Source organism: Bradyrhizobium sp. Ce-3, assembly GCF_022835695.1.
Lineage (GTDB): Bacteria > Pseudomonadota > Alphaproteobacteria > Rhizobiales > Xanthobacteraceae > Bradyrhizobium.
This window is the reverse complement of sequence record NZ_BQUV01000001.1, coordinates 497,028-554,698: the sequence shown is the minus strand read 5'-3', so window position 1 is coordinate 554,698 and position 57,671 is coordinate 497,028. Positions and strand designations below refer to the sequence as shown.

Sequence of the window (57,671 nt, the reverse complement as noted above, 5' to 3'; positions counted from 1 at the left end):
CGGCGATGGCGGGCCCTGGGTGGTGCAGACGCCGCAACCGACGCCGCTGCTCGTTCAGGGCATCGTCGATCACATGAAGGCGCGAGGGCTGAAGACCGTCGCGTTCATCGGCTTCTCGGATGCGTTCGGCGACCTGATGTACGATTCGCTGGCGCAGAGCGCCAAGGCGGCGGACATCAAGGTCATCGCCAACGAGCGATACGCCCGATCGGATTCGTCGGTGACCGCCCAGGTGCTGCGCGCGCTGACGGCGCGGCCGGACGCCATCATGCTCGGCGGCACGGGGACGCCGGGCGCGCTGCCGGTGATCGCTCTGTCCGAGCGGGGATACAAGGGGCCGCTGTACGGCAACCATGGGCTGATCAGCGCTGATTTCCTGCGGCTCGCCGGCAAGGCGGCCAATGGAATCATCTGTCCGACCGGGCCGGTGACCGCGGCCGAGCAGCTTCCCGCCAGCAATCCGATCCAGAAGGTCGCGCTGGCTTTCCGCGCCGCCTTCGAGAAGGCCAACGGCGAGCCGCCGACCGACTCGTTCTCGTCCTATTCCTTCGACGGCTGGCTGGTGCTGGTCGATGCGGCCAGGCGCGCGATCGCGACCGGCGCCAAGCCGGGTTCGCTGGAATTCCGCGCCGCGCTTCGCCAGGCGCTGTTCACCACCAAGGAGCTGGCTGGGACGCAGGGCGTCTACACCTATACGCCGGCAGATCGGCACGGCGTCGATGATCGTGCGCGTATCCTGGTTCAGATCGAAGACGGGAAGTACAGACTGCTGCCCTGATTGAATGGCGCGATTGCGGTGGAGCAGGACGTGCGGGCAAACGCGGATGAGGCGATGCAACAGGGCAGTGCGATGCCGGCCTGGGCGCGCGCAGTCGATTTGTTTCCGCCGTCGGACAGGATCCTGTCCACCATCCTGACCCGGCAGGCCGAGCGCTATGGCGATCGTGTCCTGCTGGTCGCCGGGGAGACGCGCTGGACCTACCGGCAGACCGCCGCGATCGCGGCTGCGTCCGCCCAAACGCTGATCGACGCCGGCATCAAGTCCGGCGATCGGGTCGCGCTGATGTGCTCGAACCGGGCAGAATTCCTTCAGGTCTATCTGGGCTGCGCCTGGCTCGGTGCGATCGCGGTGCCGATCAACACCGCGCTGCGCGGCCTCCAGCTCTCGCATATCTTTCGCAACGCGCGCCCCGCGCTGCTCGTCGTCGAAGCTCCGCTTCTCGCCGCAATCGAGACCGTGGACGCCGATGTCGAACTTCCGTCGCAGACATGGACGATCGGCGCCGGCACCGAGACGAGGATGTCCTCGCTGCCATTGCCGGTGCTCGGAAATCTCGCTTCCCCAGGCGCGGTGCGACCCGGCGATGCCGTTGCCATCCTCTACACGTCAGGCACCACGGGTCCTGCCAAAGGCGTCTGCTGCCCGCAGGCCCAACTGTTCTGGTGGGGCATCTATTCGGCGCGGGCGCTTGGCATCCGCGAAGGCGACGTGCTGTTCACGACGCTGCCGCTGTTCCACACCAACGCGCTGAATGCGTTCTATCAGGCGATGCTGAACGGCTGCAGCTACGTGCTGGAGCCGAAATTCTCGGCGTCGGGATTTTGGGCCGCCGCGCGGGCGCATCATGCGACCGTCGGTTATCTGCTGGGCGCCATGGCATCGATGCTTCTCGCGCAGCCCCGGACGGACGACGATCGCGCGCATCAGCTTCGTGTCGCGCTTGGCGGCGGTGTGCCGCGGCAGATCCACCAGCCGTTCCTCGAACGGTTCGGCGTTCCCTTGGTCGACGGCTATGGATCGACCGAGACCAACTTCGTGTTCGCGGGGTCGATCCCGTCCGATCGCCCGGGGACGATGGGCTATCTGGCCGACGGGGTTGAAGCCCGCATCGTCGATGAGAACGATTCAGAGTTGCCCGACGGGCAGGCCGGCGAGCTCGTGCTTCGTGCGCGCGAACCCTTTGCGTTCGCCACCGGCTATTTCGGCATGCCCGAGAAGACGGTCGAGGCCTGGCGAAACCTGTGGCTTCACTCCGGCGATCGTGTGGTCCGCGATCCGGACGGTCATTATCGCTTCATCGATCGGATGAAGGACTCGATCCGCAGGCGCGGGGAGAATGTGTCCTCATGGGAGGTCGAGCAGGCGATCCAGTCGCATCCGGCTGTTGCGGCTTGCGCCGTTTACCCGCTGCCGTCCGAATTGGGCGAGGACGAGGTCGCCGCCGCGATCGTGCTCGAGGGCGGCCACTCCCTACAGGGCGTCGATATCGTCAGGCATTGCGAAGGGCGGATCGCCTATTTTGCGATCCCCCGCTATGTACGCATCGTCAGCCGGATGCCGTTGACGGAGAACGGCAAGATCATGAAGGGCGCGCTGCGCGATGCGGGCGTGACAGACGATACGTGGGATCGCGAGGCGGCCGGCATTCAGGTGCGGCGCTAGTTGCGCCGTCAGCTCACGGCTTCTGCATCGCGTCCCTGACCGCGCCCTTGAGCTCGTCGAGTTCGCCGGTCAAGCCATCGAGCCGGTCAGCCGGGAAGCCCGCCAGCAGCTCGGCCAGCCATGAGCCATGGCTCTTGGCCATGCGCCTGAAGGCTTTGCGGCCCTCGACGGTCATGCAGACGATCTGCACGCGCCGATCCAGGTTGGAAGGCGTGCGGGTGATGTAACCGTCCTCGACCAGACGATCGACGATCGGGGTGAGGTTTCCGGCCGAGACCATCAGGCGTTTCGGCAGCTCTCCCAGCACCAGTCCGCTCGGCTCGCGGTCAAGCTGGGCCAGAACGTCGAAGCGCGGCATCGTGAAGTCGAATTCCTCGCGGAACCGGCGCCGCAGCTCGCCCTCGATCAGGGTTGTGCAGGCAAGCAGGCGAAGCCAAAGCCGTGTCTGAGCCCTGTACTCGGCCTCCTGATCGGCGCCGCTCCTGGGCGAAACAGGTGGGGGCTCCTTCGCGAGTGCCAAATCAAATCTCCTGCGGGATCCGGGCCTGTTGAATGCGGCGATCTTGATGCAAGATAGTTCGTGCCAAAAGTAAATTCAAGGCTCGTCCAGGATCCGCCGAACCGGCTCTCCGATGCGCTGAATTTGCGGCATCTGGAGGGGCCGATGCCGGAATTCGATCCCGGCGGCCTGCCGACGCGCGGCGCGAGGATCGCTTTGCGGCGGGTGCGGATGTTTTAGACTTAAAATAAAAGGCCCCGATGTGACATTGCCGCCTTTCACTCAAAAGGGGTGCCCACAATGGGATAGTTGTGTGTCCTCCTGCCCGGGGTCACGATAGCCGGGTCTTTGCTTGTTTTGATGCTGTTTTAGCGCCACGGCCGCGTTCGGCGACGTGGCGGCCATTTTTCGAACGCGAAAGCCGCGTCCATGATTATCCAACAAAAATCCGGTCCCGCTCGGCCGTCACCCCGCTCTCGATCGGGAGTAAAGGCCGTCGTTGCCGTCACCAGTCTTGCCGTGGTGGGCATGGGCGTGGCGGCGGCCAAGAACTGGGCAGCGGTCGAGACATTCTCGCAAACCGTGACACAGAAGACGTTTGGGACGCTCGGTTCCCGGCCCGACAAGCCGGCCCAGGCCGCCGCGCCAGCCGCCACGGGAGCGGCGCCGAGTTCGTCGGGCGCGCCGTCGACCACGGCGGCGGTGTCAAATGACACGCCCCCTTCCACGATCGCTGAACGCTCCAAGATCGCCGAACCGGGGCGCGATGCATCGGCCGGAGACCTGTGCGGCATTGGCGACAAACTCACGATTGCCTTCTACGAGCGGGTCGAACTCGAGGAGGATAAATGGGGGCGTTCGTCGAGCTCGGCCCTGCGCGGCCTCGTCCAGCGTCCGGAACTGAGCGGCCCATATACCGTTCAGGACGACGGCACGATCTCGGTCCCCTTGCTTGGCGCCATTCGGGTTGCCGACCGGTCAACACTGCAGGTTCGCGCCGATCTGGCGGCAAGCTTCGATCAGCTACTCGGCCGCAAGGGCGTGGTCAACATTCTGTCGGTCGAGCACGCACCGATCTATGTGCTGGGGCCGGTCAAAACTCCCGGCTCGTACAAATACGTATCCGGCATGACCGTGATGCACGCGATGGCGCTGGCGGGCGGCCTCGACCGCGGTTCATCGGAGCCGTGGCAGAAGATCGAAGCGGTGCGGGAAATCCTCAAGCGCAGTGCGTCGGCCGATGCGATGCTGAAGCTGCTCGCGCGCGCGGCGGTGCTGAAGGCCGAGCGCGACGGCGCTGAGCCCAAGATTCCGCTTCGGCTGATCGAGTTGGTGGGTGCGACGGAGGCCGCCAACCTCGTCCGCGAACAAGGCGATCGGCGCAAGACCATCGCCACCGCCCGCGCGAACCGCGAGCGCGCGCTTCAGACTGCGCTGGAAACCGCCAAGCAGGATGTCGTCGTGTATGGCCGCATGGAATCGCTCGATGACCTCGTCAAGCTGCGCCAGGAGCGTGTCAACAGCATGCGGGCGCTCGCGGACCGCAATGTCATCAGCGCAACCGTGCTCAATCAGGTGCAGAGCGAATTGACCGATGCCGAGCAGCGCCGGCGCGACGCGCTCAATCAGTATGCGACGGCCAAGCAGCGCCTTGCCACGCTGGAGGCCGAAGGATTTCGCATCCAGGCCGATGTCAGGAACGATCTGGAGCTCGAGATCGAGGCCATCGAACGCCAGCTTTTGGACAATGAGCGCGATTACAATATGAGTGAGGGGGTGCTGAGCACATTGCCGGCGACCCGCGCCCAGTTCACCAAGGAGGCCAGCCGCATCACTTATCAGGTGGTGCGACAAACCCCGGCCGGCCCGGTCGGTATCGACTCGATCGGGATGACCGTGCTGCAGCCAGGCGATCTGGTGAACATCATCGTGAACGACGGCGATACGAAGCCGCAGGCGAGCCAGGTCAGTTCAAGCCAGGTTAATTCAAGCCAGGTTAATTCAAGCCAAGTCAATTCGAACCAAGTCAATTCAAGCCAGGTCAATTCGAGCCAAGTCAATCCGCCAGCCTCAACCGCGCCGCCGGCCGATCGACCGTCGGTCGGGCGAGCAACCGGCCGGCCGGACACCGGCCAAACGGTTGCGGATCAGGCGACTGCTCCACACTGATGCCCGCCAGGACATCATCCGACGCCGCATGCCTGCCGGAGTTCTCCGCCGGATATCCCACGGAGTTACTCCGGCCTAGACATGGCGTCCGCGGCAGGCTGCGAACATGCTCGGGGATCGCCGCGATAGCCGTTGGAGTTTCAGGAAGATCGACAGATGGCAGCACGTCATGATGTCTCGGTTGTCGATCCGGAACCCGGTCGCGCGGCCATTTTCGAGCAAGCCAGGCGCGATGATGCGGCGATCGACGTCCACATCGAGCCCTTGCAGGACATTGCAGGACTGGAGACGTCCTGGAAGGAGCTCGAAGCGCGGGCGCCGCGCTCGTTCTATCTGTCATGGCTTTGGGTCGGAACCTGGCTCAAGCACCTGCCGCGCGGTGCGCAACCACATGTCCTGGTCGCGCGGATGTCCGGCAGAACCGTCGGATTGGCGATCGTTTGCCGACGGACGGTGTGGAGCTTCGGCCCGCAAGGCCGGGCGCGCTGGCTGCTTCACGAAACCGGAGACGCGCGCTTCGACCGGCTGTTCATCGAGTACAACGGCATCCTCGTCGATCAAGCCGTCGCTGCGCCGGTTACGGCGGCGTGTCTCGAGGCCCTTGCGCACAGCTTGAGCGTCTCCGACGAGCTCGTCCTCTCCGGGGTCGATCTGGATTTCGAGGCGGTCGCGTCGCGCGCGGCTGGCCGGTCCGGACTCGTGACCGAGGTGCGGGAGGCAGACGTCGCGCGGTGGGTCGATTTCACCAAGATCGGCCAGAAGAGCGGGGACTACCGGGCCTCATTGGGCCGCAGCACGCGTCAAGCCGTCAACCGCGCCATCAGGCTCTATGCCGAACGCGGCCCCCTCGCGTTTCGTGTGATGGAGACGGCGGCCGACGCGCTCGCCGCGTTCGACATGCTGGCAGGCTTTCATCAATCGCGGTGGGGGTCCAAGGGGTCCTTTGCCAATCCCGGTTTCCGTCCGTTCCATGAAGACCTGATCGCACGCGGCGTTCCCAGCGGCGCCGTCCGCATGTCACGGACGCTGGCGGGAGAGCAGACGATCGGCGTGTTGTACAATTTCGTGCACGAGGGCCAGGTCCTGAACTACCAGAGCGGCTTTCTGTACGAGCCGGATGGCCGGCTGAAGCCAGGCCTGGTCAGCCATGTGCTGTCGATCGAGGACAGCAGGTCGCGCGGCGAGCGCGGCTACGATTTCCTCGCCGGCTTCGCGCGGCACAAGTCCCAGCTTGCCAATGCCGAGCACGCGATGATGTGGATCGTGGTCGGGGCGGATACGCTGGAGCGTCGCATCGAGGCAAGGGTTCGGCGCGCCAGGCAGGCGCTGGGACAGCTGCTGCGCAAGCAACCGAGTGGTTCCACAGCCGCCCCCTCGGCCGGAAGCGGCGACGGCGGCCCGTCTCAAGACGTTCAAGTGCCATGAATGCGCCACGCGGGACATAGCGTGACGGGGTTGCAGCGGAAGCCGCTGCAACAGGCCGTCATGTTGGATGATGCTCCGACAGCCGTCGTCCTGGGCGGCGGCACCAACGGCCTGTCCCTCGTGCGTAGCCTGGCTCACGCGGGACTTCGTCCGGTCGTTGTGGTGGATGCCAAATACGACATTGCATCGATCTCGCGATATGCACGGCGCGCGGTCGTCTCAAGCCTTGAGGGAAGAGAATTCATCAGCGGGCTGCTCGCCTTGCGGGCACGGATGCCCCACGGCGGCGTGCTTTTCTTTGCGGATGACCGACCGCTTCTGGCTGTGTCGCAGCATCGTGCTTCCGTCGCGCCATGGTTCAGTTTCGAGCTTCCATCGCATGAGGTCCTCGTCGACCTGACGCTGAAGGAGCGGTTTTTTCAGCTGGCACAGCGTGGCGGCTTTCCGGTTCCGGCAACCCATTTGGTCAGCAGCCGCGGCGACCTTGGCGTGCTGCAAGAGCTTCGCCTTCCATTGTGCGTGAAGCCCAACAGCCGCTCTCCGGCTTACGACGGCACCTTTCAGAAGGCCTATCGTGTCGAGACCCTGGCCGAGGCTCAATCGCTCTGCGCGCGCGTGCTGGACGCGGTCGGAGAGGTGATTGTCCAGGAGTGGATCGAAGGAACCAACGATTCGATCTACTTCTGTCTGTGCTATCTGGGGCCGGGGGCTCCGGTCTGCTTTACGGGCCGCAAGGGTCGCTCGTTTCCGCCGCAGACCGGCTGGACCGCAAGCTGCTGGGCAGCGCCGGAGGTTGCCAAGGAGCTGGAGGATCTGACGATCCGCTTCTTCCGGTCGGTGGGGCTGACGAACGGATTCGCCAGCATGGAATACAAGCGCGACCAGCGTGACGGAAGCTTTCGGTTCGTCGAGCCGACCGTCGGCCGAACCGACCTGCAGGTCGAACTGTCGGCGGTTTGCGGCATCAACCTCTGCCACGTCGGCTATTGCGACGCGGCCGGGCAAGCGCGCCCGGCCTTGCGCCTCGACCCGACCCATGTCTGGCGCGATGAATTCAGGGATTTCCTCGCGGCTCGAATGCTCGGCACCGATTGCACCTATCCGCCGCAGCATCGGATTCACAATGCCTACTGGCGCTGGGACGATCCGGCTCCGGCGGTGCTGGAGGTCGCGCGGACGGCAGGGCACGCATTGCACCGTGCGGTCGCACGCGTTCTCAAGGCCAAGTCGATCTCGGCGTCCGGACAGGGAATCCCAGGTTGAACTTCCCTAGGTCTGGAACGGCGATGAGGTCGGCCCTTGAAGGACCGGGTCGGCGCCGGCAACACGCTTCGTGGCCGACGTCAACCAGAGAGCCGCGCCGACGCCTTCGATGCTGACGGCGAGCGTCCAGCCCAGCACCAGGCCGTGAAGTCCGCCGAGCTTTGCTCCCAGGATGGCAAAGCACAGCTCCAGCAACCCGCCGAGCGCAAACCAGGGAGCTGCCTTGAGCATCCGGTCGCTCAGCCGCGCCAGCGTGCAGGCATGGAATTTCAGGGTCGATCCAAGCAGGCTGAAGCCGAGCAGGCTCAGGCTCGAACCGGCGATGCCCGGATAGGTCGGGTTGAAGACTGCCAGGATCTGCTGGGAGTAGGTGAAGATGAAGACGGCGCAGACCAGCGAGAACAGCAGTGACACCGTCAGCGACACCAGGATGTCGTGCCTGGATTGCTTCGGGCTTGCCCTGACCACAGGGAACAGCACCATCGCCATCGCCGCCGGAATCAGGGAGGCGACCGAGACCAGCATCCATACCGCCACAAACGCGGCATTGGTGGTCGGCGACAGCAGCACCAGCACGAGATAGGGCATGACGAGGGCCGGCGTCAGCAGGGCGACGTCGAGTGCGTAGTGGTCGAGGACCCGACGGCGGTGCATATGGAGCAGCTTGAAATCGGGCATGCCCACCAGACGGCGCGCGCCGCCCCGCGTGAGAAGGTCGACCCCGATCCAGGACGCCAGCAATCCGGCCACCCAGGTCCAGAGCAGCGCGGTGGCGGAAGTGAAGCCGCACGCGGCCGCGCCAGCAAGCAGCATCAGCTTGAAGATCGAGAACAGGACCAGGCGGATCGTCTTGCTGCCGCTCCGCAGAATGCCGACGAACGCCTGATCGCCCGTGATGGTGAGATTGCTCAGGCCGCAGCCAATGACGAAGGCGAGGCCCGCGGACCAATCTTCGATCGATCCGGTCGACTCCATGAAGAGCGTCTGTCCGACGAGAAACAGCAACGCCAAACCAAGCGACATGGCCGCGCTGATCGACGCTGCCGCCGTGACCAGCCCGGGCTCCTCGCCGGGATGCCGAACGAGCTCGCCCGTGAGCAAGGTCCCGAGCCCGCCCTCGCCGAGCAGGGTGACGAGGCTCATCATGGCGAGCAGACCGGACGCAACGCCCATCACATCGGGCGGCAATAGCCGCGCTGCGAGCCACCAATAGGCAAACCCAAGACCGGCCGTAGCCACCGTTCCGGTCGCCAGCGCGCCGGAATTCATGACGAGGGCGGCGCTCTTCTGCAGCGCCTGGTGCAGCCGCGAGATGGCCGCTACGGCGAAGCCTATCGGCATGATGGCCGTCCCGAATTCCGGTATGCCGCCATCGCGACTTCGGCGGGAGCTGCAAGCACGACATCGCGGTAGACTTGTTCGATCCGGGACACCACCGCCTGGGCCTTCAGGCGTCCGACCCGGGTCAGGCCTGTTGCCTCGAGGCGGGCCAGCAAGGCCCGATCGTCGAGCAGCGCCTGCATCGCACCGGTCAGCGCCGGCGCATCGCCGGGTGGTACGAGAAGGCCTGTCTCGCCGGGATCGATCAGGTCCGGCATGCCGCCGATATCGGTTGCGACGACGGTCTTGCCGCACGCCATCGCTTCCATGATGACGGTGGCGCACGCCTCCGGGCCGGTCGATGGCAACACGCCGAACAGCGATCGCCGCCAGGCGTGCATGATGGCGGAATGCGGCCATGCGCTGAAGGTGCGCACGTTTGGCGGGAACTCGGTCGGCGTATCGGCGAGGCGGCGTCCGATCAGGACCAGCGGCGGCGGCTGTTTCAGTCCGGTGTAGGCCTTGAGAAGGACATCGATGCCCTTGAGACGCATCATGTCGCCGACGAACAGAATGAAGTCACCGTCCGGCAACTCGCGCAGGCAGGGATCTTGCGGGCCAGGCACCTCGACATCGTCGGGCACGAAGTTGGGGATCACCTCGTAAGGCGTGTTGCCGCTGGTGAGGCCGGTGTGATCGGCCACGGCGTGGCTCACGGCGATGAAGCGGTCGACGATGCGCCGGGCAGCGAAGCTCGACACCCAGTTGCCGAAAGTGGTCGCGACCGCCTTCGCCGCGCCGTAGTGCCGGGCCGCGCACGGCAGGCATTTCGCGGGTGCCGGTCCGTTGCACAGCTCCGTGCCGAGATGCATGAGATTCTTCTTGGCGCAGACCAGGCCGTAGTCGTGCAGGGTCACCACGAAGCGGGCCCCACTCAGCGCCTTCAGCGGCAGCAAGGACGCATAGATCCAGTTGTGGGCGTGGACGACGTCCGGTCTCTCCCGGTCGATCAGCCGCTTCAGGGCGAGCGCCAGTTCGGGGTCGGGGAAGGGCGGTGCGTGCCGGCGCTCCGGATCGGCATGCAGTCCCGACAGCCGCTGCAGCGTGCCGCGCAGCCGATGGACGCGCACCGCGCCGTCCAGCTCGGTCTCCGGTGATCCGGGACGCTGCAATGTCCCGACGCTCACGTCGTGGCCCCGCTGCGCCAGTGCCGCGCCGAGATTGCGGACATGGCGTTCCTCGCCGCCGATCACCGGGGGATAGAACTGGGACAGCAGCAGGATGCGCATCACCGGGCCTCCGCCTCAGGCACCAGCGCCGAGACCCTGCGATAGAGTTTGTTGTCGGCTGGCCGGTAGAGCCGTGCCTCGGCCTGCTGCTGGGTGGCGAGAATGGGCACCGAGACCTTGCGCACCCACGTGTCACCCGGCGCGATCGTCAGCGAGCGGAAGACCGCGAATGGCTTGCCGTCGAGGGTGATTTCCAGGTCGTAGGTCCCGGCCTGGGCCTCGGCGCTGTGAACGCCGACGACGAGTTGCCCCGGATCGCCCTTGGCCGGCGGCAACATCCAGAACTCGGTGTAGCGGAACTGGCGGTCCGCCGCCTGATCGTGGATCGCCAGAGCGTAGGCGCCCGTCGCCACCAGCATCGCCAATGCGACCGCAGCGGCTTGCCAGGGCTGGATCCGCAATGGGCCCAGCCAGGCTCTGGCGGGTGAGACATCGTTGCCGCGGGCAGGGAGCAGCCTCGCGGCTATTGCAACCGCCAGGTACCAGAACGCCCAGCCAAGCGGCGCGAGCGCGCTTATGGCGTTCAGCACAAAGCCGCCGACGATGGTGACGGCGAGGCTCGCACCGATCGAATAGGCAAGGTGTTCCGACAACGACGTGGTTCTCACGCCGATCGCGCGCAGCACCACATGGCCGGATATCAGGAGCGCCATTGGCAGGCCCAGGACGGCGCGCAGCAGCGTGCTGTCACTGACCGCAACCGCGGCCACCGTCGCGCCCGCCCACATGCAGGCGCCGAGCAGATCCCGCTTGTCAGGGCTCGCCATGCAATCCTCTGACGTTGTAGATGATGAGATAGCCGTTGTCGTAGGTACGCGTGATACCCTTGACCGTATTGAATTTCAGCAGTTCGGCAGCCGAGAGCCGCACTCCCTGCTGCGGCTCCCACGGCTCGAAGTAGAAGCCGAGGATCGGCGACGCGGTGGTCAGGCGCAGATCCACCATCAGGAAATCAAGCTTGCTCTTGGAGAGAGCGTAGAAGTCGTCGGATCCGAGACTCTCATGCCGGAACGCGCGGGCGGCATAGACGCCTTCGTTGATCTTGGTTCTGACGTCCTGCCGGCCGTAGCCGGCAAGCAATAGACGGTTGATCCTATCGGCGGTGAAGCGGTTGCCGGGCCCGAGCCATTGCTTGGTCCAGAGCGACGTTTCGATCCCCATTTGCTCGATGGATTGCGCGTCCGCCGCCACCTTGTAAGGTCCACGGATCGGTTCCAGTGAAGACGCCGTGACGCCGCCCATGACGATGACCGCCAGCGCTGCGGACGGAGCGATCCGGCGCCACCCGCGAGGCATGCGGTCCTGCCAGAAATGGACGATGCCGACCGCGACGACCAGTCCGACGCCGATGAAGACGAACGTGCCCATCCGGTTGCCGATTTCCCAGCCATTGACGGTCAGGCGGAATGCAACCGAAATCGGAAATCCGCAGGCCAGCAAAGTGAGCAGCACAATGCGGCTGTCGCGCCAGCGCCGCTTGAGAATGCCCTGAATCGGACGCCAGCCCTGGTGCAGAGCGCGCGGCGCTGTGGTGGCCAACGATCGAAAGAAGCCCGTTGCCAGCCCGAGGGCCAGCAACAGGATTGCGAGCAACGTGGTCAATCGCATGCCGATGGGTTGGGTTGGCGCGCCGAGATGCTCCGACGGCGGGATTCCGGTGCCGAAGACCTTTCCCAGCAATGTCCTGAAGCCGGTTTCGACCACGGGGCCGACATAGCCGGTGAACGAGTTTCCGCTGGCCATCACCCAAAGCACGGGGAGCATGATCGCAAGCGCCGCGGTGGCGCCCATGGCGATCCGCGCTTCGAGCCGGAGCGAGGCATCCCGCCGCAGAGCCTCCAGGGCTGCCAGCATGCCCAGGTAGACGGCGGCGAAGGCCGCCGTGAGGTGATGTGTGACCGCAAGGCCAGCCAACAGCAATGCGACCAGGCCGAGCGCACATAATCTCGGCCGCCCGACCAGATCCTTCGAGGCCGCCTCGACCGCGAGAATCAGCATGCACAGCACGAAGCCCAGGCTCTCGTAGGAGAAGGCTGACTCGAACATGACGAAGGTCGAGCAGCCCATGTAGGTCAGACAGGCGATCGCTGCGATCCGCGCCGACCCGCTGATCGATTCGTAGAACAGAAACAGCGCCGCGATGAGCGTGCCTTTCAGGACTGCCAACAGCAGCGTCGCTGCGGCAAACAGCGGCAAGCCGGTGAGATTGGCGATCGCCGTCGTCACGATTTCGAGCGCGGGATACGATGCCGCGATCGGTAGCAGCGGGTTGCGCAGGAACAGCCGGTGGCCGGTCGCGAGATCTTCGGCGGAGGCCCAGTGCAGGAACTCGTCGTGGTGCGCGAAGCCGGTCGGTGAATAGACGGTCTTGAAGTAGAACAGGGCTTCGACAAGCAGGAGCAGGAGAAACAGACGCTCGCTACGGGCCACGTCCGGCCAGGCGATGCGCAGGCTGGTCGGAACCACCATCAGGACGGCGCCGGACCAGAACAGCAGCGGCGCGATGGCATCGCCGCGCCGCCCGGCTCCGTGTCCCGCCACGACCAGGAGAAGGGCTACGGCGACGAGCAGGCACAGTGTCGCCATCCATCCCGCGTCCGCGGGCTCCGGCGTTGCATCGGCGCTGTTGCCCCGCAGGTCGGGGCCGATCGGGGCAAGGACGGATTGAATCCAGCCCTGCACCGGCGCGATCGCGATTTCGGCGTTGGGATGAGCGCGCGTCATCCGACCCGGGCTCTCGTCGCGGATCGCAAGCCGATTGCGCCGTCGTGCGTCAGACCGACCGTCGACCGGTTGTCCGCGACATCACGGTAGACATCGCTCAGCGCTTGCGCGCAGGCGTCCCAATCGGGCAGGGCCAGATCGGCAATCTTGCGCGGGTTCTGAAGTTCTTCGGCAATCGCGGCGGCGATCTCGCTCGGGGCCGCGTCGCACGGAAGCGCGCGGCACAGGCCATTGGTCGCGAGCTCCCGCAGCCCGGACGTGTCGCTGACAAGGACGGGCCGGCGTAGCGACAGCGCTTCCATCACCGCAACGGGATGAGCTTCGTAGTCACTCAGCAGCACGAACAGGCCGGCGCTTGCCAGCAGGTCGGCCATTCGCTGCCGTTCGGATCCAGGGATGCCCGCAATGGTCACCCGATCGTCAAGACCAAGTGCGCTGACGAGACGGCGCAACTCCCCCTCGTAGGGGCCTGTTCCGACGATGTGCAGGCGTGCGTTCGGTATCCTGCGGCTCAACTCGGGCAGGGCTGCAATCAGCCGGTGATGGCCCTTGTAGCGCTCAAGCCTGCCGCTGGAGACGATCAAATCGGGGTCGACCTTGACGCCGGGGCTGGCGGCCGGCATCGCGGCGCCGTTTGGGACCACCACGAACCGGTCGCGAGGGATGCCCATTCGCGTGCTGAAGAAGCTGGCTTCGAATTCGGAGACCCCGATCAGGCGCGCGGCCTTTGCCACCAGCGGACGCAGCAGCGCACGCTGGGTGCCGCGCACGGCGTTCCGTAACGGCGAGGAATGACCGCCGCTATGGAAGGTCAGGACGAACGGCGTTCCAGCGCGGACCGCCGCGAGCAGTCCGATCGGGCTGACAAACGTGTTGTAGCCCTGAAAGTGGATCAGGTCCCAGGAGCCGCCGCGGATCGCGGAGTAGATCTGCGGTGCGATATAGAGATCCAATTGCCTCGGCCAGGCCGGCACGCGACGCACGCACATGCCGCGGACGTTCTCTTCAGCGGGCAACGTTCCCGAGGGATCGGTCGTGAGCACGTCGACCGAGTAGCCGCGGGCCACCAAGCGGGGACCCACCTCCTGGATATGGGTTTCGATACCGCCGACAAAGGGGTAGCAGCGAGCGGAAACCATCAGGACGCGCATTCGGCCTACCTACCGTCATCGTGGATGTGCGTTCCGCTCGCAGGGCCTACGGATAGCCATAGGCGACCAGGGAGGCCGGAGAGCGCACCTTTTCGCGCAGGATCGTCTTGAGGACGCGCCAGCCGTCCGGAATGGCGCGCAAATTACTCAGGCCGCTGATGCGCGGCGCCTCGAAGCTCGCGACCTCAACGATGTTGAGCTGGTTCTTCAGCGCCCGCACGTTGATGAGGGTTTCGATTTCGAACCCGTCGCAGTCGCAATTGAGCGTCGGAACGTGCTTGGTCCAGAACGCCATGTAGCCGTAGCACAGATCGGAGAACGAGCCGCCATAGAGCATTCGCACCATCATGGTGAGGCCCCAATTGCCCAGCATCCGGAACGTCGACATGTCGTCGGTTCCTGCACCCTGCAGGAAGCGCGAGCCCTTGACCAGATCCGCGCCGGCGATCAGCGCGCCGACAAAGACGATCGCTTCTTCCGGAACCATCGAGCCATCGGCATCGATCATGACGATGATGTCGCCGGTGGCGGCGCGGAAACCGGCCTGCAGCGCTGCGCCCTTGCCGCGGCGCGGCTCCATCACGACCTTCACGTCCGCGCGCAGGCCGCGCGCGACCGCAACCGTGTCGTCCGTCGAGCGTCCATCCACGATGATGACTTCGTGCGCCCATGTCGGGATGCGTGGCAGGAGCCAGGGAAGATTCTTGGCTTCATTGAGGGTCGGGACCACGAAGCTCACGCGCGGCATCATCAACGACCGTCCCAATGCGAGACTGATCGTATCGGACACCGAGATGGTACTGACGGGGGAGAGGTTGTTGTGAATGGGAGCGTTCATGGCGACACCGTGCGATCAAATGGCCGGACCTGGAGCGCAGGTCGCGAGGTTACAAGAATGCTTGATAAGTATTGGGCAAGAGCCCGCGCAGGATGATAGGTCCCGTAGACGAACCGACACACCGGGCCGAAGCTGTTTGCCGCGGCGGGACCGATAAAATGCAAGCCCGGTACCGAGGTCTCGTAATGTGATGAAAGCTGCGGCGCGCCCTCGACCAGGCGGATCTGGCGAAGCAGCGTTTGGTTCAGGAAACTCAACCGGCTCAGATCGGTCTTGTATCCGGTCGCGAAGATCACATGGTCGGTCTGCCGCGACTGCCGCGCTCCGCCGGCGTTGACCAGATCGAGCACGACGCTGCCGTTGCGGATTCCGATGCCTTGCAGGGAGGTGCCGAGCCATGTCGGCACCTTTCCGATAACGCGGTCCTTCACGAAGGCGCCGCCCAACGGGCCCAGTGCCTTGGGATTGGCGAGCCGGAGCCGCTGCTCCTCAGACAGCAGCCGGACCAGCTCGGGATACTTCGCGCAGGCCGTCAGGGTCCAGCCCGGGCCGATGCCGCTCAACGGCGCGACCAGGCGGGAGAAGGTGGAGCGGTTGCGAGGCCGGTTGGCGAAGCGCAATTGCTGGGCGCGCGCAACGAGTGAAACCGAGATTCCCCGCTCACGCAGCAGCGCGGCCAGGTCCGTCGCGGACGAGCCGGATCCGACCACGGTGACGTCCTTGCCGTCCAATGGTTCGAGTGAGCCATACGCGCTGCTATGCGAGCACAGCTCAGCGGGCAGGTCGGCGATGTCCTGGGGCAGATGCTTGAAGGGCTGCAGGCCGACTGCCACCACGACGCGCCGCGCGTTCACCGTCTCGCCGTCTTCAAAACTGGCACGCAAGCCGTCGCCGGCGGCCTCCAGCATGGTGAGAGCCTTGCTCTCCACAGTCGGCACGTATCGCATCCGGAAGGCTTCGGCGTACTCGATGAACCGCTCGAGCGTCAGCGGAGTCAGCCAGTCGTGATACGGCAGGGCGCGTTCGGTGCAGAACGACTTCACCGTGAATTCCGCTTCGGGATCGGAAAGGCATGTCGCCCAGGGATAGGATTTCAACAGCATGCCGCGGGGCATGTTGTGCTTCCATGGCCCCATGGGCTCACCGAAGATCCGGTGCTCGACACCGCGTGCACGCAAATGCGCGGCCAGCGACAAGCCGTAGGGGCCGGCGCCTATGACGGCCACATCCACGGTTGTGCTTGATCGGCCCATAATGCGCACCTCCCGTACGTAATAAAATGACGACGCAACTAAAAAGAGATCGGGAGATAAATACGCGAAACTCTCTCCTGGCAGCCCTTTTCCAGCTAGACTGAAGCTCTGGAAGGATCGCTGATGCGGCTGCACAGTGGAAGCACGATAGATGGTTAGCTCTTTGTAGTTATTCATTTGCTGCCACGCAGAAATGGTTCTGCATCACCGACGCCGTCAGCAAATAAATGTCATCCTGGCGCCGCGCTCACGCGAAGTCGGCCGGCATCGAAGACACGCCAAGGCGCCGGTCGGCGGCGGCCGGCACCTCGGCCGACAGTGGCTCGTGAGACGCCGTGACCTCGCGCAATTGTCTGACGCGGCCGAACATGTCGATCACCTCGACGCCGGACCTCCGGTTGTAGGTGTGGCAGCCGAAGCCCTCGACACGAATGACACCGGTCGGGGTCTGAGCGAACGCCGACAGCCGGAGCGCATCGATCCGGCACAGCGTCACCGCGTCGCCATAGCCGCGCAGGCAATTCTGGACCGGACGCAGAATCTGCCCGCGGTGCTCCATGAAGGCGCCGGCCGGGCGGCTGAGCGAGGCGTCGATCAGGATCGGGTTTGCGGCATGCGGTACCCAGGGCCCGGTCAGGCTCTCGGCACCGTAGACGTTGAGGACGTCCCACGACGTCGATTTCCATCGTCTGGGGCTGACGAAAAACCAGTAGTGGCCGCCGCGAAACAGCGGCGTGCAGTCGTAGACCTCGACGTGATCGATCAGGGACGCTTCCCGGGCCCACCGGTAGGGGAATTCGACTGCCCGATAGAGGCTGACATTCCGCGCCGCCCCGGATTCAGGGATCATCCAGATCTGTCCATCCCGCTCAAAGACGAACGGATAGGACAGATGATGCGGCTCTTCCACGACGATCCGCGGCCCGCTCACCGTTCCGTCGCGGTGCACCTCCGCGACCGCAATGCATCCTCGCCCTTTCTTGTAGGAATATTGCTCGACGAAGATGAAATCGTGCCCCTGGTGCCTGAACGGAAACGGGTCGGCGAGATAACTGTCGGCATCGGCGGCGAGCACCTCGAAAACGGCCTTGCCCTTGTCGAGCAGGCCCGTTCCTTCGTCACGGCGCCAGCCGACGCCCCACATCTTGCCGCCTCGTGCAACGATATTCACGAGACTCATGGCTTTCGATGCCACCCTGCCACTTGCCCACGCAAGGGCCGAAGCCGGGGGGGCCGGAGGCGCGACCATTCCCGGACGGGCGGGATCGGCTGCTGCCGGCCGTCTGTCCTCGCGCAAGGCCTTGAGGATCAGCAGGACGGCGCATGAGAGCGTGCCATCAAGGGTCACCGCCAGCACATCGCGGTCTGCGCTGGCGGGCCGTGCCGTCCACGGCCCCGAGGCGGATGCCGTATCGTGCAGTTCGACGAGCAGGTCCGCATCGTTCGCCAGCGCTTCCAGCACGCCGACTTCGCCGCCGACGCCGTTGAAGACGGGTGTCAGCACACGCCGCGCGGGGGGCGCGGGTTCTCCGCCGCTGAGATTGATCAGGATATCCGGTGCGGTGGTCGAGCGTGCGAGCGCGCGCAAGGCTGCGGGCATGGCGTCCGTGGCGCCATCGCCGCCAACGCGGTAGACCAGCCGCTCCAGCTCGAGCAGCGAGCGGCAAATCAGCGGCAGGGGATGGCGTTCGGATCCGAAGCTGCACGAAACCTCGTTGGCTGGATCGTCGGCAATCGCCTCCGCCAGCCATAGGTGCCAGCGCAGCAGGCGCGATGGATCAAGATGCAGGCAGACGTGCATTCACACCCGGTCCATTCAGTTCTTCGCCTGCCGTGACCGCGGGACCCGCCGATGCGGGACAGCAGCATGCAGCGCTGTCCGAAGCTACGGGCCGCGCCCGGGCGACCCGCAGCAAATTATGCCCAAACAGCGCCCCGATGTGTGATGCCAGACGGGGTAATCCTTCGGTGACGTTGCGCTTCTCAGGTCCGGAGCGTCATTTGGACGCATGAATGTGAGCTGGCAACAGGCCGAGAATGGGCTGATTTCAGCGTGTAGCTACGTACCGAGTGCCGAACTCTGCGGGCCCTGGGACGAGCTCGTCACGCACGCCGAAGGCAATGCATTCATGCATCCTGCGGCGCTGCTTGCGGCCGCCGAAACCGGGTTCGCCAAGATCCACGTCCTGATTGCTTGGGACGAGGCGGTGGAGCCTCACTGCCCAGTTGGCTTCTGGGCGCTGCGCGAAGGGCGCAATCTGCTGGCCTCGCCCGCGTTCCTGGAAGCGATCCCGTACAACTACGCGTTCACCTCGAATGCCGTGGTCGACCGCGCTCGTACCGACGAGGTGGTGGCGGCATTCTTCGAGCTGATCAGGCGCGACCCCCGCCTGCCCAAGGTCATCAGGTTGCAGTCGTTTGAAGCTGATCCGGTGGTCTATCCGGCGATGCTGCGGCAGCTCGAGGGCAGGGGGCAATACCGGGAGCTGGTTCGCGTCGAACGCGCGTTCGTGGATTCCGGTGCAGGCATCAAGAAATCAGGATCGACCCGCAAGAAGCTGCGCCAGGACTGGAATCGGCTGTCCGCGACGGGGCGGGTCGAGATTGTGAACGGCCGGACGCCCGCCGAAACCCGAGCGGCGTTCGAAACCTTCCTCGCGCTCGAGGCGGCGAGCTGGAAGGGCAAGCAGGGAACGGCGCTGCTTTGCAACGCCGGCGATGCACGGTTCGCCCGCCAACTGATCGGAGACTTCGCCGCGCTCGATCTGGCCTCGGTCGCTCTGCTGCACGTCGATGGGGTTGCGATCGCGGCGCAGGTGCTGATTTTCAGCGGCCGCCGGGCCTACACATGGAAGACCGCATTCGATGCGGCGTTCGCCGGCTTTTCACCGGGGGCGTTGCTGATCAGCAAGATCACGGAAGAACTGCTCGAGTCCGGTCAGGTCGACACCATCGACTCGTGCTCGTCGGCGGACGGAATCATGTCGCAGTTGTGGACCGGCCGACGAACCATGGTCGACACGCTGATCGACGTGCGCGCGCGCAATCCGCTTGCTTTCGCGATGAAGGTCGCGGAGCACCAAGGCTATCAGAAATTCCGCCACGTGCGTGGCCGGATCTGGCATGCGGTCCGGCGTCCCCGGAAGGGCACCTAGAGGCGTTGCCGGCCGTCGCGCCTGTCCTCGCTGCAGCGCATGTCGACCGCGTCGTCGCGCCGGTTGCCGCAACTGCCTAGGTGCGGTCGCGCAGACGCTGCGTCCATCCGTCAGGCACGAACTGATTTCCGTCGGAGAGCACGCCGATCTTGCAAGCTGCGGAGATCGCGCTGCCGATCAGGAAGCGCAGCCTGCGCTGGATGCTCCAGCCAAGGCCTTCCTCGATGGACATCGACCGCAACCGGTAGGCCCACGACTTGGAGATTTCGTCGTATTCGCGCTTGACCGGATCGTCGTAGAACTGCTCGATCTTGTCCGCGGCCATGCCGGGACTTGCAAGCCAGTTCGGAATATGGACGTTGCACAGCCGTTCGACGTCGGTGAAAACCTTGCCGGTACCGTTGCCGGCAGCAGGACAGGAGCTTGCGAACGCGTCACCGACCAGGACGATACCGGCCTGGCGGTGGCCCTGGCTGACATAGAGGTCGGCGGGGCGGATCTTGACCGGCCCGACCACCTCGACGTCCCCGATGATCCGGCGCAAGCTCGGCATCAACGCGAACATGGCGGGCCCGGGATTGTGGCGCATCTCCCGCAGCCATGGATCGTCCATGGTTCGATAGACCATCAGGTTCGCCCGCATCGACGTTCCGATCGGAAACAGCGTGAGATAGGCCATTCGGTCGCTGGTGCGTTCCGGATAATAGGTCAGGGCCGCGAAGTCGAATGCCTTGCCGAAACCAGGCTTGATGTCGAAGGCGACGGTAATCGAGTGGCAAGGGCTCGTAATCGTGCGCTCGATGCCGAGCTGGTCCCTCAGTGCGACACTCAATCCGTTGGCCAGCACGACAAGGCGCGCCGAGACGGTGGTGCCGTTCGACAGCGCGACCTGCTGATGGGTGTCGCCGGTGGTGATACGAACTGCCTTGGCGACGATATGCGACACGTCAGGCGGGACGGCGCTGCGCATGACGTTGACCAGGTCGTCGTACAGGATGCCGTACTGTCCGCCCGGGCGCTTGTCGATCACGCGTCCGAAACGGGCGATCCAGGCCTTGCCGTCACGCATCGCGCCGTCGAACGTCGCCGCCGCCAGGGCAACGCCGTCGAGGCCGGTCTTGTGCAGGATCGCGATTTGCCCGCGATCCAGCTTTTCGCATCGCAGATCCGGCGGGTACACCGGATGAGGATCGATCAGGGTGGTGGGGATGCCCGCGCGCCCCAATATCGCGGCGGTGGTCGAGCCGGCCAGGCCTGCGCCGATCACCACAACGTCGGTATTCGTCATGGCGCATTATCCATACTGCTGCATCTCAGCTTGCCATGTTTGACGCGGAGCCCGTCGATCGCCTTGCCCAGCCGATACTGTAGTGAAAACAACCGGTCGGAGCACGATGCCGAAGGGAGTAATCCTTCGGGGACGTTGCGTTCACCTGGGCGCGATAGTCACGTGGAGGAATGAATGTCGACTGGAAAGGCGCGAAAAGCGGGCTGCGCAAGATCGGACTGCGCGTCCTGCTGTATGCGTTGCTCTCGGCTCCGGCAGCGGTGAACGCAGCGGATCGTCCAGCAGCGGACGGACCATCGTCAACGGCCTTCATCAAGGCTCAGGGAACGCGTTTCACGGCCGACGGAAGGCCGTTCTTCGTGACCGGCGTGAACAACCATTATCTCACCTTCGGATCGCAGCAAGAGGTCACCCGCGTGCTCGATGACGCGGTGGCGATGGGCGCCAACGTGGTCCGCACATTCCTTCAGCCCGTCATCGGATCGCTTGACGGGAGCATGGCGACGATCTGGGAGTGGCGGGCGCAGGCCGACGCGAGCGATCTCGGCGTCAAGGGGGCCTATCTGATCTATTGGGACGATCGCGAAGGCGGGATGTCGTTCAACGACGGCGCCAACGGGATGCAGAAGGTTGATTTCCTGATCGCGGAAGCGAGCAAGCGGCACCTGAAGCTGATCATCGCCTTCCTGGACTTCTGGGCCTACACCGGCGGCGCGCAGCAGATGCGGGCCTGGTATGGCAGCGAGGACAAGTCCGGTTTCTTCTTTCGCGACCGGCGCACGCGGCGCGACTACATGAACTGGGTTCGCCACGTTGTGCAGCGTCCCAATTCGCTCACCGGAATTGTCTACCGCGACGACCCGACCATCATGGCCTGGGAATTGATGAACGAGGGCAATGCCAGTCCGGAGAGCTTGCGATTGGCCTGGACCACCGAGATGTCCGCCTACGTCAAGTTCCTCGACCCCAATCATCTCGTCAGTTCAGGGCATGCCAACGTGTCCGACAAACTGTCGGATCTTTCGATCTCGACGCTCGATTTCGGGACCTGGCACGGTTACCCGCTCTACTACAAGCTGACGGTCCAGCAGTTCGGCGACAGCATCACCGAGTTCTGCCAGATCGCGGCCCGCGCCAACAAGCCGGTGCTGCTCGAGGAGTTCGGTTACGCGCGCTCCAATGCGGACTCGGCTGCGGCCTACGCCATGTGGCTCGACAGGCTTGAGCGCGACCCCAATTGCGCCGGCTGGATGGTCTGGCGCCTGGTGTCGCGTCAGGACAGCGGCCGCTTTCCTGTCGATGAGCACGATCAGTTCGATATCCGCAACGATGGAAGCGCGATCTGGAACGTCTTCAAGGCGGCGGCGGCACGAGCGAAGCAGGCTCGCGAGGCGAGCCAGGCTTTGGACAGCGGACGGAGAACGCCATGATCGATGCATCTGTTGTGATTTGCGCGCACACGCTGGACCGCTGGGAGGTGCTGCAGCGCGCAGTCGCATCGGTCCGCGCCCAGACCCGGGCCGCCAGGGAAATCATCCTGGTGATCGACAACAACGAAGCCCTGCGCGCGCGCGCCGCGCAGGAGATCGGCGGCGTCACCGTCCTCTCCAACAGCGGGCAACCCGGTCTGTCCGGTGGACGGATGACGGGAGCGGAGCATGCCACGGGATCGGTCATCGCATTCCTGGATGACGATGCCGCCGCCGAGCCGTGCTGGCTTGAGGATCTGCTGGAGGCCTACCAGGATCCAGCGGTGCTGGGGGCGGGGGGACCGGTGCTGCCACTGTGGCAAGCACCGCCGCCTTCCTGGTTTCCCGCCGAGTTCGGCTGGGTCGTCGGCTGCACCTATGCCGGCATGCATGTGGAGGACGGCCGCATCCGCAATCCGATCGGCGCCAACATGTCGGTGCGGGCCGACGTGTTGCGCGCTGCCGGCGGCTTCACATCGGATCTCGGACGCCGCAAGCTCGGATTTTCTGTCAGCGGCCGGGCGCGGTTCGGCGGCAAGGCCGAGAGTTGCGAAGAGACCGAGCTCTGCATCCGGGCGGCGCGCCTCTATCCCGGCGGCTACTGGGCCTATCGACGGCGCGCGCGGGTGCACCACGTCGTGCCGCCGCAGCGCGCCACCTGGACGTACTTCGTGCAGCGCTGCCTGATCGAGGGCACCGCCAAGGCCGTGTTGCGGAATCTGGCGGGGGCCGGCGACGGGCTCAAATCGGAGCAACGCTACGTTCGCGAAGTGTTGCCACGCGCCGTGGCGAGCGAGCTCGGTGCGGCGATGCGCGGCAAGTTCGACGCCGCGCGGCGCGCCGGAGCAATCGTGGCCGGGTTCAGCCTCACCGCATTTGCCTACACCACGACACGCCTCGGCGGCATCGCCGACGCCTTGTCACAGCAATTGTCGTCGCGCGCCGAGATCGAGAGATCCTAGCGCGACACGGCACGGAAAGCCTGTTCGACCGATACGGTGACTGACATGATCTTGCTGACCGGAGGCGCTGGATATATCGGGACCCACGTCTGCATCGCGCTGCTCGATGCGGGGCTCGATGTCGTGGTGGTCGACAATCTCTGCAACAGCAACCGGGCCGCGCTCGCGCGCGTTGAAGCGATCTGCGGGCGGCCGCTTGGCTTTCACTGCGTCGACATCCGCAACGAGGAGGCGATCTACGACGTGCTCCGGTCGTGCGGCGTGACCGCGGTCATCCATCTTGCTGGGCTCAAGGCGGTCGGTGATTCCAACGTTCATCCCATGACCTATTACGACAACAATGTCGTGGGAACGATGCGGCTGGTGTCGGCAATGAAACGTGCTGACGTCAAGACGCTTGTCTTCAGCTCGTCCGCGACCGTCTACGGCATGCCCGCCTACCTGCCGCTCGACGAGAGGCATCCGCTGGCGCCGACCAATCCCTACGGCCGCACCAAGCTCTTCGTCGAGGAAATGCTCAAGGATCTCCATCGCTCGGAGGAGGATTGGCGCATCGGCATCCTGCGCTACTTCAATCCGGCCGGCGCGCATGAGAGCGGTCTGATCGGCGAAGACCCGATCGGCGTTCCCAACAATCTCGTGCCGCTGGTGGCGCAGGTGGCGATCGGAAAGCGGGCGAAGCTGCGGATCTGGGGAGACGACTACGATACGCCGGACGGCACCGGCATCCGGGATTTCATTCATGTCGTCGACCTTGCGGCCGGCCATCTCAGCGTGTTGCGCCACCTCGAACAGCCCGGGGTGTTCACGGTCAATCTCGGGACGGGAAGCGGCAGCAGCGTTCTGGAGGTGGTTCGGGCGTTCGAAGCCGCGAGCGGCAGACCGATTCCGTATGAGATCGCCGAGCGCCGGACCGGAGACGTCGCGATCTGTTGTGCCGATCCGACATTTGCGAAACAGGCGCTGCACTGGAAATCGGCCAAGTCGCTGGCGCAGATGTGCGCGGATCACTGGCACTGGCAGCTGAAGAATCCCGACGGATATCGTCACGTCTAGCTTTCAGTTCTTCCGCCAGTTTCTCGGACAGCCGCTGCGCGACCTCGAGTCGCTTGCCGCGCGGTCTCGACATCAGCGATCTCGCGGCGATCGGGTCGAGAATTAAATCCCAATTGAAGAAATCCGAATCGAAGTAAGGCTTCTGCGTCAAAATGTTATGTGAATAAGGCGAACCGTTCCGCAAACGCCTGTGTGAAGTTCATTTTGAAACCATTTTTCGCCATACTTGATCTTTAGCCAACCGACTAGCAGTCGAAGGGGCGTACCTCGAAATCTCCACTGCGTTGCAATGTGCCCGCGCCATCAGGCGACGGGCATGCGGTATGTCGCGCGATTCGCGGCAGGGGAATAATCGCGCAGTTCGCGATGTTGGAATGGGTCGCGCAGTTCGCGACGGTGGAATTCTTCGTTCAATCTTCCAGAAGGGACATGGAATGGCACTTGCCGCGCCAGCAGGTTTCACGTCGAGCAATCTCGTCTTTCAGGAAAGCTTTACCGGCACGACGCTGGACAGCTATTGGCACAACTACATCACCAGTCGCGCCGCGAACGGCTGGGCATGGAATAGCTATGGGGCGGGGGGGAGCGGGCCGGGCGGACCGTACGATGCCGACTACGACATGCCGAGCCAGGTGACCGTCAGCAACGGAGTGCTGAATCTTACGGCAGTCAAGCAGTCCGTCACCGGCAAGAACCAGGGCACGGTCCAGTCGTTTCCGATCACGTCCGGCGCCGTCAGCAGCTATGGCAATCTCGAATTTGACGGCGGTTACCTTCAGATCAGCATGAAGGCGCCGAGCGGCGACGGTGCCTGGCCGGGGCTGTGGTTGATGCCCGGCGCAGGCTCGAGCAGCGGCGACAATTTCGAGATCGATATCCAGGAGGGGGGATATACCGGCAACGGGCCGGCAAACCAGGCCTTCACCTGGCATCTTCACACGCCCTCGGGGACGGTCGGCGGCACCGTCAATACCGGCATCGACCTCACGGCCGGCTTCCACACCTACGGCATCAACTGGGTGCCCGGGCAATCGATCACCTGGTATCTCGACGGAAGGCAGATCGCGACCGTGACCAGCGCGCAGGTCCCGATTCCGAACGAGCCGATGCAGTTGATCATGAGCAACCAGGTCGCGAATTCGAACGCGGCCGGCTGGCACACTGCGCTCGACAGTTCGACCCCCTCGTCGATGCCGATGCAGATCGACGAGATCCAGCTTTATCGGGCGGCCGGAAGCGCCGGCTCCGTCACTGGCGCCAACGTCACCGGATCGACGACCCCGACAACCCCGTCACAGCCGACCACGCCGACGATTCTGCCGGCGGTGACGCAGGTTACGGCTTCGCCGGGGACCGGGATCAAGCATACTGGCGATGCCGTCACATTTACGGTCGGCTTCAACGAGGTCGTCAACGTGACCGGCACGCCGACCCTGTCGCTCAGTGATGGCGGCACCGCTACCTATGTGAGCGGTTCGGGGACCAGTGCGCTGACCTTCCGGACGACCATCGCGCAGACCGATCTGCAGACGGCGGCGCTTGCGATCACCGGGCTCAATCTTCCAGGCACTGCAAGCATCAAGGATGCAAGCGGCGCCACCGCGAACCTTGCTGGCGCGGTGAAGACGTTCACTGGGCTACAGGTCTCTCCGACGACCGTCACGGCGCCGCCGACGTCACCCGTCGCGCCGGTACTCATGGTCGCAGATACCTCGCTGTCGGTGGACGGAGGGGGCGGGACCGTCGATCTTGGCCTCAAGGTGACCACCGCCGATCCCAACGATTCCGTGTCCGTGACCATCAAGGGGTTGCCGAGATACGAGACCATCACCGACAATCTTGATGGTCGTACGTACAGGGGCGGAAGGGACATCACACTCACCGCGGCGCAGGTCGACAGCGGATTGACGTTGCAGTCGAACTACAGGGGCACCGATCGTCCGGTGGCCACGCTCGCCATCACGGCAACCGCGACCGACCCGACGACCGGCGTTCGGACGTACGCGTCGAGCAGCATCACGGTGACCGATCCTCCGCCGTCGACGGCTACGAATACGGTGGCGAATCAGAACTTCGCGTTGTTGAGTCAGTATCTGGCAAGTCACCAGGGCAGCAGTGCTCAGGGGCAACTCGTTATGGCTGCCGCGCAGGGCGGGGGCTGGAACGAACAATCGTATCTGACCAAGCCGCAACATTGATGCGGCTGCCCGGCCGGGCAAGCGACGTTCGCGCGCTTGAGCGGCCGGGCACGATACCGTTTCGTTTTCTGGGAATGCATAAAAAGGGAATTTGTTGAAGCCGGTCGTCTGACCGCGAAACAATCGAGTAATCGATGGCGATCCAGAATGGAAATGCCGATGCCGCAGAGCACGGGCTTCGAGCCCTGGCTCTGTTCCTGCGACTTAATGGTGTGAACGTTGATTCCGACAAGATCCGCGATCTCTGCGGAAGCAGGGCGACAAGTATCCGCGGAATGCTGCGTTGCGCCGGCGAGCTCGGTCTCAAGGCGAGTTCGTGGACGACCGATTGGACGCGGCTGGCGAACATCCGGTTGCCTGGAATCGCTGCCTTGCAGGACGGCGGATTCCTGCTGCTCGGAAAGATCGACGGCAACGAAGCGCTTGTGCTGCATCCGTCGTCGTCGCATCCGCGGCGCATCACGCGCACCGAGTTCGAGGCGATCTGGGATGGTCGTCTGATCTCGACCGAGTCGCGCCCCGCCGCGCACCGGGCGCTTCATTGGTTCACTGGCCTGGGCGTGCGCGCGCGCAATATGGTCCAGTATCTGTGCGAAGACCTGATGCGGCGGGTCCGCGAGCTTCCCGCACTTGTGCGCCGGTCCGGTCGACCCGACGGTGCCGCTGAGGTGAGCGCGACCGAACCGGGCGACGGGGATGAATCGGGCGCGATGGCGCTGGCGATCCTGCTGCGCTGTCACGGCATCGCGGCCGATCCGGAGCAAATCCGGCATCGGACCGGCACCGACCGCCTCGGCGTCACCGATATCATACGTTGCGCGCGGAATTTCGAGCTGAAGGCGCGGTTGCAGAAAACCAACTGGAAGCGGCTTGCCGTGACGCCGCTCCCGGCGATCGCGGTGCTGCGTGACGGCGGGTTCCTGATTCTCGGCAAGATCGTCGACGACAAGCTCCTGGTCCAGCGCCCGTTGCTGCCGCAGCCCCAGATGATCGGGCAGGCCGAGCTCGAGGCCATGTGGGACGGCGACATCATCCTGATGACGCGGCGCGCTGCACTGACCGACATGTCCCGGCGCTTCGACATCAGCTGGTTCTTCGGCGCGATCCACAAGTATCGCCGCCTGCTGAGCGAGGTCCTGGTCGCCTCGTTCTTCCTGCAGGTCTTCGCCGTCATATCGCCGCTGTTCTTCCAGGTGGTCATCGACAAGGTGCTCGTGCACCGCGGCATGAGCACGCTCGATGTGCTGGTCACGGGCCTCGTCGCGCTGACCGTGCTCGAGACCATTCTCGGTACGCTGCGCGTCCATCTGTTCGCGCACACGACCAACCGGATCGACGTGGAGCTTGGCGCCCGCCTGTTCCATCACTTGATGGCATTGCCGATCGGTTACTTCCAGACGCGCCGCGTCGGAGATTCGGTGGCGCGCGTCCGCGAGCTGGAGAATATCCGTCAGTTCCTGACCAGCTCGGCGCTCACGCTGGCGATCGATCTGGTGTTCACCTTCGTGTTCCTCGCCGTCATGTTCTACTACTCGACGACGCTGACCGTCATCGTGCTGGCGTCGTTCCCGTTCTATATCGGCATATCGGCGGGCGCGGCGCCGCTGTTTCGTCGGCGTCTCGACGAGAAATTCAATCGCGGCGCCGAGAACCAGGCGTTCCTGGTCGAGAGCGTCACAGGCGTCGAGACGCTGAAGGCGATGGCCGTCGAGCCGCAAATGCAGCGTCGCTGGGAGGAGCAGCTCGCTGGCTATGTGGCCGCAAGCTTCCGCGTGCTGAGCCTGAACAATACGGCGAGCCAGGCGGTCCAGATGATCAGCAAGCTGGTCGCCGCCGCAACCCTGTATTTCGGCGCCCGGCTCGTGGTCGACGGAGCACTGACGGTCGGTGAGCTCGTCGCGTTCAACATGCTGGCGGCGCGCGTGAGCACGCCGGTGCTGCGGCTCGCGCAGATCTGGCAGGATTTCCATCAGGCCCGGCTGTCCGTCGACCGTCTTGGCGACATCCTCAACACCATTCCCGAGCCGAGCTCGAGTCCCGGCCGCGCCGCGCTGCCGGCGATCCGTGGCCGGGTCACGTTCGAGCACGCCACGTTCCGCTACCGGATCGACGGTCCCGAAGTGCTGCACGACGTCTCGTTCAGCGTCGATCCCGGGCAGGTCATCGGCATCGTGGGCTCCTCGGGATCGGGCAAGAGCACCATCGCCAAGCTGATCCAGCGTCTCTATGTGCCGGAGAGCGGGCGCGTGCTGGTCGACGGCGTCGACCTTGCGATGGTCGATCTTACCTGGCTCCGGCGCCAGATCGGCGTGGTGTTGCAGGAGAACGTGCTGTTCAATCGCTCGATCCGCGACAACATCGCGCTCGCCGATCCGGCGATGCCGATCGAGCGCGTCATTGCGGCCGCCTCGCTCGCCGGCGCGCACGACTTCATCCTGGAGTTGCCCGAGGGATATGACACCGTGGTGGGCGAACGCGGTAGCAGCCTGTCCGGCGGACAGCGTCAGCGCATCGCGATCGCCCGCGCGCTGGTCACCGATCCGCGCATCCTGATTCTCGACGAGGCGACCAGTGCGCTCGACTATGAAAGCGAGCGCGCGATCCAGCAGAACATGAAACGAATCTCGGCCGGTCGGACCGTGTTCGTGATCGCGCACCGGCTGTCCACCGTGCGCCAGGCAAACCGCATCATCACGATCGAGCACGGCCGCATCGTCGAGGACGGCAACCATGACGAGCTGATCCGCTCGAATGGACGTTACGCGCGGCTGCACCACCTGCAGGCAGGTCTCCATGACGCTCGTTAGCCGAAACGTCATCCCGTTCCCGAAGGCCGAGGTTCGCCGTCGCGAGCAGGAGATCGCGTTCCTGCCCGCGGCGCTCGAAATCACGGAGTCGCCGCCGTCGCCGATCGGGCGCGCGATCGGGGCGAGCATCATCGTGGGATTCTGCATCGCGCTGGTATGGTCGTGGTTTGGCTACGTCGACATCGTCGCAACGGCGACCGGCAAGATCGTGCCGGGCGGCCGCACCAAGCTGATCCAGCCGTTTGAGACCGGTGTCGTGCGCGCCATCCATGTGCGGGACGGGCAGAGCGTCAAGGCCGGCGAAGTCCTGATCGAGCTGGATCCCACGATGACGGGCGCCGATCAGGAGCGTTACCGGAGCGACCTGCTGGCTGCCGAACTCGACGTGGCGCGGCTTCGCGCGGCGCTTGCGAGCGACCCGCTTGCGGCATTCCAGCCGCCGCGGGGCGCCAGTGCGGCCGATATCGATCTGCATCGCCAGTTCCTGATCAGCCAGCGTGCGGAGCAGCAGGCCAAGCTGGCGGAGATCGAGCGCCAGCAAGGCCAGAAGGAAGCGGAACGGGCGACCATTACCGCGACGGTCGCGAAAATCCAGGCCACGATACCGGTGCTCACGGAACGGGTCGATATCCGCAAAACCTTGCTCGACAAGGCGCTCGGCTCGAAGGTCACTTATCTTGCCGAGTATCAGGACCTGGTTGGCCTGCAGCAGGACCTCGTCCTGCAGCAGAGCCGGCTGCACGAAGCCGACGCCGCCGTGGCCCTGCTGAGGGAGACGAAGGAGAGGGTGGCCGCCGAATATCGACGTGCGACCTTCGACGCCCTCGCAAAGGCCGAGCAGAAGGCCGCGGGCACCGCGCAGGAGGTGGTGAAGGCGGACCAGCGTACGAAGCTTCAGCAGTTGACCGCGCCGGTCGATGGCGTGGTGCAGCAGCTTGCCGTTCATACCGTAGGGGGCGTCGTCGCGCAGGCGCAGGCGCTCGCGGTGGTGGTTCCGAGCGAAAGCCATCTCGAGATCGAAGCCATGCTCTCCAATCGGGACATCGGATTTGTTCATCCGGGACAGAAGGCGGAGATCAAGGTCGATACCTTCAACTTTACCCGTTACGGCCTGCTGCACGGCGAGGTGCTCAGCGTGTCGTCGGACGCGATCACGCGCGACAGGCCGCAAGGCGCGTCGAACGACCGCGCACAGGGGAGCGCGCAAGGCGGCAGCGAGCCGAGAGGCCAGGAGCTCGAATATGCGGCCCGCGTCTCTCTCGACCGCACGCAGATGCAGGTGGAGGACAAGCTGCTCAAGCTTGGTCCTGGCATGGCGGTGACGGTCGAGATCAAGACAGGCACCCGCAGGATCATCAGCTATCTGCTCTCGCCATTGGCAAGGCACCAGCAGGAAGCGCTGCGGGAACGATAGGCAATCCAGATGCCTTGGCGGAAGCCTCGGCATCGGCATCGCGCGTCGTGTCTATCTTACCGTGTCTATCTGTATGGCATGGTCCAGTCCGACACCTCGCCGGGGTAAACCCCGGCGAACGGCCAGACCGGACCAGCTTCGGTTATTTTCGCAGCCGGATCGCTCCGTTGATCTGAGAGTCCACGTCCTTGCGCGCGTGGCCGTTGGCAACGGAGACCTCGAAGTAGTTCGTGGTGTGATCGACCCCGCCAAGTGGCGCCGGCCGGGCCGCTCTCGCGATCTTGGGAATCTCCCTCTTGGGTGGGAGGAGCCGGTCGGCCTCACCGGTCTGAGATACAGGCACGTTGTTGTGCCAGGCCGCGGTAGGCCGATGGTTCAGGCCCCAGATCGCTGCCTGGGTTCTGTTTTGAACCCGGATCTTGCGCAGGATCGCCTTGATGTGAACCTTCACCGTGGCTTCGGCAATGTTGATCTTGCGCGCAATGCACTTGTTGGAATCACCTTCGATCAAGCACTGCAGTATCGAGATTTCACGCGGCGAGAGTTGCCGAGCGAGCCTGTCGTCGGCTTCTGCGACCGTGCGATGGTTGTCGTTTGGAGCAGGAGCATCGTCTGCGTCGCGTTCGTCGGTATCGAGCGCTGAGGTCAGGAAGGCCGGCGGGAACACCGTGCCGCCCATCATGACGAGTTCGATGGACTTGATGAACGCATCGCAATTCATCACGTCGATGAAGTATCCGCTGGCACCGGCCCGAAGTGCGGCAGCCAAATCGGTCAGGCGGTACTGATCCGCAACGACTGCAACGCGTCCTTCCGGGTGACGTTGCTTGAAGGCGGCGATCTGCTCGATCGTCGGGCGAAAATCATCGCCAGTATGAACGATGAGGAGCAGCAATCCCTGACCGATCGGAATCTTCTGGAGCGTATCATTGCCGAGCAGATCGTCGGCATCGGATACCGAAGCCAGGACTTGAAAGCTCTCTGAATTCAGAATTCTGGCAAGGCCTTCTTTGCGGAGACTATTTTCACCAGTAAGCACAATAGAAAAAGGATATCGCCGTCTCATGGAAACTCTCCCGGACGCTACAATGAACACAAGCGGCTGGTCGGTTAAAATCCGGCCATTTTTTGATAGTCCGCCCAGCTAAAAACAACGACGTCTTAAAAAGCTTCGTCAGATGGGGCCGAATCAAACGGCAATCTGGCGACGAAAAAAGTCCAGAGCCCACTTAAATATTTAAGAATGTTAGATGCTAATCCCCAATATCCCTATATACCGTTGGTTATAGGCAATTTGGGACATGCCGGTCGATGAGTGTGATCCTGACGAACACTCGCTAAGGGTGAATCAGGCTGCCGCTGCGATCACGCGTTGCTGAAATCCGGCTTGTTGGCGCGTTCAGGCAGTAGATTCACGGACGCACGCGACAACAAAACCTTACTGAAAAGCGTCATATTGGAGTAGCCTTGTTAATGAACTGGGCGCCGAGCTGAACTGGAGGGGGATTGAGGATTGATCGTAGATGAATTTCAGTCGTGTGATTATTGCTAGTCGATTTCCAATTGTTTTATTGGGCCTGAACTGCCTGCTCGAAGCAGAGAGCGATTTTCAAGTTGTTGCTCGTTGCAATGATACTGCGAGCTGCTTCGAAGCGATCCGGAGCGTTGCGCCCGATATAGCCATTTTGGATATGTCGATGCCTGACGTTCTCGGGCAGGTGATGCTCGATATCGCAAATTCGGGCGCGCCTGCGGTGCGGCTCGTGTTCCTCGCTACCTCCGTTGAGGACCGCGATCTCGCCACATTGGCGCAAGCGGGAGCTTATGGCGTCATCCTGAGCGAAGAGGAGCCTGAGACGCTCGTGCAGACGTTGCGGCAGGTCGCCGACGGCCAGAAGATGTTGCCGGTGCCGGCGTGCGATGAAGCGATTTCAGGTACGCAAAGTGCGATCCTGGAGAAGTACCTTGCGATGCTGACGGAGCGTGAGCGTCAGATCGTGCGTTTGGTATCCGAGGGCTTGTCGAACAAGGAGATCGGCCGCCGCCTGAAAGTGGCTGATGGCACCATCAAGGTTCATTTGCACCACATCTTCCGCAAGCTCGAGATCAACAACAGGACTATTCTTGCAACGCTCGCCGTCTCGCACTCCGGGTCAGGCGGTATTCCATCCTCCTAACGCGCGCCTCGACCTACAGCGCGATGAGATCGGTTTGAATCGTCATCGCGTGTCAGCTCTTGGCTCGAGCATGATCTCCGCGCAAAACGCTTCGCATTTGTGCCAGGGGAAAACCGCGCGCTTTTCCGGATCATGCTCTAGCGCGCGTGGTGAGGACGAACGAGGTTGTCCACCCACAGCTCGGCGATGTGAGACAGTGCGAGCTCCGGTTTGCGCTCGAGCAGCAGCGCGAGCACGCGCGGCGGCGTCAGCGGCAACTCCTGCACCCGCTTTCCCGTTGCGTTGGCAACGGCACAGGCGACGGCTGCGCCTACATTGAGGATCGGCACCTCGCCGGCACCCTTGGTGCCGAGCGGCCCGATCGACGGCGCCCCTTCATAAAGACTGATTTCGACCGGCACGACATCAAGCGCGAGCGGCACACGATAGGTCTCGAAGCCGTTCTGGCAAACCCGGCCATTGTTGCCGATCGTGACCTCCTCGTGCAGGGCGTAGCCCAGGCCTTGCACGACACCGCCCTGGATCTGGCCGTGGATCGCGCGCGGATTGAGGGCACGGCCGACGTCCTGGACCACGCGATAGCTGAGCACCTCGACATGTCCGGTCTCCGGATCGACGGCGACCTCGCAGTCGTGGACCGCGAAAACCGGGATGTCGATTGCATCGATGAAATGACCGGCGACGCAGCCGGGCATCGCCGGCACGCCGGCGCCGGTGAAGGCGCCGGTGCCGGAGACCGGGCCGGCCAGCGCCTGGGCCCGGGTCGCGACCTCCGCGACCGTACGGCCCGAGCCCGGCGCGCCCGCGATCTCGATCCGCCCGTCGCGCATCACGAGATCATCGGGCGCAGCCTCGATCATCTCGGAGGCGACTTTCAGGAGCTTGGTGCGCACCTCCTGTGCGGCCGACAGGCTGGCGGCGCCGAGCGAGACGGTGGTGCGGCCGCCACCGACACCGACGTCATAGCCGGCCGCATCGGTATCGGCGGCGCGGACGATGACGTGCTCGGGCGCGATGCCGAGCGTACTGGCGACAATCTGCGGCAGGCTCTGCATCATCGAGCCGGAGCCGATCTCGACGCCCGACGTGACCAGCGTCGTCGTGCCGTCGGCATTCATGTTCACCGTCGCCGCCGACGGGCCGACGAACACGAACCAGGTGCCGACGGTGGTAGCGCGTCCATAGAGCCGGCCGTCGGTGCGCGCCGGCGGCGTCGCTGCCGCATCGCGCAGCGTATCCATCCGCTCGAGCATCGGGCCGAGCACATTGCCCTCGAACATTTGGCCGGTGGCACCGAGGTCCTTGTCGCCGAGCACGTTGCGGCGGCGGAAGGCAAGCGAATCCATCCCGATCCTCGCCGCGATCTCGTCGGTATGACGCTCCAGCGCAAAGGTGTTGTAGACGCCGTTGCAGCAACGGAATGCGCCGTTCGGCGCCGTGTTGGTGTAGACCGCGCGCGACACCATGCGGACGCTTCCAAGCCGGTAGTTGCCGCCGAGCGTATGCGCGGTCATGGTGGTCAGGAAGATCTGTTCGCCGCCATAGGCGCCGCAGTCCATCAGCACGACCGCCTCGCGCCCCACGATGTCTCCTTCGCGCGTCACCGCCGAGCGGATGCGGATATCGGCATTCTCGCGGAACAGGCAGGTGAGCATTTCCTCCTCGCGTGAATTGACGAGGCGCACCGGCCGGCCGCTGGCGCGGGCGAGCAGGGCGGCAAAGGGCTCGACCGCCAGATCGAATTTGAGACCGAAGCCGCCGCCGACCGGCGGCACGGTGACGCGGACCTGTGACGCCGGCACGCCGAGCAGGCGCGCGGTTGCATTGCGGACGCTCCAGGGAACCTGCGTCGACGTCTCGATATGGAAGCGCCCGTCCTCGTAGCTTGCGACCACTGCGCGCGGCTCGAAGGCGACGTGGTTCTGCCGGCCGACGCGAAAGCAGCTTTCGACGATTTCGACGTCGGGCCGGGCAAAGGCAGTATCGACGTCGCCGCGCACGACGGTCGCCTCCCAGGCGACGTTGCCGCCACGCGCGCTGCCTTCGAGCAGGACCTCATAGCTGCGCCAGTCCGGATGAACCAGCCGCGCACCCGGCGCCAGCGCGTCCGCCATGGTCAATATCGCGGGGAGCGGTTCGATCTCCACGTCGATCGCGGCGAGCGCGGCCTGCGCCTGTGCCAGTGTGACCGCGGCGACCGCGGCGAGCGGTTCGCCATCGTAGCGGATGACGTCGCGGGCGAAGAGGGGGTGATCGGCGATGCCGATCCCGATCATGCCGGGCGCGTCGGCTGCCGTCACGATCGCGCGCACGCCCGGCATGCGGGCCGCTGTCGACGTATCGAGACGAACGATCCGCCCCGACGGCACGGTGGCGCGCAGCACCGCGGCGTGCAGCATGCCCGGCAGATAGCGGTCGATGGTGTAGCGCGTGCGGCCACGCAGCTTGTCGGCGGCGTCACGCCTGCGCAGATCCATCGTTGCGGAAACGTCGGACATCCCTGTGTCTCCCGGTCATGTCGTGGTCAAGGCGAGCAGCGCCGCCTCGACGATGCGTTCATAGCCCGTGCAGCGGCAGACGTTTCCGGTCAGCACCATCAGGATGTCGTCACGGGTGGCATCCGGCCGGGTCGCCAGGAGATGCGTCAAGGTCACCACCATTCCGGGAAAGCACATGCCGCATTGGACGGCATCAGCGGCCTCCAGCGCGGCCTGGATGCGGTTCAGCTGGCCGTGGGGCGCAAGGCCTTCGACCGTGCGGATATCGCGGCCATCGGCCAGTGCGGCGGGCAGCAGGCAGGAAGGCATCGGCTCGCCGTCGACCAGCACCATGCAGGCGCCGCAAAAGCCCTCGCGGCAGACCGGCTTCGCGCCGGTCAGATGCAACTCCTCGCGCAGGATGTCGACCAGCGGGATGGCAGGATCGGCCGCGCAGGAGAGGCGATCGCCGTTGACGGTCAGGCTGAATCCCATGGCTATCTCCGCGGTCATGAGCGAAGCGCAGCGATTGCTGCGCGGCGGACCAGGCCGGGCAGCACGCTGACACGATACCAGGCCGGCGCATCGACGCCGTCGCGGCCGGCGAACTCGTCTGTCAGTTCGGCCGCAGTCCGTGCCGCTGCTGCGGCGTCGAGCGGCCGCCCGAGCAGCATCGCTTCCAGCCGCGGCCATCGCCGCGCGCTCGGCTCGACCGACCCGACGGCGATCCGCGCCGCCCGGACACGGTTCGCCGCATCGAGGCTGACCGAAAGGCTGACGATGGCGACCGGATAGTCGCCCGATCTGCGCAGCGGCAGCCGGACATGGGCCGTCTTGCGGTCGGTCCGGGGCACGATGATCCGCGTCACCAGGCGGCCGGGCGCGAGTGTTGATCGGAGTTCGAGGAAACGCGCCAGGCTGATGCGCTCGCGCCCATCGCGGCTGGCGATCTCAATGTCGGCATCGAGACAGAGCAGTGCCGGCACGCAATCCGCCGCGGCGAAGTCTGACGTCGCGAGATTGCCTCCGATCGTCGCCATCGCGCGGATCGCGGGATTGGCGGAGCTGCCGGCGGCCGCGGCGAGACCGGCAAATTCCGGAAGATCGGCCAGGGCGGCGGCAAGGGCCGCGTGCGTGACGGCCGCACCGATCTCGATTGCATCGCCGCCGATCCGAACCGCGGTCAGTTCGGTCAGTCTCCCCACGGCGACGTAGTGCGTGCTCAGTGGCTCGTGCCGGATCGCCGACCGCATGATCCAGGTGCCGCCGGCGAAGGCCGCGCCCGCCGCACCGTACTCGCCCAGCGCATCGAGCCCCGCCGCAAGCGAGGGCGCAACGTAGATCGTTGCCGGCGCATCGCGCGTCGCAGCCGCGGCGTTCTGGATGGCGGAACCGGATGTCATTGGCGTCGCTCCTGGCGCAGGCGATCCAGCAGCACGCCGATGATGACGATCGCGCCGAGCACGACCATCTGGACGTATCCGTCGATCCGGGTCAGGTTCATGCCGTTGGAGAGAATGGTGATGAACAGGGCGCCGAGCACGGCGGTGCCGACGCCGCCGCGCCCGCCGGCCAGGCTCGTTCCGCCGACCACGGCGCCGGCAATCGCCTGCAGCGAGAGCGCGCCGCCGAGATTGGGCTCGCCCGATCCGGTCCGCGCGGTCAGCATGATCGCACCGAGCGCCGCAAGTCCCGAGCAGAGCACATAGGTCGCGACCAGGATGCGTCTGACCGGCAGGCCGGCGACGGCCGCGGCGCGCGGGTTGGTGCCGATCAGATAGAGCGAGCGGCCGAACACGGTGCGCGCCAGCAGCAGATGCAGCCCAACGCCGATTGCAGCGGTGATGACGATCGCCGCCGGCACGCCGAACAAGCTGCCGCCGTAGAAGATTTGCGAGAACAGCGGCGGCACGCCTTGCACCGGCCGTCCCGACGAAAGGGTGGTCGCGATCCCGATCGCGATATTGTAGCTGCCCAGCGTCGCGACGAAAGGATTGACGCCGAGGAGCGCAATGACGCCGCCGTTGAAGAGGCCGCAGGCGATGCCGAGGGCGAAGCCTGCCCCGAGCCCCGCGAGCAGCACGGTGCCGGAGTCGTGACCCGACGCCGCGGCGCCGGCCATCATGAGGGCGCTGCCGACGCTGACCATCGACACGGTCGGGCCAAGCGCGAGGTCGAAGCCGCGGGTCAGGATGACGACGGTCTGCGCCATCGCGAACAGGGCCAGGTAGCTGGTCTGCTGTGCGATGTTGAGCAGGTTGGCCGGCGACAACACCCCGCGGTCGACGGCGGCGAAGCCGAGCAACAGCATCACCAATGCGACCGGCAGCACCGCGCTCCAGAGCCGCCGGCTCAACGTCAGCTTCGGGCGCTCGGTGTCCTTGGCGGCAACGGACAGTTCGAGGTCAGACACGCGGCTTGCTCCGTCGGCTGAGTTCGTCGAGCGCCACGGCCGCGACCATGATGACGCCGAGGAATACCGGCTGAAGCCGCGAGTCGACGTGCAGGAGGTTGAGCGCGTTGCCAAGAATGGTGAGAAACAGCGCACTGACGGCGACGACCTCGATCCGCCCGACGCCGCCGCGCAGGCTGACGCCGCCGATCACGGCGGCGGCGATCGACTGCAGCATCATCCGGTCACCGCCAAAGCTGGCCTGGCCGGAGCCGACCTGCGCCGTCAGCAGAATGCCCGTCAATGCCGCAAGGGCGCCCGAGACCACGTAGGTGCCCACGATATGGCGCTGGATCGTCACACCCGATACCACGGCGGCATCGACATTGCCGCCGATCGCGTAGACGTAGCGGCCGAACAGCGTGCGCCGCTGCGCAAACACCATCATCAGGATCACGATCAGCGCGACGTGGGCGGCGGTCGGCAGACCGAACGCCTGGGCGCGTCCGAAGCCCTTCACGAATATCTCGGGCATGCCGTAAACCGGGATGCCATTGGTGATCATGAGGCCGACACCAGCGGTGGCGGACATCGTGCCCAGGGTCACCACGAAGCCGGAGACCTTGAGCTTCGCCACGCAGAAGCCGTTGACGAGCCCGACCGCGACGCCGCAACCGAGCCCGGCCGCGACCCCGCTTGCAATGATGAGGGCGTTGGAGCCGGGAAATGCCGCCGCGGTGACCGCCATGGTCTTTGCGGTGACGACGCTCGCCAGGGCGACGACTGCGCCGACCGACAGATCGAAGCCGCCGGCGATGATCACCAGCGCCTGGCCGCAGGCGACGATCGCCAGCAGCGAAGCGTTGCGCAGGATGTTGAGGACGTTGATGATGCCGTAGAACTGCGGATCGACCGCCGACATGCCGGCCACCAGCAGCACCAGCAGGGCCGGCAGCAGCCCGATCCGTCCTGCGATCGATCGCAGGCTGATCGAGCGGTGCGGACTCGCGGCGACCAGCATCGTATTCATGCGACCTCCGCGGTGAGATGATCGCGGAAGAAGCTCGACAGCACATTCTGCTCGGTCTTCTCGGCGCCCGTCAGCTCGGCGGCAATACGGCCCTGATGCATGACGTAGAGCCGGTTCGACAGCGCCAGCACCTCGGGCAGTTCGGACGACACCACGATCACGGCGGCGCCGGCCTCGACGAGGCGCTTCATGAACTCGTAGACCTCGAGCTTGGCACCGACGTCGATGCCGACGCTCGGCTCGTCGAACAGGAACACGGTCAGCTCGCGCGTTAGCGCGCGCGCCAGCATCACTTTCTGACGGTTGCCGCCCGACAATGCGCCGGCGCTCCGCTCGATGTTGGGCGGCCTCAGCCGCAGTTGCGCCATGATGCCCGCGACTGTCACGCGTTCGGCGGCTTGCCGGACAATGCCGAAGCGGGCGAAGGCGGGCAGGTCGAGCCCGGTCATCGACGCGTTCTCGCGGATCGGACGGGACAGCGCGAGGCCTTCGGTGATCCGGTCGGCAGGGAAGTAGGCGATGCCGCGCTCGAGGCTTCGCCGCGGGGCCGGAAATTGGTAAGGCCGCCCGTCGATCCGGATCGTGCCTGATGTCGTGGGCTCGATCCCGTAGATCGCGCGGATCAGCTCCGACTTGCCGCAGCCGACGAGGCCCGCGATGCCGGTGATCTCGCCGGCTCGGGCATGGAAATTGACCTCCTGAACGCTGCGGTCGGCGAGCGTCAGGTTCTCGACGTCGACCATCACCTTGTCCGGCTGGTGCGCGATGGCCGGAAACAGCAGGTCGATAGTCCGGCCGGTCATCAATTCCACCAGCTCGCCGTCGGTCGAGCTGGCGGCCTCGAGGGTCCGGATGTGACGGCCGTCGCGCAGCACCGTGATCCGATCGGCAAGGGCACGGATTTCGCGCATGCGATGCGAGACGTAGATCAGCCCGACATTCTGGCGCTTCAATCGCGCGATCAGCTCGAACAGCCGTCCGGTCTCGCGCTCGGTCAGCGAGGCGGTCGGCTCGTCGAGGATCAGAAGGCGGACGCGGCCGAGCAGGGCCTTGGCGATCTCGGCCATCTGCTGGTGCGCGCGGGAGAGGTCGTCGACCCGTTGCGACGGGTCGAGGTCGAAGCCGAGCTCGTCGATCAGCGCCGCCGCGCGCTTGCGCATCTCGTCCGTGCGCAACACGCCGCCGCGCGTGATTTCGCGGCCGAGGAACAGGTTCTCTTCCACGGTGAGGCTCGGGATCAGCGAGAATTCCTGAAACACCGGGCTGATGCCGATCTCGCGCGCCCGCTGCGGCGTCAGATGGTGGATCTCCTCGCCACCGAAATGGAACGTGCCTTCGTCAGGTGGAAACGTGCCGGATACGACGTTGATCAGGGTCGACTTGCCGGCACCATTCTCGCCGAACAGGACGTGAAGTTCGCCCGCATGAACATCGAGGTCGACGCGGTCGAGCGCACGGACGCCGGTGAAGCGCTTTGATATCCCCCGCAACTGGAGCAAGGGCTCGGCCGGCTTCGGATCGATCGCGTCGCTCATCAGCTTCTCCGGGGGCGTGGACGTGCAGGCGGGAGCGCGCTCCCGCCGTGGCGGTTCGGACCGGCTTATTTGGCCTTGACCGAGTAGACCGGCGTCCAGCTTGCCGGCGCCAGCACGAGATCCATCTGCAGTTTCGGCACGGTGGTCTTGTCGATGACGGCGGCCACCGGCTGGACGAGACTCACGACCGGCTTCTTCTCGATCAGACGCACCGCCTGGTCGATCGCGATGGCGCCTTCGCCGACCGGATATTGGGTTGCGAAGGCGAGGATGTCGCCGCGGTTCAGCGCGTCGAGCATGGCCTGGTTCTCGTAGGACGACACGATCTTCAGATCGCTTCGGCCGGCCTCGGCGACGGCGCCGATGGCGGCTTCGGCGGTAGGGGCGGTGCCCCAGATCACATTCATGCTGGGATAGGCCTGCAATGCGTCCTGAATGAGCTGAAGCTGCACGGCGACGCCGGAGTCGCCGAACTTCTCGGCCAATATCTTGGCGTTGGGGTTCTTGGCGACGGCCTTCTTGAAGCCTTCGTTGAACGACTCTGCCCAGCCGGAGCCGGCCGGACCGGGAAACGTCACGATGTTGAGCTTGTCGCCGGGCTTGGTCTGCGCCAGCAGGCCTTCGCCGGTGACCTCACCCATGGCGACGAAGTCGACGTAATTGGCCGCGGGCAGCGCATTCGGCGGCAGCGGATTGGTGACGCCGACCACCGGAACGCCCTTGGCCTTGGCCTCCTCGAACTTCTTGCTGAGGCCCGCGCCGGAAATCGCGCCGACGATGATCGCGTCCGGTCCGCTCGCCATGCAGTCGTCGAATTGCGACAGCTGCTTGGGCAGGTTCTCGTAACCTCCGGCCTCGTAGAGGTTCATGTTGACGTTCATCGCCTCGGCCTGCTTCACGATGCCGTAGGCGACGGCGACCCAGAAACTGTCCTTCATGTGCGGAAACAGCACACAGAGCTTGTAGGGCTTCTCGGCCTTCGGCAGCGGCGTGTAGTCCGCCGGCTTCGGCGTGCCGGATGACGCATCGTAAATCTTCATCGGAAACCACGGTGTCTCGGCGCCCGCGGTCGCCGGCGTGGCGGCGCCGGCAAGGGCGAGCGCCGCGGCCATGCCGAGCGCGGGGCGGATCGGCCACGGCCGGCTGGAAGAAAGGCACGTCGTGTTCGTCATAGCGCAATCCTCGTGGTTTGAATGAAAGGGGTGAGATGACGGCTCGGAGTCCTCTTTGGCGCACCGACCGCTCCGCCTGCGGGCGGAGCGAATTCCGATGACGATCAGCCCGCCTTCCACATCGCGACCGAGCGCCGCTCGAAGGCTTCGCGGAATTGGCGGGTGGATTCGGGAAGCAGGGCGCCGGTGCCCCAGTCGAGGATCACGGCGTGACTGCGGATCACGTCGAGCGCATTGATCGCTCCGTTGCGGTAACGCTGCGCCACGACCTCCGGATCGAGCCGGACATTGGCCACGCGTTCGGAGCGGATCTTGCGACGGAGCGCCTCGGTCGCGACCTTGTCGACCTCGTAACTGCAGAGCTCGGCGTCGATGGTGTGCACCACGACGCCGTAGTCCTTGGCGGCGCGCTCGACCGAGACATAGTCGTCCTTGATATCCTCGATCACCAGATTCGGATCGCGCTCCAGCGGGTCGCCGAAGCCGCCGCCGCCGGCGGTCGGGCGCGAGAAGACGTCGCCTTCGCCGATCGGGACATCCGAGAAGATCGAGCCGAGCCGCTCCTCCGCCGCGCTGCCGGCGCGCCTCAGGGTCAGGCCGTGCGGCATGGATGGCAGGCCACCTTCGATGCCCCACACGATGGCGCGCTCGCGGTCGCAGATATAGGAGATCACGGTCTTCTCGGCCTGGAGCATTCGCGACGTCTTGACCACGCCGGCGCCGCCGCGCCATTTGCCGGGGCCGGGCGAGTCCTTCAGGATCTCGCATTCGGTGGTCAGGATCGGGTTGGCGCGCTCCTGGCCTTCGACCGGCTGCGACATCAGGCCGGTGCCGAAGCAGGCGGTCGTGACATTGCTGCCGTCCTTGCCGTTGCGTCCGCCCCAGCCGCCGGGCAGCCAGTCGTAGAACATGAAGATCGGCTTGTCGGGGCTCCGAGCATCGAGACCGCCGGTGAGCAGATATTCGAGATTGAAGGCGCAGGCGAGCGCGCGCTCCGGCATCAGCTTCGACCACATCTCGTAGATCGAGTTCATGATCTTCTCGAACGGCATCAGGAAGCCGGTGACTGCGATCGGCCATTTGGCATCGACGATCGAGCCTTCGGGCGCGATGATCTCGAAGCAGCGGTAGAAGCCGGAATTGAGCGGCAGGTCGGGGAAGAAGGTCTTCATGCCGGCGGCGACAGCCGAGAAGGTTGCGCCGAACGCCGAGTTGTAGATCGAGCCGATGGTCGGATGGCTGCCGGTGAAGTCGTAGATCGCGCGGTCACCCTTGATCGTCATCTTGATGCGGATCGGGATCATGCCTTCGCCGCCGGCCGGATCGCGGTCGATGAAGTCGACGGTTTCCCATTCGCCGTCAGGCAGCGCTGCGATGCGCTGGCGCGCCGAGCGCTCGACATAGTCCTGGACGGCGGCAAGTCCGGTCTCGACGGTGTCGCGGCCGTATTTGCCGACCAGGCGCAGGATCTCGCGTTCGCACACGGCGGTCGCTTCGGCCTGGGCCTGGATATCGCCGATGATCGAGGCCGGATCGCGGGTGTTGGAGGCGATCAGATGCGCGACGTCCTTGCGCAGGCCATTCTTGTCGAACAGGCGGACCGGTGTGATGCGCAGGCCCTCGCGGAACATCTCGCGGGCGGCGACGTCGAACGATCCCGGCACGCTTCCGCCGACGTCCGACCAGTGCCCGTTGGACTGGCTGAAGGCGATGATCTTGCCGTCGGCAAAGATCGGACGGATCAGCCGCACGTCGGAAAAGTGCGTGCCGCCGGCATAGGGATCATTGATCGCGAACACGTCGCCCTCATGCATGTCGCCTTCGAAATGGCGCATGACGTCCTTGCAGGTGAAATGCAGGGTGCCGACATGGACGGCGATATCCTGGTTGCCTTGCGCCGCGCATTCGCCATTGGCGTCGTGCAGCGCGCTCGAGAAGTCGCGGTTGTAGATCACGAAGGAGTAGCAGGTCCTTAAGACCTGCTCGCCCATCTGGTCGACGCTGGTGATGAAGGAATTCTTCAGCACCTCGAAGGTGACGGGATCGAGCGGAAGGGCTCCGGTCATGGTTCACTCCTTCACGCGGATGATGATGTTGAGATATTTGTCGACCTCGGCGCTGGCTCCGGGCGGCACGACGGTCGTGGCATCGACCTGTTCGATGATCGCGGGGCCCTGGAAGGAGAAGCCGCAGGGCAGGTCGTCGCGCTGATAGACGGGCGTATCGAGCCCGCTGCCGTCGAACCAGACCCTGCGGCGGCCGACCGGTTCGGGGCTAGTCCCGGTCGGCTCGTGAACGGCGAATTCAGCCTTCGGAACCACGCCGACCGCCTTCAGGTTGAGGCGGAAGAAGCTGACCGGCGCGCTGTCGCGGCGGAAATTGTATTCGCGGTGGTGCTCGGCGTGGAAGCTCTGCACCAGATCGGCAATCGCGCCGATCGGCCGTGGCGCGTTCACGGCGAGCGACCGCCATTGGCCGCGATACATCATGTCGATCGTCCGCTGCAGCACGATGTCCGTCTGCGCGACGCCCTCATGCGTCAGCCGCGCAAGGGCTGCCGTCTCAAGCTCCGCGAACTGCGCCTCGATCTCGGCAGCGTCGGCCTCCGCGGCGTCGACCATGCAGCTCTGCGAGAAATCGTGCTGCATGTCGACGAGCAGGCATCCGAGCGCCGAGGTCACGCCGGGATTGAGCGGCACGATCACGACGGGAATCGCCAGCTCGCGCGCGACATCGACGCCATGCAGCGCGCCGGCACCGCCAAATGCCACCAGCGCAAAGTCGCGCGGATCATAGCCGCGGCTGATCGAGATCAGCCGCACCGCATCCGACATGTTGGCATTGGCGACCTTGACGATCGCGTCCGCGGCTTCATGCAGGCCGAGGCCGAACGGCTTTGCAACGCCGTCTTCGACCGCCTGCTCGGCCAATGCGGGGTCGAGCTTCACCTTGCCGCCGGCGAGGTCGGTGCCGAGCCGGCCCAGCGTCACATTGGCGTCGGTGTTGGTCGGCTGCGTGTTGCCGTTGCCGTAGCAGGCCGGTCCGGGGTGGGCGCCGGCCGATTGCGGGCCGTTGCGCAGCGAGCCGGCTGGATCCGTCCAGGCCAGCGAGCCGCCGCCGGCACCGATGGTGAGCACCTCGATCGAGGCGAAGCGGATCGGATAGCCGAATTCGATGTGCCAGTCCTTGGTGATCCGCGACTGCCCCTCATAGGCCAGCGACACGTCGGTGGACGTGCCGCCCATGTCGAGGCCGATCGAATTGGGGAAACCGCACAGGCCCGCGATATGGCGGCTGGCGATGGCGCCGGCGGCGATGCCGGAGCCGGCGAGGCGGGCGGCAAAATCCTTCACGCTGGCCGGCGTCATGACGCCGCCGCCGGTGTGCAGCAGCAGCAGATCGCGGGTATAGCCTTCATCGGCGAGCCGTTCGCCGAGCCGGCTCGTGTAGTTGACGACCACCGGGCTGACGACGGCATTGGCGACCGTGGTCGAGAACCGCTCATGCTCGAAGATCTCGGGAAGCACCTGCGAGGAGATCGACACCGGAATGTCGGGCATCTCCGCCAGCAGGATGTCGCGCATGGCGCGCTCATTGGCGCCGTTGAGATAGGCGTTCATGAAGCAGACGGCGACGGCTGCGACGCCGCGGCGCTTGAGAATGCGGGCAACGTCGCGCGCGGCTTCGACGTCTAGCGGCTCGATCACCTTGCCGCCGGCATCGACCCGCTCGGGAACGGTGAGGCGGTCGCGCCGCGGCACATAGGGCCGGACAACGTCCTTGTAGGTGTCCCAGAGGTCTTCCTTGTTGGCGCGCCGGATCTCGATGACGTCGCGGAACCCCTTGGTCGTGACCACGGCGGTGCGGGGCAGGCGGCGCGTGATCAGGGCGTTGGTGGCAATCGTGGTGCCGTGCGAGAACAGCGCGACCTTGGAGAGATCGATTCCCGCCTTGGAGACGCCGCCCATGATCCCTTCGATCGGATCGCGCGTCGAGGAGGTCTTCTCGATGCGGACGCGACCGGTCGTCTCGTCCATGATGCAGATGTCGGTGAAGGTGCCGCCGACGTCGACGGCCACACGAAGGGTCTGCACCATGCGTCTTCCTTTCGAACAAGCGTTTCGCCGATCTTAGGCAGAACGGCGGCCCGCCTTCTTGACGCTGAGTGCAGGAAGATTTGTGCGAGAGAGCGAACCGCCATGCCTGCCCGGAGCGGCGGCGGGCTGCCCAAGAAGCAGTCAGGTCAACGATCAGATGAAGCGATCAGGTCGGGGATCAGGTCGCTGCGGTACCGATACCGGGTTCAGCTGTTGACGGCGCGCGACGTCGCGCGCGCTTCGCTCGGGGTGCAACCGAACCGGCCGCGATAGTTGCGGCTGAACTGTGCCTGGTCGGCAAAGCCACATTGATAGGCGATTTCCGAAATGCTCTTGCGGCAGCTCGCATCGCGCAGCAGGGCGTCGCACATCGACAGCCGCTGGTTGCGGATGTAGGCGCAGACGGTCAGACCCTCACCCTCGAAGATCTGGTGCAGGTAGCGCAGCGAGATGCCACAGCCATCGGCGATCATCTGCGGCGTCAGCCGCATGTCGTCGAGGCGGGCACGGATGAATTGCTCGCAGCGCAGCAGATGGCCGTTGCGCACCGAGGAGGAGTGGCCGGTCAGCACGCGGTCGTCGGATTCGATGGCCATCGCGAGCAATTCGATGAGGTGCTTGCCCATCATCGCGCGCGCCGTCTCGTCCATTTCCTCGATGCGCTCGGCGGAGAGCCGCAGCGTATCGACGAACAGTGCCCCGACGCTGCGGCTGGCATCGAATTGCAGCGTGGCGAGACGTTCGGGGCGGGAAATACGGGCGCGCAGCACGGCGCTCGGGATCTTCAGACACCACAGCGCCGTCGGGTCCTGATGGCTGAACTCGTAGGGCAGGTGGCTGCGCTCGATCAGGAACGCGCCCGGCCTGCAGTGCACGACCTTGCCGTCCTGCTCGAAACGGATTTCGGCAAGTTCGGGCACCGTGATCAGGAAGGATTCCTCCCGCTCGCTCAGCAGATGCCGCTCATGGCGCTTGTACAGCAGGCCGTTGGCGATGTTTCGCGAGACCGAGAGCGGACCCATCGACCAGGCGCCGAGGCGCGCGTTGAAGTCGCGCGTGCTCGGGAAGCGCAGGTCGAGCGAGTAGTACGTCTTCGAGACGACCTCCTGCCAGTACTGGCGGCGGCTCTGCAACGGGATGTCGTTGGTCGTGTAGGTGACTTGCATGTCTCACTCCCCGCCGCCGGCTGTGCCTCCGGTCGTCGCGTCCCGGCCAAAGTGTGGCGAGGACAGCCGGACCGCGTCAAGTCGAATAAAACGGAACCAGATATTCTAGATTTCGATTGCCTCCTCGGCCTGATGCCGATGATCGACGCTGACGGGAGGCCGGGCCGGCCCGACGCCTGCCACCGCAAAACGCATGAAGTCGCGGAACGCCATCGCGGCTTCCGATGGCCTGGTGTCGCGACGCCAGGCCAGGCCGATGTCCATGCTGGGCACCTCGTCTTCGACGATGCGGGTCTCGATCCGCTGTCCTTCCAGTGACCACGGCCGGTAGATCAGGTCGGAGAGAATGGCGATGCCCATGCCGCCTGCGACCATGGAACGCACGGCTTCGACCGAGGAGGTCCGGAACACGGTCTTTGGTTCGAGCGCGGCGTTGCTCCAATAACGCATCGAAGTGTGCTTGGCTTCGTCGACGGTGAGCATGACGTAGGGATAGGTCGCGATCTCGGCGAGATGAACCCGCTCGGCGCGGGTCAGCGGATGCTCCGGTGCAAGCCAAAGCCGGCGCGGCGAGCGCAGCAACGTCTCGCTGCTGAGTTTTGTATTGTCGCGCAGGTTCGAGACCAGCATCACCGCAAGATCAAGCGCGCCATCGACCAGCGCCCGTTCAAGCACGTCGCGCGGCGCCTCGAACAGCTCGATCGTGATGCCGGGGAAGCTTGCCTGGAAGCGCATCTGGTGGCGCGGCAGAAAGTAGCCCGACACGGTGTAGGTGACGCCGATGCGGATCGTGCCGAACAGGGGCCCGGCGGACATCTGCGTGCTGCGCACCGCTTCGGCGACAGTGGCGAGGATTTGACGGCCCTGGGACAGGAAGCGGCTGCCCTCCATGGTGACGGTCACGCCGTTCGGCGTGCGTTCCAGCAGCCGGGCGCAGACGGTCGCTTCGAGCTGCTGAATGGCCGCGGTGACCGCGGATTGCGAGACGTTGAGGTCGATCGCCGCCTGGCTGATCCGCCCGGTCTCGGCGGCGGCGACAAAGTAGCGGATTTGTTTCAGAGAAACGGACATCGCGGTTGTTCCGATGTTGCCTAACCCATGAGCGGTGTTCCTCAGCCCGGCGATATTCTTTGCAACTCCCGTGCCGACAGTCGGAGAGTGCAAGGTGACGCCGATTCCGGACATGAGGGGCCGCAACCGACGGCGCGATGCGTGGATATGCAGGCCCGGCCACCGGATCGGCGGCCGCGGTCCTTGTCGAATGGGCAGACGACCGGCGACTATGCCAGTGCGCTGTGCAACCTGCCGAGCAACTCCGACCGGCTTTTGCGGGCCGCCAGCGCCTGGCTCATGTCGACCTTGACGAACTTCACCGGCGTGTTGGGCTGAAGCTGGCCGATCAGATCCATGTCCGCGGCGATGACGGTGCCGACCATGAAGTAGCCGCCACCGGAGACTGCGTCACGATGCAGCACGATCGGCTCGGTACCGCCGGGAACCTGGATCGAGCCATAGGGATAGCAGGCATCGGTGATGTTGGACGGGTCGGAGCCGGCCCCGAAGGGCGGTTCGCGTGGCACAAATTCGAGCGGCTTGCCGCCCTTGAAGCGATAGCCGATGCGGTCCGCTTCCGGCGCGACCTTCCAGGTATCGGAGAAGAAGCCGTTGCCGGCCGCCTCGGTGATGCGGTGCCAATAGAGTCCGGGCATGGCGCGCAACTCCGTCGGCATCCCCGCCGGTTGCCCACGCAAATCCCTGGCGACGGTGCGGCCGTCCTTGCCCGTCGCGGCGGCATGGCCGACCGGCAGTTCATCGCCGGCCTCGAGCTTGCGGCCCTTGAAGCCGCCGAGCGCGCCGAGCGCGTAGGTCGAGCGCGATCCGAGCACCACCGGCACATCGATGCCGCCGGCGACCGCGATGTAGCCGCGCGCGCCCTGCTTGAGGAAGTCGAACGAGAGAATCTGGCCGCGCTTGACCTTGAAGCTGGTCCAGCCCTCGCGCGGCTCGCCGTCGAGTTTCGGCGGCAGCTCCGCGCCGGTGACCGCGACGGTCGCGTCGGCAGTGAATTCGAGCTCGGGTCCCATGAACACGGCTTCGAGGACGGCGGCGCCTGCCTCGTTGCCGACCAGCAAATTGGCGGCGGCGAGCGCGTGACGGTCCATGCCGCCGGAGAGCGGGATGCCGATGTGATAATAGCCGGGACGACCGAGGTCCTGCACGGTGGTCGCAAGACCCGGCTTCAAAACCCTAATGGCCATGGAGAACTCCATCGAGCTTGCTGTTGTAGGCATCAACGTCGCGATTGAACTCGGTCAGCGAGAACGAGACGTCGCGGATTACGGGAGCAAAACGGCCGGCATCGACGTCGGCGACCGCCGCGTCATAGGCGGCGCGGTCGATCGGCTTCCACTTCACGATGTCGCCCGGCTTGAACAGGCACATGAAGTCGCGCAAATAGCTGATGGTCTGGTTGGGATCATAGATCGGCATCGGCGTGATGCCGAACATCTGATACCCGCCGGCGCCGCGCACCGAGTAGATGCAGCTGAAGCAGCCGCCATGCCCGACGGTGAGTTTCGGCGTGTCGGTGCGCGGGCGGAGATATTTCGGGGCCTGAAGCTGCCGCTTGCGCTCGACCATCTGGTAGAGGAAGGGCAGGCCGGCGACGAAGCCGACCATCGAGACGAACCATGGCGCGCTGGAATGCGCCTTGATGAAGGCATCGACGCTGTCGAGGCCGTTGATCCGCGCGGCATATTCGAGGTCGGTACCGTCAGGATTCTGATGCCGCTCACGGAAGCGCATCAGGGTCTCGTGCGTCCAGGGATCGTTGTACAGCACCGGGATTTCGATGATCCGCGTCTTGATCACCGGCTCCGACTTCTCGGATGCGGAGTCCAGCCGTTTCAGCTCGACGAGCAGATCGTCAGGCTTGATCTGATCGGGATCGAACTTGACTTGATAGGACGCATTCGCCGGGCAGATCTCGGTGACGCCCTTGATCTTGGCGTCGCGCACCGCATTGGTGATGAAGAGGCTCTTGAAGAAAGCCTCGAGCGACATCGCTTCGCCGACCTCGGCGAAGATGTGCTCGTCGCCGCCGAAGGAAAATCGGGTTTGCATGACTAGCGGCCTCCTGTTGCTGACGGGGCGGATTCTCTGATGGTCATGACGTGACCTTCGCGAGCGATGGCGGGGGAGCGGTGGCGAGGGTGGCGGCATGGGACTCCAGCCACGGTTCGAGCCATGCCGTATGGAAGCGTCCGGCCTGCACATCGGCGTCGCGCGCCAGTGCCTGATGCAGGGGTTTTGTCGTGAAGATGCCTTCGACGCTGAGCTCGGCGAGCGCGCGCTCGAGCTTTCTGATTGCGCTCGGCCGGTCCCTGTCATGCACGATCAGCTTGCCGAGCAGGCTGTCGTAGAACGGCGGCACGGTGTAGCCCTGATAGAGCATGCTGTCGAAGCGCACGCCGTCGCCGCTGGGCACGCTGAGCCCGCTCACCGTGCCCGGATTGGGCAGGAAATTTCGCGCGGGATCCTCGGCATTGATCCGGACCTCGATCGAATGGCCGCCGACGCGCACCTCGTCCTGTCGGATGCGCAACGGCTCGCCGCCGGCGATCCGGATCATCTCGCGCACGAGGTCGATGCCCGTGACCATCTCCGTCACGGGATGCTCGACCTGGATGCGGGTGTTCATCTCCAGGAAGTAGAACTCGCCAGTTCTATCGTCGTAGAGATATTCGAGCGTCCCGGCGCCACGGTAATTGACCGCCTTGGCCAGTGCCACGGCCGACGTGCAGAGCTTTTCGCGCACGGCCTGGGTGAGCGAGGGCGAGGGGGCTTCTTCCCAGACCTTCTGGCGGCGGCGCTGCAACGAGCATTCGCGCTCGAAGCAATGGATCACGTCGCGGCCGTCACCGAGCACCTGGACCTCGATATGCCGCGCACCTTCGATCAGCTTCTCGACATAGAGCCCACCATCGCCGAAAGCCGCGAGTGCCTCGGCTTGCGCCTGCGGCATCAGATGATGGAATTCCTCGGCCGACCGGGCGATGCGAATGCCGCGTCCGCCGCCGCCGGCGGCAGCCTTGATCATCACGGGGAAGCCGGTTGTCTCGACCAGCGCGAACGCCGCCTCCGCCGATTCCAGCCGCCCCTGGCTGCCGGGCACGGTCGGCACGCCGGCCGAGGCCGCGGCCTCCCGCGCCGCGACCTTGTCGCCCATCAGCCGGATCGATTGCGCGGTCGGCCCGACGAAGACCAGTCCAGCCGCCTCGACCGCGGCCGCGAACTCGGCATTCTCGGCCAGGAAACCGTAGCCGGGATGGATGGCGTCGGCGCGGCTGTTTTGCGCCGCGGCGAGGATGGCCGCCTGATTGAGATAGGATTTCGACGCTTGCGGCGGACCGATATCGATCGCTTCGTCGGCGAGCCTGACCGCAAGCGAGTCCTTGTCGGCCTTGCTGTAGACCTGAACGGTCGCAATGCCGAGGTCGCGCGCTGCGCGGATGATGCGCACCGCGATCTCACCGCGATTGGCTATGAGGAGCTTCTTGATCGCCATGGCTTGTCAGACGTCGATTTCGGCGATCGGCTGGCCGGCCATCACGGCGTCCTCGTTCTCGGCCAGGAAGCGGACGATCTTGCCGGCGATGCCGGCCTTCACCTCATTGAACGATTTCATCACCTCGATGAGCCCGATCGTGTCGCTCTCGGCGACGACGTCGCCGTCGTCCTTGTAGACCGGCTTGTCGGGCGCCGGCTTGCGGTAAAAGATGCCCGGAAGCGGCGAGAAGATCTGCTGCGTTGCCATGGTTTCCTCTTGAGGTGATTGCTTGGTTGTTGGCGCGACAGCTCAGCGCGCAGTGAGATAGGGACGGACCGCTTCGCGAACCGCCTCCGCGATGGCGACGGCGTTCGGCGTGTCGGAGTGGATGCAGATCGAATCGGCGCCGACCACGATATCGTTTCCCGCCACCGTGCGCGTCTTGCCTTCATTGACGGCTCTGGCGCATCGGCTGGCGGCGTCGGCCGGATCTTTCGCCTCGTGCTCGCGCGTGATGATCAGGCTGCCGTCGCCATTGTAGTCGAGGTCGGCATAATATTCGGCGACGAAGGCGTGGCCGCGCCGCTCGTAGACCTGCTGGTGCAACGTGCCCTTCATGCCGAGCAGCGGCACCTTGTAGACATCGGCGGCATCGGCCACGGCCTCGGCGATCTCCTCGTTGCGCGCCGCCATGCCGTAGAGCGCGCCATGCGGCTTGATATGATTGAGCGGCATGCCTTCCGCATCCAGGAACGCCTTGAGCGCGCCGATCTGATAGAGCAGGCAGTTGGCCAGCTCCTCGCGGGTGATCTTCATCTCGCGGCGGCCAAATCCCTGCAGATCCGGCAGCGAGGGATGCGCGCCGACCTTGACGCCGAACTCCCTGGCAAGCTGCACGGTCTTGCGCATGTGGTTGAAGTCGGAGGCATGAAAGCCGCAAGCGACGTTGGCGACGTCGATATGGGGCATCAACGCCTTGTCGTCGCCCATCTTGTAGAGGCCGTAGGCCTCACCCATGTCGCAGTTGATCACGACCATCTCCTGATTTCCTTCCAACTGGCTTTGCTTTGACCGGCGGCAAGTCCGCCCGGGGTGCGGCTGGCGCACCCGGGCAGGGCTTGCCGGTTACTTCGACACCAGATAGTCGAGCGGAATCTTTTCCGAGATCGTCCACTGGTCGACCACTTTCGGCTTGCCGGCCTCGGTGTCGACGATCAGGTAACGGCCCTGGTTCTGGTGGTGGATGTCCTTGGTGAAGGTGCGCGGCCCGAACAGCGTGGGCTCGTTGTTCATCTTCTCGAGCTCGGCCACGACGGCCGCAGCATCGGTCGATTTGGCGCGCTCGACCGCCTTGGCCCAGACGTCGATCAGCACGTAGCCCGGATAGACGTATTGGCTGGACGGGTCACCGCCGGTGACCTCCTTGTACTTCTTGTTGAACTCGTTGACCTTCGCGTTCGGATCGTCGCCGTAGACCGAACCCTGCACCGGGACATAGAAGTTCGAGAGGTCGGGAACCGCGTTCATCCAGTAGCTGCCGTCGACGCCCGAGCCGTTGAGGATCATCGACTTGATGCCGGCGGCGCGGATCTGCTTGATGGCGGAGACGGCGCCCGGCATCATCGTGCAGAGCATGATCGCGTCCGGTTCCTGCGGCAGGCTCTTGATCCGCGTGATCTGCGAGGCGATCGAGGCGTCGTCGTTCTTGAAGGTGTCGCTGCCGACCAGCTTGGCGTCCTTCAGGCGCGGCAGCATCCAGTCGAAGCCGTCGCAGATGCCCTTGTTGTACACGGTCCAGCTGTCGAGCAGCCGATAGAAGTTGCGCGCGTTCTTCTTGGTGTAGGCCCATTCCGACATGGTCGCGCCCTGCACCGGGGCGAGCACCGACGCCGAGAACGAGAGCGGGCCGACGCCGGGGATGCCGGCCTTGATCGATTCGGCGCAGAGGAAGAAGGAGACCTTCCCGGCGGCCTGGGCCTGCAGCGCCGCCGGCGCGCCGAAATCGTAGTCGCAGGAGACGATCACGAGATCGGCGCCCTGGTCGAGCACCGCAAGGCCGGCCTTGGCGCCTTCGGCCTGATCGGTCTTGGTGTCGGCAAAAACGGGCTTGATCTTCTTGCCGAGCAGGCCGCCGGCCTTGTTGATCTCGTCGATCCGGATCAGCGCCGCGTCCTGCGCCGGCTTGTCATAGGCCTGCATGAATCCGGATGCCGCGGTCGCAAAGCCGACGACGATCTCGTCGGCCGCCTGCGCCGGTGTGAACCAGAGCGCGGATGCTCCGGCCAGAATGCCGATTAATGTCGTAAAGCGCATAACCCCACTCCTCCAATTGTACAAACGAGCCTCAGTGCAGTTCCTTCAGTGCGGTCTGGACCGGCCGGGTCAGGCGCCGCTGCAGCGGCCATCGGCGCCAGGAGAATTCCCGGTTGCGGGTCAATCCGGTCGGCAGATAGATCAGGATCACGATGGTGATGATGCCGATCGCGATCTCCTGGACCCCGTTCGGCAAGCCGACGGTGTGCCCGCCAAGGCTGATGCCCTTCTCGAGATCGCGGAACAGCTCGATCAGCACCGAGATCGCGACCACGCCCGAGACGGCACCGCTAAGACTGTACATGCCGCCGACCACCAGCATCGACAGCGTGATGAAGGTGGTGCGCAGATAGAATGCGCCTGGATTGACGATGCTGAGGAAGTGCGCGTACAGCGCCCCGGCGAGCCCGATGATGAAGGCGCTGACGACGAAGGCGATCAGCCGCTCGCGGACGATGTCGATGCCGGAGGCGCTGGCTGCGACTGCTTCGTCGCGCGTGGCGCGCAGCGCCAGTCCCGAGCGCGAGATCGAATAGAGATAGGCGATCGCGATCGCCACGGCGCCGCCGATCCATCCGGTCCAGACGTTCATGGTGGGCGGAATGCCGACGATCGAGCCTTGTCCGCCGGTCACCGAGTCCCAGTTCGAATAAACGTTGTTGATGACGCCGAGCAGGCCGAAGGTCGCAATCGAGGCGGCAATGCCCGACAGGCGCATGATGACGCGCCCGACGATCAGCGCGAACAGCGCGGCGAACAGGCCCGAGATCGGCGTCGCCACCCACATCGGCAGCTGGGTGTGGAGCAGCCACGCCGGCAAGCCCTTGAGGGTGATCGACTTCATGACGGGCGGAATGGTGAGCCAAGCGGTCATATAGGCGCCGAGGCACATGAAGCTGATGTGGCCGAACGACAGCAGACCCGAATTGCCGACGAAGACGTAGAGCCCGACCACCACCATGATGTTGATGAACATCTCGACCACGGTGCGGTTGAACGCCCGGCTGCCGAATTGATAGGAGAGGGCGGCCATGATGAGCAGCGCCACAATCAGCACGATCGGCGTGATGATCGTTTGCCGGATGACGGACGGCCGCTGCGACATCAATCAGACCCTCTGCTTGGCGGATTTCGGTGCGAACAGGCCCTGCGGCCGCACCAGCAGGACGACGATGACGGCGCCGTAGACGAAAGCGTCCCGGAACACGCGGGCGTCATGCGGCAGGGTCGCCTGGAACACGACGCTGGCCGCGCCAATCAGGAATCCGGCGGCTACGGCGCCGGGAAGGCTGCCGAGGCCGCCGATCACGGTCGCGATGAACGCGATCAGCATCACGTTGGCGCCCATGCCGATGTCGGCGGTGCCGGAATTGGTCGCCAGGATCAGGCCGATCGCGGCCGCCAGCATGCCGCTGATGGCGAAGGCCAGCAGGATCACGCCGTTGGCGCGGACCCCGAGCATGCGCGCCATGGTGAAATTATCGGCCGCGGCGCGCATTTCGAGCCCGTAGCGGGTACGCTTGAGGAACAGGACAAGGACCGCCAGCACGGCCAGCGTGATGATGATGGTCACGACCTGAAGCATCGGGATGTGGGCGCCGAGGAATTCGACCGGCAGGCCGAGGCTCGGCCACAGCGTGATCGACTTCGGCCGGCTCGAAAACAGCATCAGCAGGAGATGGCGGATGACGAAGCCGAGCGCGAAGGATGCGATCATCATCGTCGCCGGATTGGCGTTGCGGAAGCGGCGGAACACCACGATCTCCGACAGGATCGACAGCGCGGCGCCGATCGCCAGCAGGAGCGGGATCAGCAGATAGAACGGCAACTGGCCGGCGAAGACGATCGCTGCCGCGTCGATCGACGGCCACAACATGGCGAAGACGCAAAATGCGATGAAATCGCCATGGGCGAAGTTGACGAGCCGCATGACGCCGAAGATCAGGGCGATGCCGAGCGCGCCAAGGGCATAGAGGCTGCCGAGGCTCAGCGCATCGAAGATGATCTGGAGCAGCTCGCGCATCTCAATGATCTCCGAAGCCGAAATAGGATTGCTTCAGGCGATCGTCCCTGACCATGTCGGCCGCGGGGCCCTCGAGCACGACGCGGCCGCCGCGGATCAGGATCATCCGCCCACCGGTCATCAGGGCGCGCGTCGAGCTCTGTTCGACGATCAGGAGGGTGAGCTTGCGTTGGGCCCGCAGTCGCAGCAGGATCTCGTAGACCTGGTCGATGATCTTCGGCGCGAGACCGAGCGACGGCTCGTCGATCGCCATGATGCGGGGTGCGGCCATCAATGCGCGGCCGATCACCAGCATCTGCTGCTGGCCGCCGGACAGCATGCCCGCCGCGGTGTGGCGGCGCTCGGCCAGCATCGGGAATTCCCGGTAGACCTGATCCAGGTCATCGGCGATCTTGTTGCGGTCGGCGCGCATGCCGGTTCCGACTTTCAGATTTTCCTCGATGGTCAGCGCGCCGAAGACGTTGCGTCCCTCCGGAACCAGCGAGAATCCGCGCCGGGCGATGTCCTCGGGCGCGGCGCCGGTGATCTCCGCGCCGTCGATCATGATGGATCCGGAGCCCGGCGGCACGACGCCGGCGATGGTGTTGAGCAGCGTCGACTTGCCGGCACCATTCGGGCCGGTCACGAACAGGATTTCGCCCTCGTCGACCTTCAATGTCACGCCGCGCAGCGCCGTGAGGCGCCCATAGCTGACCGTGATGTCGTCGACGGCGAGCGCGGTCATGACGCGACGGCCGCTTCGGCGGCAACCTGCGCAATCAACTCGTCGCGCTGCGTGCCCATATAGGCGTGCCGCACGGCGTCGCTGTCGCGGATCTGCGCGGGGGGGCCAACTTCGATGACCTCGCCGGAATCGAGCACGAAGATGCGCTCGCAGAGCTCGAGCACGAGACCGATATTGTGCTCGATCAGCAGCACGCCGACACTGAGCTCGCCCGCGATCCGGCGGATGATGGCGGCGAGCTCATGGCTCTCGAGCTCCGACATGCCCGCCGCCGGTTCGTCGAGCAGCAGATATCGCGGTGTGCACATGATGGCGCGGCCGATCGCCACACGCCGTTCGTCGGTGTAGGGCAGTGCGCCCGCGATCGTGTTGGCAAGATGCGAAATGCCGAGCCAGGCCATCACCCGTTCGGCCTCGCCGATCGCTTCGGGCCGTCGCTGACCAAGGCCGACGCCGGTCACTTCCAGGTTGTCCATGACCGGCAGGTCGCGGAACAGCCGGCCTGACTGGAAGGTCCGGGCCACGCCTTTGCGTCGCAGCAAATGCGCTGCAACGCCGTTGAGCGTTTCGCCTTCGAGCTCCACGGTGCCGGCGCCGACAGGCTGAAAACCGGTCAGCACATTGATAAGAGTGGTTTTGCCGGCCCCATTGGGGCCGATCAGCCCGACGATGCGGCCCCGAGGCACGGCCAGGGTGACGTCGGACAGCGCTTTCAGGCCTTCGAATTGGACGCTGACATCGCGCGCGACCAACTCCAAACCGTCCGCCATCATCTCAACGCCTTTTCGCCCGCACCCAACGGATTGATCTTTCCGTTCCGTCGGGGGATTGTAAAATTCGAAATATCGTTCGCTGATATCGGAAAATTTTATGTCTCTGACGTTCCGTCAGGTTCGGCATTTTATCGCGACGGCGGACAGTGGACGCGTTTCGGCGGCCGCTGCCGCGCTGAGCGTGACGCAGTCGGCCGTCACCTCGTCGATCAAGGCCCTCGAGGCCGAGCTCGGCCGCAAGCTGTTCGACCGCCATTCCAATGGCGTGACGCTGACCTTCGACGGCCACGAGTTCTTGCAGCGTGCGCGCGCGATCGAGGCGAGCGTGTCGGACGCGATAAGGGGGCCGCATCGCTGGGGGACCCAGGTCGACGGCACCGTCGACGTGGCCGTGAGCTACACCGTCGCCGGATACTTCCTGCCGCCGCTGCTGACGCGATTCTGGCGGACCTTTCCGGGCATCACGGTCCGGCTGCACGAGTTTCAGCGCGATGCGATCGAGCAGAGCCTGATCAGCGGC

The 57,671-nt window shown here is 65.0% G+C and carries 46 protein-coding genes (2 of these 46 cut by a window edge); 14 read left to right on the top strand and 32 right to left on the bottom strand.

Features of this window, described 5'->3' with window-relative positions; translation table 11 throughout:
* Nucleotides 1-778, top strand: the 3' portion of a protein-coding gene (locus BRSPCE3_RS02705; protein WP_244064118.1) for an ABC transporter substrate-binding protein. It extends 380 nt beyond the left edge of the window; only the last 778 of its 1,158 coding nucleotides appear in the window; its start codon lies off the left edge, out of view; its stop codon occupies nucleotides 776-778.
* Between the two features lie 54 nt (nucleotides 779-832).
* The gene (locus BRSPCE3_RS02700) at nucleotides 833-2,443 is read left to right on the top strand and encodes an ATP-dependent acyl-CoA ligase (RefSeq protein WP_244064117.1); all 1,611 of its coding nucleotides are present in this window, start codon (nucleotides 833-835) and stop codon (nucleotides 2,441-2,443) included.
* A 13-nt stretch (nucleotides 2,444-2,456) separates the two neighbouring features.
* On the opposite strand, the gene BRSPCE3_RS02695 is transcribed toward BRSPCE3_RS02700, so the two are convergent.
* Nucleotides 2,457-2,963: a MarR family winged helix-turn-helix transcriptional regulator gene (locus tag BRSPCE3_RS02695; RefSeq protein WP_244064116.1), complete on the bottom strand. Its 507-nt coding sequence runs from the start codon at nucleotides 2,961-2,963 to the stop codon at nucleotides 2,457-2,459.
* A 408-nt stretch (nucleotides 2,964-3,371) separates the two neighbouring features.
* On the opposite strand from BRSPCE3_RS02695, the gene BRSPCE3_RS02690 reads away from it, so the two are divergent.
* The 3 genes from BRSPCE3_RS02690 to BRSPCE3_RS02680 all read left to right on the top strand — a co-directional run bounded on the left by BRSPCE3_RS02690 (nucleotide 3,372) and on the right by BRSPCE3_RS02680 (nucleotide 7,799).
* Nucleotides 3,372-5,111 (top strand): polysaccharide biosynthesis/export family protein, encoded by a 1,740-nt coding sequence (locus BRSPCE3_RS02690; RefSeq protein WP_244064115.1) that lies wholly within the window; start codon nucleotides 3,372-3,374, stop codon nucleotides 5,109-5,111.
* Between the two features lie 132 nt (nucleotides 5,112-5,243).
* Nucleotides 5,244-6,536, top strand: a complete 1,293-nt coding sequence (locus BRSPCE3_RS02685; RefSeq protein ID WP_244064113.1) for a GNAT family N-acetyltransferase — start codon at nucleotides 5,244-5,246, stop codon at nucleotides 6,534-6,536.
* A gap of 21 nt (nucleotides 6,537-6,557) precedes the next feature.
* Nucleotides 6,558-7,799 (top strand): hypothetical protein, encoded by a 1,242-nt coding sequence (locus BRSPCE3_RS02680; protein WP_244064111.1) that lies wholly within the window; start codon nucleotides 6,558-6,560, stop codon nucleotides 7,797-7,799.
* 6 nt (nucleotides 7,800-7,805) lie between these two features.
* Here the strand turns inward: BRSPCE3_RS02680 and BRSPCE3_RS02675 are convergent, their stop codons facing one another.
* From BRSPCE3_RS02675 to BRSPCE3_RS02640, 8 genes are all read right to left on the bottom strand, one after another.
* Nucleotides 7,806-9,140, bottom strand: a complete 1,335-nt coding sequence (locus BRSPCE3_RS02675; RefSeq protein ID WP_244064109.1) for a hypothetical protein — start codon at nucleotides 9,138-9,140, stop codon at nucleotides 7,806-7,808.
* Complete coding sequence (locus BRSPCE3_RS02670; RefSeq protein WP_244064107.1) at nucleotides 9,131-10,408, bottom strand: glycosyltransferase family 4 protein; 1,278 nt, start codon at nucleotides 10,406-10,408, stop codon at nucleotides 9,131-9,133. Before BRSPCE3_RS02670 ends, BRSPCE3_RS02675 begins: the two co-directional genes overlap by 10 nt.
* On the bottom strand, nucleotides 10,408-11,175 hold the full coding sequence (locus BRSPCE3_RS02665; protein WP_244064106.1) for a DUF1616 domain-containing protein: 768 nt from the start codon (nucleotides 11,173-11,175) through the stop codon (nucleotides 10,408-10,410). Before BRSPCE3_RS02665 ends, BRSPCE3_RS02670 begins: the two co-directional genes overlap by 1 nt.
* Nucleotides 11,162-13,132, bottom strand: coding sequence for a hypothetical protein (locus tag BRSPCE3_RS02660; RefSeq protein ID WP_244064104.1), 1,971 nt, complete (start codon nucleotides 13,130-13,132; stop codon nucleotides 11,162-11,164). Before BRSPCE3_RS02660 ends, BRSPCE3_RS02665 begins: the two co-directional genes overlap by 14 nt.
* Nucleotides 13,129-14,283, bottom strand: a complete 1,155-nt coding sequence (locus BRSPCE3_RS02655) for a glycosyltransferase family 4 protein (RefSeq protein ID WP_244064103.1) — start codon at nucleotides 14,281-14,283, stop codon at nucleotides 13,129-13,131. The genes BRSPCE3_RS02660 and BRSPCE3_RS02655 overlap by 4 nt, the downstream gene beginning before the upstream one ends.
* 46 nt (nucleotides 14,284-14,329) lie before the next feature.
* Complete coding sequence (locus tag BRSPCE3_RS02650; RefSeq protein WP_244064101.1) at nucleotides 14,330-15,121, bottom strand: glycosyltransferase family 2 protein; 792 nt, start codon at nucleotides 15,119-15,121, stop codon at nucleotides 14,330-14,332.
* Nucleotides 15,118-16,551: an NAD(P)-binding domain-containing protein gene (locus BRSPCE3_RS02645; protein ID WP_244064100.1), complete on the bottom strand. Its 1,434-nt coding sequence runs from the start codon at nucleotides 16,549-16,551 to the stop codon at nucleotides 15,118-15,120. Before BRSPCE3_RS02645 ends, BRSPCE3_RS02650 begins: the two co-directional genes overlap by 4 nt.
* Nucleotides 16,552-16,621: 70 nt before the next feature.
* Nucleotides 16,622-18,175: a hypothetical protein gene (locus BRSPCE3_RS02640; RefSeq protein ID WP_244064099.1), complete on the bottom strand. Its 1,554-nt coding sequence runs from the start codon at nucleotides 18,173-18,175 to the stop codon at nucleotides 16,622-16,624.
* Between the two features lie 208 nt (nucleotides 18,176-18,383).
* Here BRSPCE3_RS02640 and BRSPCE3_RS02635 point away from each other — a divergent pair, with 208 nt between their 5' ends.
* Complete coding sequence (locus BRSPCE3_RS02635; RefSeq protein ID WP_244064098.1) at nucleotides 18,384-19,529, top strand: GNAT family N-acetyltransferase; 1,146 nt, start codon at nucleotides 18,384-18,386, stop codon at nucleotides 19,527-19,529.
* A 76-nt stretch (nucleotides 19,530-19,605) separates the two neighbouring features.
* On the opposite strand, the gene BRSPCE3_RS02630 is transcribed toward BRSPCE3_RS02635, so the two are convergent.
* Nucleotides 19,606-20,817 carry an NAD(P)/FAD-dependent oxidoreductase gene (locus BRSPCE3_RS02630; protein WP_244064097.1) on the bottom strand — a complete coding sequence of 404 codons (1,212 nt, stop codon included), beginning with the start codon at nucleotides 20,815-20,817 and terminating at the stop codon, nucleotides 19,606-19,608.
* A 170-nt stretch (nucleotides 20,818-20,987) separates the two neighbouring features.
* On the opposite strand from BRSPCE3_RS02630, the gene BRSPCE3_RS02625 reads away from it, so the two are divergent.
* The 6 genes from BRSPCE3_RS02625 (at nucleotide 20,988) to BRSPCE3_RS02600 (ending at nucleotide 30,723) form a co-directional block, all read left to right on the top strand.
* Nucleotides 20,988-22,247, top strand: coding sequence for a cellulase family glycosylhydrolase (locus BRSPCE3_RS02625; protein ID WP_244064095.1), 1,260 nt, complete (start codon nucleotides 20,988-20,990; stop codon nucleotides 22,245-22,247).
* Nucleotides 22,244-23,248, top strand: a complete 1,005-nt coding sequence (locus BRSPCE3_RS02620) for a glycosyltransferase family 2 protein (protein ID WP_244064094.1) — start codon at nucleotides 22,244-22,246, stop codon at nucleotides 23,246-23,248. The genes BRSPCE3_RS02625 and BRSPCE3_RS02620 overlap by 4 nt, the downstream gene beginning before the upstream one ends.
* Nucleotides 23,249-23,293: 45 nt before the next feature.
* The gene (gene galE, locus BRSPCE3_RS02615; protein WP_244064092.1) at nucleotides 23,294-24,304 is read left to right on the top strand and encodes a UDP-glucose 4-epimerase GalE; all 1,011 of its coding nucleotides are present in this window, start codon (nucleotides 23,294-23,296) and stop codon (nucleotides 24,302-24,304) included.
* A gap of 434 nt (nucleotides 24,305-24,738) precedes the next feature.
* Nucleotides 24,739-26,502: a family 16 glycosylhydrolase gene (locus BRSPCE3_RS02610; protein WP_244064091.1), complete on the top strand. Its 1,764-nt coding sequence runs from the start codon at nucleotides 24,739-24,741 to the stop codon at nucleotides 26,500-26,502.
* Nucleotides 26,503-26,636: 134 nt separating this feature from the next.
* Nucleotides 26,637-29,309, top strand: a complete 2,673-nt coding sequence (locus BRSPCE3_RS02605) for a type I secretion system permease/ATPase (protein ID WP_244064090.1) — start codon at nucleotides 26,637-26,639, stop codon at nucleotides 29,307-29,309.
* Entirely contained in the window at nucleotides 29,296-30,723 is a 1,428-nt protein-coding gene (locus BRSPCE3_RS02600) for an HlyD family type I secretion periplasmic adaptor subunit (RefSeq protein WP_244064088.1), read from the top strand. Before BRSPCE3_RS02605 ends, BRSPCE3_RS02600 begins: the two co-directional genes overlap by 14 nt.
* Nucleotides 30,724-30,865: 142 nt before the next feature.
* On the opposite strand, the gene BRSPCE3_RS02595 is transcribed toward BRSPCE3_RS02600, so the two are convergent.
* Nucleotides 30,866-31,789, bottom strand: coding sequence for a response regulator transcription factor (locus tag BRSPCE3_RS02595; protein ID WP_244064086.1), 924 nt, complete (start codon nucleotides 31,787-31,789; stop codon nucleotides 30,866-30,868).
* A 457-nt stretch (nucleotides 31,790-32,246) separates the two neighbouring features.
* On the opposite strand from BRSPCE3_RS02595, the gene BRSPCE3_RS02590 reads away from it, so the two are divergent.
* Complete coding sequence (locus tag BRSPCE3_RS02590) at nucleotides 32,247-32,900, top strand: response regulator transcription factor (RefSeq protein WP_244064084.1); 654 nt, start codon at nucleotides 32,247-32,249, stop codon at nucleotides 32,898-32,900.
* Between the two features lie 137 nt (nucleotides 32,901-33,037).
* Here BRSPCE3_RS02590 and BRSPCE3_RS02585 read toward each other — a convergent pair whose 3' ends face one another.
* From BRSPCE3_RS02585 to BRSPCE3_RS02485, 21 genes are all read right to left on the bottom strand, one after another.
* Nucleotides 33,038-35,398 carry a xanthine dehydrogenase family protein molybdopterin-binding subunit gene (locus BRSPCE3_RS02585; RefSeq protein WP_244064082.1) on the bottom strand — a complete coding sequence of 787 codons (2,361 nt, stop codon included), beginning with the start codon at nucleotides 35,396-35,398 and terminating at the stop codon, nucleotides 33,038-33,040.
* Nucleotides 35,399-35,413: 15 nt separating this feature from the next.
* Nucleotides 35,414-35,872: a (2Fe-2S)-binding protein gene (locus tag BRSPCE3_RS02580; protein ID WP_244064080.1), complete on the bottom strand. Its 459-nt coding sequence runs from the start codon at nucleotides 35,870-35,872 to the stop codon at nucleotides 35,414-35,416.
* Nucleotides 35,873-35,886: 14 nt separating this feature from the next.
* A complete protein-coding gene (locus BRSPCE3_RS02575; protein ID WP_244064078.1) occupies nucleotides 35,887-36,780 on the bottom strand; it encodes a xanthine dehydrogenase family protein subunit M in 894 nt (297 codons plus the stop codon).
* Entirely contained in the window at nucleotides 36,777-37,790 is a 1,014-nt protein-coding gene (locus BRSPCE3_RS02570; RefSeq protein ID WP_244064077.1) for an ABC transporter permease, read from the bottom strand. Before BRSPCE3_RS02570 ends, BRSPCE3_RS02575 begins: the two co-directional genes overlap by 4 nt.
* Nucleotides 37,783-38,799 (bottom strand): ABC transporter permease, encoded by a 1,017-nt coding sequence (locus BRSPCE3_RS02565; protein WP_244064076.1) that lies wholly within the window; start codon nucleotides 38,797-38,799, stop codon nucleotides 37,783-37,785. The genes BRSPCE3_RS02570 and BRSPCE3_RS02565 overlap by 8 nt, the downstream gene beginning before the upstream one ends.
* Nucleotides 38,796-40,334, bottom strand: coding sequence for a sugar ABC transporter ATP-binding protein (locus tag BRSPCE3_RS02560; RefSeq protein ID WP_244064075.1), 1,539 nt, complete (start codon nucleotides 40,332-40,334; stop codon nucleotides 38,796-38,798). Before BRSPCE3_RS02560 ends, BRSPCE3_RS02565 begins: the two co-directional genes overlap by 4 nt.
* Before the next feature lie 65 nt (nucleotides 40,335-40,399).
* Nucleotides 40,400-41,506: a TMAO reductase system periplasmic protein TorT gene (gene torT, locus BRSPCE3_RS02555; protein ID WP_244064074.1), complete on the bottom strand. Its 1,107-nt coding sequence runs from the start codon at nucleotides 41,504-41,506 to the stop codon at nucleotides 40,400-40,402.
* A 104-nt stretch (nucleotides 41,507-41,610) separates the two neighbouring features.
* Nucleotides 41,611-43,572 (bottom strand): hydantoinase B/oxoprolinase family protein, encoded by a 1,962-nt coding sequence (locus tag BRSPCE3_RS02550; protein ID WP_244064073.1) that lies wholly within the window; start codon nucleotides 43,570-43,572, stop codon nucleotides 41,611-41,613.
* Nucleotides 43,573-43,575: 3 nt separating this feature from the next.
* Nucleotides 43,576-45,600: a hydantoinase/oxoprolinase family protein gene (locus BRSPCE3_RS02545; protein ID WP_309296294.1), complete on the bottom strand. Its 2,025-nt coding sequence runs from the start codon at nucleotides 45,598-45,600 to the stop codon at nucleotides 43,576-43,578.
* Between the two features lie 209 nt (nucleotides 45,601-45,809).
* The gene (locus BRSPCE3_RS02540) at nucleotides 45,810-46,769 is read right to left on the bottom strand and encodes a helix-turn-helix domain-containing protein (RefSeq protein ID WP_244064071.1); all 960 of its coding nucleotides are present in this window, start codon (nucleotides 46,767-46,769) and stop codon (nucleotides 45,810-45,812) included.
* A gap of 105 nt (nucleotides 46,770-46,874) precedes the next feature.
* On the bottom strand, nucleotides 46,875-47,840 hold the full coding sequence (locus BRSPCE3_RS02535; protein ID WP_244064070.1) for a LysR family transcriptional regulator: 966 nt from the start codon (nucleotides 47,838-47,840) through the stop codon (nucleotides 46,875-46,877).
* 209 nt (nucleotides 47,841-48,049) lie between these two features.
* On the bottom strand, nucleotides 48,050-49,027 hold the full coding sequence (locus BRSPCE3_RS02530; protein ID WP_244064069.1) for a biotin-dependent carboxyltransferase family protein: 978 nt from the start codon (nucleotides 49,025-49,027) through the stop codon (nucleotides 48,050-48,052).
* On the bottom strand, nucleotides 49,017-49,892 hold the full coding sequence (locus BRSPCE3_RS02525; protein ID WP_244064067.1) for an allophanate hydrolase subunit 1: 876 nt from the start codon (nucleotides 49,890-49,892) through the stop codon (nucleotides 49,017-49,019). Before BRSPCE3_RS02525 ends, BRSPCE3_RS02530 begins: the two co-directional genes overlap by 11 nt.
* Before the next feature lie 43 nt (nucleotides 49,893-49,935).
* Complete coding sequence (locus BRSPCE3_RS02520) at nucleotides 49,936-51,336, bottom strand: acetyl-CoA carboxylase biotin carboxylase subunit (protein ID WP_244064066.1); 1,401 nt, start codon at nucleotides 51,334-51,336, stop codon at nucleotides 49,936-49,938.
* 6 nt (nucleotides 51,337-51,342) lie between these two features.
* The gene (locus BRSPCE3_RS02515) at nucleotides 51,343-51,585 is read right to left on the bottom strand and encodes an acetyl-CoA carboxylase (protein WP_244064064.1); all 243 of its coding nucleotides are present in this window, start codon (nucleotides 51,583-51,585) and stop codon (nucleotides 51,343-51,345) included.
* 42 nt (nucleotides 51,586-51,627) lie between these two features.
* Nucleotides 51,628-52,356 (bottom strand): 5-oxoprolinase subunit PxpA, encoded by a 729-nt coding sequence (pxpA, locus tag BRSPCE3_RS02510; RefSeq protein WP_244064062.1) that lies wholly within the window; start codon nucleotides 52,354-52,356, stop codon nucleotides 51,628-51,630.
* A gap of 87 nt (nucleotides 52,357-52,443) precedes the next feature.
* Nucleotides 52,444-53,631 carry an ABC transporter substrate-binding protein gene (locus BRSPCE3_RS02505; RefSeq protein ID WP_244064060.1) on the bottom strand — a complete coding sequence of 396 codons (1,188 nt, stop codon included), beginning with the start codon at nucleotides 53,629-53,631 and terminating at the stop codon, nucleotides 52,444-52,446.
* A 31-nt stretch (nucleotides 53,632-53,662) separates the two neighbouring features.
* Nucleotides 53,663-54,736: a branched-chain amino acid ABC transporter permease gene (locus tag BRSPCE3_RS02500; RefSeq protein ID WP_244064059.1), complete on the bottom strand. Its 1,074-nt coding sequence runs from the start codon at nucleotides 54,734-54,736 to the stop codon at nucleotides 53,663-53,665.
* Between the two features lie 3 nt (nucleotides 54,737-54,739).
* Nucleotides 54,740-55,654, bottom strand: a complete 915-nt coding sequence (locus tag BRSPCE3_RS02495; RefSeq protein WP_244064058.1) for a branched-chain amino acid ABC transporter permease — start codon at nucleotides 55,652-55,654, stop codon at nucleotides 54,740-54,742.
* Nucleotide 55,655: 1 nt separating this feature from the next.
* Complete coding sequence (locus tag BRSPCE3_RS02490) at nucleotides 55,656-56,378, bottom strand: ABC transporter ATP-binding protein (protein ID WP_244064057.1); 723 nt, start codon at nucleotides 56,376-56,378, stop codon at nucleotides 55,656-55,658.
* A complete protein-coding gene (locus BRSPCE3_RS02485; protein WP_244064056.1) occupies nucleotides 56,375-57,151 on the bottom strand; it encodes an ABC transporter ATP-binding protein in 777 nt (258 codons plus the stop codon). The genes BRSPCE3_RS02490 and BRSPCE3_RS02485 overlap by 4 nt, the downstream gene beginning before the upstream one ends.
* A 97-nt stretch (nucleotides 57,152-57,248) precedes the next feature.
* On the opposite strand from BRSPCE3_RS02485, the gene BRSPCE3_RS02480 reads away from it, so the two are divergent.
* On the top strand, nucleotides 57,249-57,671 hold the 5' portion of the coding sequence (locus BRSPCE3_RS02480) for a LysR substrate-binding domain-containing protein (protein ID WP_244064055.1). The gene runs 498 nt beyond the window's last position; 423 of the gene's 921 nt are visible here — the first part of the coding sequence; its start codon is at nucleotides 57,249-57,251; its stop codon lies off the right edge, out of view.

Bases quoted from the DNA above. Each gene is read 5' to 3' on its own strand.
- BRSPCE3_RS02600 (WP_244064088.1), top strand. From the start codon at position 29,296: ATGACGCTCGTTAGCCGAAACGTCATCCCGTTCCCGAAGGCCGAGGTT.
- BRSPCE3_RS02690 (WP_244064115.1), top strand. From the start codon at position 3,372: ATGATTATCCAACAAAAATCCGGTCCCGCTCGGCCGTCACCCCGCTCT.
- BRSPCE3_RS02505 (WP_244064060.1), bottom strand. From the start codon at position 53,631: ATGCGCTTTACGACATTAATCGGCATTCTGGCCGGAGCATCCGCGCTC.
- BRSPCE3_RS02495 (WP_244064058.1), bottom strand. From the start codon at position 55,654: ATGCGCGAGCTGCTCCAGATCATCTTCGATGCGCTGAGCCTCGGCAGC.
- BRSPCE3_RS02530 (WP_244064069.1), bottom strand. From the start codon at position 49,027: ATGGCCATTAGGGTTTTGAAGCCGGGTCTTGCGACCACCGTGCAGGAC.
- BRSPCE3_RS02640 (WP_244064099.1), bottom strand. From the start codon at position 18,175: ATGCACGTCTGCCTGCATCTTGATCCATCGCGCCTGCTGCGCTGGCAC.
- BRSPCE3_RS02550 (WP_244064073.1), bottom strand. From the start codon at position 43,572: ATGACCGGAGCCCTTCCGCTCGATCCCGTCACCTTCGAGGTGCTGAAG.
- BRSPCE3_RS02590 (WP_244064084.1), top strand. From the start codon at position 32,247: ATGAATTTCAGTCGTGTGATTATTGCTAGTCGATTTCCAATTGTTTTA.
- pxpA (WP_244064062.1), bottom strand. From the start codon at position 52,356: ATGGTCGTGATCAACTGCGACATGGGTGAGGCCTACGGCCTCTACAAG.
- BRSPCE3_RS02665 (WP_244064106.1), bottom strand. From the start codon at position 11,175: ATGGCGAGCCCTGACAAGCGGGATCTGCTCGGCGCCTGCATGTGGGCG.
- torT (WP_244064074.1), bottom strand. From the start codon at position 41,506: ATGACGAACACGACGTGCCTTTCTTCCAGCCGGCCGTGGCCGATCCGC.
- BRSPCE3_RS02595 (WP_244064086.1), bottom strand. From the start codon at position 31,789: ATGAGACGGCGATATCCTTTTTCTATTGTGCTTACTGGTGAAAATAGT.
- BRSPCE3_RS02565 (WP_244064076.1), bottom strand. From the start codon at position 38,799: ATGAATACGATGCTGGTCGCCGCGAGTCCGCACCGCTCGATCAGCCTG.
- BRSPCE3_RS02560 (WP_244064075.1), bottom strand. From the start codon at position 40,334: ATGAGCGACGCGATCGATCCGAAGCCGGCCGAGCCCTTGCTCCAGTTG.
- BRSPCE3_RS02625 (WP_244064095.1), top strand. From the start codon at position 20,988: ATGAATGTCGACTGGAAAGGCGCGAAAAGCGGGCTGCGCAAGATCGGA.
- BRSPCE3_RS02630 (WP_244064097.1), bottom strand. From the start codon at position 20,817: ATGACGAATACCGACGTTGTGGTGATCGGCGCAGGCCTGGCCGGCTCG.
- BRSPCE3_RS02660 (WP_244064104.1), bottom strand. From the start codon at position 13,132: ATGACGCGCGCTCATCCCAACGCCGAAATCGCGATCGCGCCGGTGCAG.
- BRSPCE3_RS02520 (WP_244064066.1), bottom strand. From the start codon at position 51,336: ATGGCGATCAAGAAGCTCCTCATAGCCAATCGCGGTGAGATCGCGGTG.
- BRSPCE3_RS02620 (WP_244064094.1), top strand. From the start codon at position 22,244: ATGATCGATGCATCTGTTGTGATTTGCGCGCACACGCTGGACCGCTGG.
- BRSPCE3_RS02605 (WP_244064090.1), top strand. From the start codon at position 26,637: ATGGCGATCCAGAATGGAAATGCCGATGCCGCAGAGCACGGGCTTCGA.
- BRSPCE3_RS02675 (WP_244064109.1), bottom strand. From the start codon at position 9,140: ATGCCGATAGGCTTCGCCGTAGCGGCCATCTCGCGGCTGCACCAGGCG.
- BRSPCE3_RS02515 (WP_244064064.1), bottom strand. From the start codon at position 51,585: ATGGCAACGCAGCAGATCTTCTCGCCGCTTCCGGGCATCTTTTACCGC.
- BRSPCE3_RS02655 (WP_244064103.1), bottom strand. From the start codon at position 14,283: ATGCGCGTCCTGATGGTTTCCGCTCGCTGCTACCCCTTTGTCGGCGGT.
- BRSPCE3_RS02645 (WP_244064100.1), bottom strand. From the start codon at position 16,551: ATGAATAACTACAAAGAGCTAACCATCTATCGTGCTTCCACTGTGCAG.
- BRSPCE3_RS02525 (WP_244064067.1), bottom strand. From the start codon at position 49,892: ATGCAAACCCGATTTTCCTTCGGCGGCGACGAGCACATCTTCGCCGAG.
- BRSPCE3_RS02500 (WP_244064059.1), bottom strand. From the start codon at position 54,736: ATGTCGCAGCGGCCGTCCGTCATCCGGCAAACGATCATCACGCCGATC.
- BRSPCE3_RS02490 (WP_244064057.1), bottom strand. From the start codon at position 56,378: ATGACCGCGCTCGCCGTCGACGACATCACGGTCAGCTATGGGCGCCTC.
- BRSPCE3_RS02485 (WP_244064056.1), bottom strand. From the start codon at position 57,151: ATGATGGCGGACGGTTTGGAGTTGGTCGCGCGCGATGTCAGCGTCCAA.
- BRSPCE3_RS02585 (WP_244064082.1), bottom strand. From the start codon at position 35,398: ATGTCCGACGTTTCCGCAACGATGGATCTGCGCAGGCGTGACGCCGCC.
- BRSPCE3_RS02650 (WP_244064101.1), bottom strand. From the start codon at position 15,121: ATGAACGCTCCCATTCACAACAACCTCTCCCCCGTCAGTACCATCTCG.
- BRSPCE3_RS02580 (WP_244064080.1), bottom strand. From the start codon at position 35,872: ATGGGATTCAGCCTGACCGTCAACGGCGATCGCCTCTCCTGCGCGGCC.
- galE (WP_244064092.1), top strand. From the start codon at position 23,294: ATGATCTTGCTGACCGGAGGCGCTGGATATATCGGGACCCACGTCTGC.
- BRSPCE3_RS02670 (WP_244064107.1), bottom strand. From the start codon at position 10,408: ATGCGCATCCTGCTGCTGTCCCAGTTCTATCCCCCGGTGATCGGCGGC.
- BRSPCE3_RS02635 (WP_244064098.1), top strand. From the start codon at position 18,384: ATGAATGTGAGCTGGCAACAGGCCGAGAATGGGCTGATTTCAGCGTGT.
- BRSPCE3_RS02535 (WP_244064070.1), bottom strand. From the start codon at position 47,840: ATGTCCGTTTCTCTGAAACAAATCCGCTACTTTGTCGCCGCCGCCGAG.
- BRSPCE3_RS02575 (WP_244064078.1), bottom strand. From the start codon at position 36,780: ATGACATCCGGTTCCGCCATCCAGAACGCCGCGGCTGCGACGCGCGAT.
- BRSPCE3_RS02540 (WP_244064071.1), bottom strand. From the start codon at position 46,769: ATGCAAGTCACCTACACGACCAACGACATCCCGTTGCAGAGCCGCCGC.
- BRSPCE3_RS02700 (WP_244064117.1), top strand. From the start codon at position 833: ATGCAACAGGGCAGTGCGATGCCGGCCTGGGCGCGCGCAGTCGATTTG.
- BRSPCE3_RS02610 (WP_244064091.1), top strand. From the start codon at position 24,739: ATGGCACTTGCCGCGCCAGCAGGTTTCACGTCGAGCAATCTCGTCTTT.